This window comes from Antarcticibacterium flavum (genome assembly GCF_006159205.1).
In the GTDB taxonomy this organism is placed as follows: domain Bacteria; phylum Bacteroidota; class Bacteroidia; order Flavobacteriales; family Flavobacteriaceae; genus Gillisia; species Gillisia flava.
The window spans coordinates 2,422,196-2,479,866 of record NZ_CP040812.1 but is presented as its reverse complement, the minus strand read 5'-3'; the positions used below and the strand labels follow the sequence as shown (position 1 = coordinate 2,479,866).

Below are 57,671 nucleotides of genomic sequence, written 5' to 3'. Positions count from 1 at the left end.
ATCCACGAAGAAGAAATTAAAAGCATAACACGCCATGGCAGCGAATATTCTCCCGCCCGCATTCCCGGTACAAATGATGTCGCCGCTGTAAGACTTGACACCACAGGGCTTCAAAGGCTCTACAGGTATGACTGGATGATGCAAGATGACTCCAAATTGCTGCACAAGGATCTTAAAATAGGTTATTTCGCCTTTTACGATGAATTGAGAATTCTTACTACTGTCCTCAATGGTACGGGGATGGACCTCGTTTTACTCGATCTCGAAGAGGATATCGCCACGAAGATTGTTAGCCGGGCAGGTCGTTCCCTGCACAAAGTTCCGGGAACGGGCTCGATGAGTTACACTGTAAGAAATGACCAAAATGAGCTGGACCTCTATCTTATAGATAACGTAGATGGGGAGCCCGAAAGTTATTTCCTCACGGCGCTACCCCAGGATGTGCAGGATTACGTATGGCTGGATAAAAACAGGATCCTGGCGGGCCAGGACAATAAGCTTTTAATGTATGATATGCTTGGAGAAAGCAAGTGGATACAGATAGCAGATCTGGCCGAATACAAATTACATAACATCTCCCGTCTCGCCGTGAATGGAGCCGGGGAAAAGATAGCAGTTGCTGCTGAGAGATTGGCGAATTAAAAATCCCACACATATATATTCGCTTTTTTTATTGTTTATCAATAATATAATTTACATTTGTTATCGATAAACAATAAAAAAATGAAATCTTCTGTTTTGAAACCTCCGGTATTATTAAAAACTTTACTGGACGTAATATTCTGGTTTACCCTCATTGGTCTAATTTTCCGCTTACTTTTTACTGTATTTTATTTTTTTACAGATATCCCCGTTAATCTTACTATTCATCATTATCAAATCACAGAGTTTAATTTTGCATTTGCAGTTGGAATATTTTTAAAGCTCCTCATTTCCACTCTTTTCATTTATGCTGTCTATATTATGAGAAAGGTGGTTCGGAGTTTTTTTAAGAGAAAACTTTTCACTCCTTTACAAATCTCAGGACTTAAGTTAATTGGGCAATTACTAATTTTTACGGTTTTATTTGAAATAATACTGGAATTTACATTGCCCATAGTATTCGAGAGGGAAATTAAGGCGGGAGGAGCATTTGATTCTTCTTTTAATTCTGTTTGGTTTATCCTGGCAATAGGACTTTTCTTCCTTCTTCTTTCAAAAGCGTTCAGTTACGCGAGAAGTTTGCAGCAGGAAAACGACTTAACGGTTTAATAGACCTAAAATCTGGTAAACCTATAAAAGGCATTCATTTAAGTAAACTAGCCATAATTCCTATGAACAGAAATTCACTATTGAACATCGCAAATTTCTTTTGCCAGTTATTTAAAGTAATTATTGGTATTACAATTATTATGATCACTGCAGTTTTTATTCACTCCCAATTTGAACCGGATTTTTATAGTGAGTGGAAGGTAAACAAGCCGGAGGTAGATTCAATCGTATTTATTAAAACAGAAACTTCCACTGGCCAAATACCTGCGCATGAGGAGGACTTAAGATTTACAGATTGGAAATTAGCCTCTTTATATTTTAATTATTTAAAGTTTGCGGGGATTCTATTTTTAATTTATCTCTCAATTAGTCAGTTTCAGAAGGTTTTACAATCTGTTAGAAAACTTGAGACATTCCATCAGGCGAATGTTGATGCATTTAAGAATATTGGATATTACTGTCTACTTATAACTGCTTTTTCAATTTTTAATTATTGGGAATTTGGGAATCATGCAACGACTTCTTTTTCGGTATCCCTTGACATTTTACTTGTGGCCCTCATTGCTTTCATTCTTGCTGAAATATTTAAGGAAGGAAATAATTTGATGGAAGAAAATAAATTCACAGTATAAAATGCCAATTCTTATAAACCTGGACAGGATCCTTGAAGAAAGGAATATGAAGAGCTATGAGCTGGCAGAAGCCATTGGGATCACCAATGCGAATCTCTCCATTCTCAAGACGGGAAAAGCGAAAGCAGTAAGGTTCTCCACCCTGGAGGCCATTTGCAAAGCCCTTGATTGCCAACCAGGGGATATTTTGGAATACAAAGAAGAATAGTATAACTAATCTCCTTGTTAGCTCCGGAGCGGCATATTTATATTAAAATTTAATAAATTAAAAACCCTGTTGATCGCTCAACAGGGTTTTTAAAATATATTATCAATATCTTAATCTGCCAGAATAATGGCTTTATTATCTTTCATTTCAAGAACTCCTCCCTTTACATTATAGTAAAGAACATTATTCCCTTCTTTTCTAAAAGCATCCGAAAGTTTTTTCATATCTGCAGCAGCTCCTGCCGCAAGATTTATCTTAACCTCGCCTTCGATAAGAAGAGAAACAATAGGTGCGTGATTATTAAGCATCTGGAATTCTCCATCGACACCGGGAACTTTTACTGCTTCAACCTCAGCCCCAAATACTACTGCTTCAGGAGTAACTATTTCTAAATACATATTTTTTCTAGTATTGAGTAATGAGAATTGAGTATTGAGTAGTAGTGCGGGAGCTAAGCTCTCAATACTAACTACTCAATACTCAATACTATTTATGATTCTGCCAACATTTTCTCACCGGCCTCGATCGCCTCTTCAATAGTTCCTTTAAGGTTAAAGGCTGCTTCCGGAAGGTGATCCAGTTCCCCATCCATGATCATATTGAAACCTTTTATTGTTTCCTTAATATCAACAAGAACTCCTTTTAAACCTGTAAACTGCTCTGCTACGTGGAAAGGCTGAGAAAGGAAACGTTGTACACGTCTTGCCCGTGATACAGCCAGTTTATCCTCTTCAGAAAGTTCTTCCATACCAAGGATGGCAATGATATCCTGTAATTCTTTATATCGCTGTAAAAGCTCTTTTACACGTTGTGCACAGTTATAATGATCTGCTCCAAGGATCTCTTTTGTAAGGATACGTGAAGTAGAATCAAGAGGATCTACCGCAGGGTAGATACCAAGCTCTGCGATCTTACGTGAAAGTACTGTAGTAGCATCAAGGTGGGCAAAGGTTGTAGCCGGTGCGGGATCTGTCAAGTCATCTGCAGGTACGTAAACCGCCTGTACAGATGTAATAGATCCATTCTTGGTAGAAGTAATTCGCTCCTGCATCGCACCCATCTCTGTTGCAAGAGTTGGCTGGTAACCTACCGCAGAAGGCATACGTCCAAGAAGTGCAGACACCTCAGATCCTGCCTGTGTAAAACGGAATATGTTATCTACGAAGAAAAGTACGTCTTTCCCTTGTCCTTCTCCCGCTCCATCACGGAAGTATTCTGCTATGGTAAGACCTGAAAGCGCAACACGGGCACGTGCTCCCGGTGGCTCATTCATTTGTCCAAATACGAAAGTTGCTTTGGAGTCTTTTAAGGCAGTTTTATCTACTTTAGAAAGATCCCATCCACCTTCTTCCATAGAGTGCATAAAGTCCTCTCCATATTTAATGATCCCAGATTCCAACATCTCCCTTAGAAGGTCATTTCCTTCACGGGTTCTTTCTCCAACACCTGCGAATACTGAAAGTCCACCGTGACCTTTTGCGATATTGTTGATCAATTCCTGGATAAGTACGGTTTTTCCAACCCCGGCACCTCCAAAAAGACCAATCTTTCCACCTTTTGCATAAGGCTCGATAAGGTCAATAACTTTAATTCCTGTATATAAAACTTCTGTAGAAACAGAAAGATCTTCAAATTTTGGAGCCTCGCGGTGAATTGGTAATCCTGCATCACCTGCTTTAGGAAGATTTTCCATCCCATCAATAGCATCTCCAATCACGTTGAACAAACGGCCGTAAACATCCTTGCCTATTGGCATCTGGATAGGAGCACCGGTAGCAACTACCTCAACCCCACGGGCAAGACCATCTGTAGAATCCATAGATACTGTTCTTACAGTATTCTCCCCAATGTGAGACTGTACCTCAAGAACTAAAAGAGAACCATCCTTTCTGGTAATTTCCAGGGAATCGTAAATTTTTGGTAAATCGGCGTTTTCCAAGTTGAAAACCACGTCAACTACAGGGCCAATAATTTGTGCAACTTTACCTGTGATTTTAGACATTATATAATCCTTTAATGTTTATTATTGAGATTTCTAAAACTTAACCACGATAAATCCCTAAATTTTAAGAATATACCATAAGTCATTTTCCGGCTGCAAAGATAGTTTTTTCTTTATAAAATTAAACAGCCTCACTCACAACTTTTTTAAATAAGCTGCCGGTTCCTTCCAACATGCGGTAAAACCTATAATTTCCTGAATTCTCGAGGGAAATATCGGGCAATTCTCAAAAGGTTTTATAAAAAATGCCCCTTCCGGGAATAGAAGGGGCATTTCAAACTCGTTTAAAAACAACTATTCTACTGTCACAGATTTTGCCAGGTTACGTGGCTGGTCCACATTCTTGCCTAACATCACTGCTATGTGATAGGATAATAATTGTAAAGGAATAGTGGTTAACAATGGGGTAAGTGATTCCATTGTTTCCGGAACTTCGATTACATAATCTGCAAGTTCTCTTACGGCCTCATCACCTTCAGTAACAATACCAATGATCTTCCCTTTTCTTGATTTTATTTCCTGCACGTTGCTTACCACTTTCTCATAATGACCTTTGCGGGTAGCGATCACCACCACAGGCATTTGTTCATCGATAAGTGCTATTGGCCCGTGCTTCATTTCAGCAGCAGGGTAACCTTCAGCATGAATATATGAAATTTCTTTCAGTTTTAAAGCACCTTCAAGCGCAACGGGGAAATTATACCCCCTGCCCAGGTAAAGACAGTTTGGAGCATCTTTATACTTTTCAGCAATAATTTTAACATGTTCATTCTCCTCCAGTACTTTGGAGATCTTTGCCGGAATCCTGTCCAGCTCCTGCAAATGGTACCTAAAATCAGAATCTGAGATAGTTCCCCTGTATTTCGCAAGTTTTAGAGCGATAAGAGTAAGCACCGTAATTTGAGTAGTAAAAGCTTTGGTTGATGCAACTCCAATCTCGGGCCCTGCGTGTGTATAGGCGCCTGCATTGGTTTCCCTGGAAATGGATGAACCCACTACATTACAAACTCCAAATACGAAAGCTCCTTTTTCCTTTGCAAGCTTTATGGCCGCCATAGTATCTGCCGTTTCACCACTTTGAGAAATAGCGATTACCACATCATTCTCATAAATCACCGGATTCCTATACCTGAATTCTGAAGCGTATTCCACCTCAACAGGTATTCTTGCAAGATCTTCAAAGATATATTCTGAGACCAGGCCGGCGTGCCAGGAAGTACCACAGGCGACAATAATGATCCTTTTTGCATTGGCAATTCTTTCAATATTGTCATCTACCCCTGCCATTCTTATAATACCTTCATCTACCAGCATTCTACCGCGGTAAGTATCGGTTATGGCATCTGGTTGCTCATAGATCTCCTTAAGCATAAAGTGGTCATAGCCCCCCTTTTCAATTTGTTCCAGGTTAAGCTGCAGCTCCTGTACATAAGGATCTACAAGGGAATCATCGTGAATTTTTCTTACTTTGATAGGCTTTCCTCTTCTTACCACCGCCATTTCTCCATCTTCAAGATAGATCGCATTGCTGGTAAATTCAATAAACGGTGAAGCATCAGATGCGATGAAATATTCATCTTCCCCAATCCCAATGGCCAGTGGGCTACCCAAGCGGGCAACTACCAGTTCATTTGGTTTTCTTTTATCAAAAACTGTGATAGCATATGCTCCAACAGTTTGGTTCAATGCAATTTGTACCGCTTTTCCAAGCTTTACCTCTTCATTGACCATAACATCCTCAATAAGATTTACGAGCACCTCTGTATCTGTATCAGATTCAAATGTATAACCCCTTTTAGAAAGTTCTTTCTTTAGAGAGTCGTAGTTCTCGATGATCCCATTATGTATGATCACCAGGTTACCTGAATTTGAGTAATGAGGGTGAGAGTTTACATCATTCGGCACCCCGTGAGTTGCCCAGCGTGTGTGCCCAATTCCTATATTTCCAGAGGTAGAAGTGGTTTCTTCAAATTTCTTCTCAAGATCTGCCACCTTACCTTTTGTCTTACAAAGATTTAGGGCTGTCCCGTCAAAAAGGGCGATCCCGGCACTATCATATCCCCGGTATTCCAACCGCTTTAATCCTTTAAGAACGATGGGATACGCCTCCCTGTGTCCTATATAACCAACAATTCCGCACATATTTTCTAATTGCTTATATCTGTATAATAAATATTGAATTTTAATCTTTTATCCTCGTTGGAAGATAAATTCCCATGTAATATTGTTCCTCTGGGGGTAAGAACTGAACCAATAGGTACTTGTGAAACAGGTCCAACAGGTGTTCTTAGCGCAGCAGGGTTTATTAACCCGGTGTTTTGAGTAACAACCAACCCTAGCTTTACATTATCTGTATTTCCTTCTAATATTTCCCGAATATGACTGGTAATCCTAATTTTATAAAATATCCCATTGGCATCCTCATCCCGTTCAAGAACCGGTGCATGTATAGGATTCCTAATTAAGTTTCCACTTTGATCCCGGCCACTGTAAAAATCACTGAGTGGCTGGTTGGTTGTCAAATCATATAAGTAAATATTCTCGGACTCTGTACTTCCACCCTGGACTGTAGCCTGGTCAACGTAAAAAGTAAGATTTGCTTCATTTATAAGCCAATCTCTTGATCTCAGTTCTTCCAGCTCTTCCTCATCAAAAAGGTCTATGACCGCCATACTGCCCTGCCCGCCTTTGAGGTAAAGACGTTCACCTCCTGTTTCTTCGTTAGATGCCTGGATGCCTGCTTCAATTTGCGGTGAAAGCTCCTGGGAATAGGTATTGATAAGGTTAGGACCAAAGTTTAATTTAAAGCTATTCTCTTCCAAAACGTCTTCCTCCCCTTCCTCTTCAATGGTATTAGTGTAATAAAGGATAATGCCCGCGTTTGAATCTCTAAAATTGAGCAACATCATAGTACCATCATCATTTATCGGCTCTGCCTTAAAGTAAAGGCCGCGAATGAAGTTCCTGAAGTTATTATTATTGAACAATTCTGTAGAACCCTCTCTATCGATTATATTCTCCTGGAAGAATTCCAGCGGAAGGTGCACCCTTAACCGTGGAGCAACAGTTACTGTATCCAGAACACCGGTTTGATTAGGTTCACGAAAACTAACCTCTGCAGTAGACGGCACAAATGAATCGTTTTCATATAATGGGTCCCCAATGATCGAGTTTTCAAATACTGCACCCTTATCTGAGTAATATCGCTGCCTGTTCTCGAAATTCGCATCGGGATCAAAATCGTTTATGAAATAGTTAGTCCTGGAAACTGTGAGTTTAATAGGGGAATTTCCATAAACAGAATCCAGCCTGTACACATTATTTCCCTGCTCGTCTGCTTCCAGTCTTGTGCTAAAATATGGTAGGGTAAGCACTACACTGTCCAGCCTTGGCCGGTTGCCAAAAGATGGATTTCCAGATGGAAGGGAAAGCTGGGTAAGTACATTAGCTGTATGGCTTCCATATACCGGCCCGTTATAAACTCCCAGGAGGTGTAAGGGCAGGTTATTAGTTTGAACAGGTGGAAGCTTCTTGCTATATGCCACCACTCCTGCATCATATTTAGGAAGGGCATCAATTTGCCCTCCAACAAGTTCCCCGCCTATAGAGTGAAAATCATCATCACAGGAGATAAAAGCCAATACCATGAGTATTACCGCCGGTATGGAGCGAAATCTTTTCAATAAAATCATTCGGTATAAATTACTTATTGGGATAAAACGTGGGAATTATAAAATTCCTGGTAAGCAGTGGAGAATTCTTCAGGAGTTTTATAATCTAATACGGGTTTTTCCACTTTGTTAAGGTATTTTTTTAATTCCTCAGGAATATCATCTCCACCAATGATAACGGCATCTGAATTATCAATTGCAGTTTTCATGAGATTCACATACGTAGGCTTCTTAAGGTGTTTAACATCAGAATTTTCCAGACCGTCAAACAGGATCTTTTTGGCCAGGTTATCATCTAACGTTTCATCAAAGCTTTGATTGTATATCGATGTCACAATTTTTGCATCGGCAAACAGTGGTTCTTTCCCGTAATAATTGCGCAGGTAAAGCGGCAGCAGCGATGAAAGCCAGCCATGAACGTGAATAATATCGGGCGCCCAGTTAAGTTTCTTAACGGTTTCTATAACTCCTTTAGCAAAGAAAATTGCCCTCTCATCATTATCTGGAAAAAGATTCCCGTCCTCATCTGTGAGCGTAGCTTTTCTTTTAAAGTAATCTTCGTTATCAATAAAATACACCTGCATCCTTTCTTTGGGTATAGATGCTACTTTTATTATAAGAGGCATGTCAAGGTCATCTATCACCAGGTTCATCCCCGAGAGTCTTATCACCTCGTGTAACTGGTGACGTCTTTCATTTATATTCCCATAGCGAGGCATGAAGATCCGGATTTGGCCTCCCAGGCCATTTACCATTCTAGCGGCTTCAAAAGACATAGATGATATATCGGTTTCGGGCAGGTAAGGTATAACTTCAGATGATACGTACAATATCCTCTTATCTTTCATATATATATTGGCTTTTGCGAATAAAAAACATGCAAAATTACAAAAATTTATGCAGTTTGCCAGAGATATCTTAAGTTTGCACGCTGTTAATTTTATAATAAAATGCAGATTTTTAGAGAGAAAGCCGCCTTACAAAGCACAGTTTCGGCATTAAAAAAAGAAGGAAAAACCATTGGGTTTGTTCCTACCATGGGTGCTTTACATGAGGGACATCTCTCGCTGGTAAAACAAGCTGCAAAAGCTTGTGACACAGTGGTTATAAGCATTTTTATAAACCCCACCCAGTTCGACAATCCGCAGGACCTTATTAATTATCCCCGCACCCTGGAATCTGATATTTTATTGCTGAAGGATCTCAATCTAAATCTTATAATTTTTGCTCCCAATGCGACCGAATTATATGGTGAAAAAGTGGAAGCAGAGGCTTTTATCTTCGACGGCCTTGAGCACGAAATGGAAGGAAAATTCAGGTCAGGCCACTTTAATGGCGTGGGAACAGTAGTAAAAAAGCTATTTGAGATAGTACAGCCACACAAAGCTTTTTTTGGAGAGAAGGATTTCCAGCAACTACAAATCATTCGCAAGCTTACAGAAAAGGCCAATTTGCCGGTGGAGATTATTGGATGTCCTATAGACCGGGAGGAGAACGGACTTGCAAGGAGTTCCAGAAATGAACGACTAAGTCCCGAAATACGCCGCGAGGCTTCATTTATTTATCTAACCCTTAAAAAGGTAAAAGAAAAATTTGGCACAGAAAGTGCAAAATACATCAATGAGTGGGTGACTTCTCAATTTGCTGAACATCCTACTTTGAAACTGGAATATTTTGAAATAGCCGATACCAATTCCCTGAAAACAACCAGTGAGAAGGAGACCGGCGCAACTTACAGGGCATTTATTGCAGCTTATGCTGGAGATGTGCGCTTAATAGATAATATTGCTTTAGATAACTAATTTATACAAATGCAGATTCACGTAGTAAAATCAAAAATTCACCGCGTTAAATGTACTGGGGCCGATCTTAATTATATTGGCAGTATCACCATCGATGAAGATCTAATGGACGCTGCGAATATTATTGAAGGGGAAAAGGTCCAGATCGTCAACAACAATAACGGCGAGAGGCTGGAAACCTATGCAATCCCGGGACCACGTAACTCGGGGGAGATCACCCTTAATGGCGCTGCCGCAAGAAGAGTGGCAAAAGGGGATGTCCTAATATTGATCACATACGCCATTATGGATATTGAGGAAGCAAAAGCATTTAAACCTGCACTTGTGTTTCCTAACGAAGAAAATAATTTGCTTAATTGATCTTTTGAAAAGAACCACCAAAAAGGTCCTGAAAATAATACTCCCACTACTCCTGGGAGTATTTTTCATTTATTACTCTATCAAGAGTGCCACTCCAGAAGAAAGACTGGAGCTATGGGAAAATATCACCTCTGCTCACCCGGGCTGGATAGCACTATCGCTCCTCTGCGGCCTCCTTTCCCACCTGTCCAGGGCCTATCGTTGGAAGTATCTTTTACAGCCAATGGGATATAATCCCAAATTTGCCAATAGATTTATGGCTGTTATGGCCGGGTATCTTGCAAATTTTGGAATTCCGCGTTCCGGTGAAGTCCTTCGGGGCCTTACAGTTTCAGGTTATGAGGATATCCCCTTTGAAAAAGCCTTTGGAACCATAATTTCTGAAAGGATTGCAGATTTTATTATGCTACTTCTCATCATTGGCTTTACTCTACTACTGCAGGCAGATTACTTGCTTACCTACTTCAGGGAAAATGAAATTAACCCTCTTGTAACCCTTGGTATTTTTCTTATTCTTTTGATCGCAGGTATTTTCACACTTAAGTTCATTAAAAGATCTTCTTTACCGCTTATGATCAAGATCAAGAAGTTCGCTAAAGGGCTGTTGGAAGGAATGCGCAGTATTCTAAGGATGAAGCAAAAGTGGGCTTTCATTTTTCATACGCTTTTCATTTGGTTGATGTATGTTCTTATGACCTATGTGCTTATTTTTACCATTCCCGAAACCGCCGGGCTCTCCTTTGGGATTGTTATGGTCATATTTGTAGTTGGTTCCTTTACGATCTCTGCTACAAATGGCGGGATTGGAGTTTATCCCGTGGCTATTGGTGCCGCCCTTATGCTATTTGGAATTAGCAAACAGGGAGGCGAGGCACTGGGTTGGATCACCTGGGGCTCCCAAACCCTTTTGGTTCTTCTTCTCGGCGGATTTTCCTTTCTTTTTCTTCCTGTTTTTAACCGTAAGAAATAATAAGTATCTTGCGTACAGTAATTTAACCTAACCTTATGATAAAAAAACTACTTTTCTTACTGTTATTGGCAGGTCCATATGTCACCTACGCCCAGATAACACACGAGACCCTTAACTCGACAAAACTAGGAGAAACCAGGCAAATAAAGATCCAGCTACCACGCAATTATGATGCGAACAAGGAGAAATCCTATCCCGTGATGGTGGTCCTAGACGGCGATTATTTATTTGAACCTGTAGCAGGTAACGTAGACTATTATTCATATTGGGAGGACATCCCTGAAATGATCGTAGTGGGAATTAACCAGGCATCTTCCAGGGAAGATGACGGGTATTACGATGAGCAAAGATTTCTACCGGCAGGACCGGGAGCTGCTTTTTTTGAGTTCATTGGAATGGAATTAATCCCCCATCTGGAAAAAAAATACAGAACAGCACCCTTCAGGGTTATAATAGGTCACGATTTCACTGCAAATTTCATGAACTATTACTTGCTGAAGGAAAATCCGTTATTTCAGGGATATATCAACTTAAGTCCAGATCTGGCACCCGAGATGATTACAAGGCTGGCCGATGTCCTGGACAGATCTTCAAACAAGACGTGGTATTACCTGGCAACGGGCAGCGAAGACATACCACAACTCAAAGAAGGAATAATGTCCCTTGATGAGAAATTAAAAAATCTCAATAACAAAAATATCAATTACCAGTTTGACAACTTTGAAGGGGCAACACATTATAGCCTTGTTGGAATGGCAATACCAAAAGCAATAGAACAAATTTTCCAGGTATACCGGCCAATTTCCCTTCAGGATTATAACCGTATCCTGTTACAAACCTCTGTTTCAGGTTATGATTATCTCATTGAAAAGTATGAAACCATTGAAGAACTCTTTGGCTTACAAAAGCAAATAAGGCTCAATGACTTCATGGCGGTATACAACGCCATGGAAAAAACCCGAAATTGGGATGGATTAAGAGACCTTTCCAAACTGGCCTCAAAACATTATCCAAAGACCATGCTGGCTACTTATTTTGAGGCAAGATATGAGGAGGAGATTGGGAATCCAAAAAAAGCCATGCGCAGTTATCAAAATGCCTACGGCCAGGAACCTGTTGCTTTTTTAACTGTAGATTTTATGCTGGATAAAGCCGAAGCCATAAAAAGAGATTTCGGATATTAAATAACACTTTAACACCTGTATGGCAAAAACCAAAACTACCTTTTACTGTCAAAATTGTGGAACCCAACATTCCAAATGGCAGGGACAATGCAGTTCCTGTAAAGAATGGAATACTCTTGTAGAAGAGGTAATTCAAAAACCAGATCAAAAGGACTGGAAACCACAGGCGGCAAGGGAGGTAAAAAGAACTGCAAAACCCTTACGCATTGCAGAGATCGAAATTGGCAGCCAGCCCAGGTTAAACACCAATAATTCAGAATTAAACCGGGTGCTGGGCGGTGGCCTTGTACCCGGTTCTTTAACGCTCCTGGGTGGGGAGCCCGGGATTGGAAAGAGTACGCTCCTGCTCCAAATCTCTCTTCATTTAAACCAAAAAACGCTCTATGTTTCAGGCGAAGAGAGCCAGCAACAAATTAAGATGCGGGCAGAACGTATCAATCCAAATCCGGCAAATTGCTATATTCTTACCGAGACGAAAACGCAGAATATCTTCAGGCAAATTGAAGAGCTTCAGCCGGAAATCGTTATTATTGATTCTATACAAACCCTGCATACAGATTATATCGAGAGCTCCCCGGGAAGCATATCCCAAATACGGGAATGCACTGCAGAATTAATAAAATATGCCAAGGAAACAGGGGTCCCGGTGATCCTTATTGGCCATATAACCAAAGAAGGCAGTATTGCCGGGCCAAAGGTCCTGGAGCATATGGTAGATACGGTGCTGCAATTTGAAGGAGATCGTAATCACGTATATAGAATTTTGCGGGCCCATAAGAATAGATTTGGCTCAACCCATGAATTAGGCATCTATGAGATGCAGGGAAGCGGGTTGAGGGAAGTCTCCAACCCATCAGAGATCCTTATTTCTAAAAATGATGAAGGGCTTAGCGGTACCGCCATAGCAGCTACCCTGGAGGGAATGCGGCCGTTGATGATCGAGATCCAGGCGCTGGTAAGCTCTGCAGTGTACGGCACCCCACAACGATCTGCTACCGGGTATAATGCCAAGAGGCTTAATATGCTCCTTGCAGTGCTTGAAAAACGAGCAGGCTTTAGACTTGGAGCAAAAGATGTATTCCTTAATATTACAGGAGGTATAACCGTAGACGATCCTGCAATAGATCTTGCAGTTATAGCAGCTATACTTTCATCCAATGAAGATATCACTATTGAAAAAGATATTTGTTTTGCTGCTGAAGTTGGACTTGCCGGTGAAATAAGACCAGTGACCCGTGCCGATCAAAGAATATCTGAAGCAGAAAAACTTGGATTTGCCACTATTATGGTCTCAAAACAAACTAAGCTTCCTGCCACAAATTACACGATCCGTGTCCAAAAAGTAGCAAAAATTGAAGATGTGGTGAGTTATCTTTTCGGCTAAAAATGGCATAATTCCTGCTTAAGTATGGGAAAGAAAAAGATCGATGAAGAGATTGATAATCATACCTTTACTACTTATTTTTGTTTTTTTAAGCGGTTGTTCCCAACTTAACCGGGCTAAAGACCTGGTGACAAATCCTACAGCCAGGGAACGTTATCAACGGGATTTTAACATCTCCAGTGATTTGTTCCAAATTTGGGAAGAACAGGCACGGCTGGCCTTGAGTGATAGCATACAAATTGAATTACCCTATTTGCAAACCGGACGTTTTCTGCCTAAATCATTCCAGGTATATTCCTATAATGTTCAATTAAACCCCGGCGAAAGGATAGATATAGCAGTTGAGCCAGATAGCGCCTCCTCCCTTGTTTTTATTGATCTCTTTGTGCGGGAAAATGATTCAGTAGCTGCTTATAGGAAAGTTACCGGAACGGAATACGACAAGCGCTACCTAAGGAATGAGATAAAGGAACCCGGGCTTTACAAAATTGTAATTCAGCCTGAAATAAATGCGAACTCTGCTTTTAGCATCAAAATGAGGAAGTCCTCTGTGTATGATTTTCCGGTGGCAGGAGGTGCCAATAAGAATATTCAGAGCTTGTGGGGAGCCTCCCGGGATGGAGGCAGGAGAAGCCATGAGGGCATCGATATTTTTGCACTCAGAGGTACCCCTGTCATTGCCGCCACAAATGGCCGTATAACATCATCAGGAGAAAGGGGATTGGGTGGGAAACAGGTATGGCTTAGAGATACAGAGCGAGGCCAATCCCTTTATTATGCCCACCTGGACAGTATTGCTCCCCTGGGAAATTCCCGCGTAAAAAAGGGAGACACCCTTGGGTTTGTAGGTAATACAGGTAATGCAAGAACAACTGCCCCGCATTTGCATTTCGGAATTTACAAGGGATATAGTGGCGCAATAGACCCTCTGTCTTTTGTATATCAAATTCCTGAACCTGATTTTGCAGTGGCCACCGTGGACACTCTGGTGCAGGACAGGCTGGTGACAAGGACCACTTCAAATCTTAGAGACCAACCCACCACCAGGAATTCCAGGATCATAGGAAATCTAACAGCACAGGATACCCTGCAAATGCTTGGTAAGGCAAAAGAATGGTTCCATATACGAACTGCTCAAAAACAGGCTGCTTTCATACACGAAAGCCTTGTGAGCCCAATTTAAGGAGCAGGGTTAGGGATTGCGGCATGGACCTCATTAATTTCTGAAATTACTTCAGGGCTTAAATTTACATCGACACTATCTATATTCTCCTTTAATTGCTCCAAACTGGTAGCCCCTATGATCGTACTGGTAACAAAGGGTTGCATTTGCACAAATGCCAGGGCCATTTGAGCAGGGGAAAGGTTAAAACGATCGGCTATTTCAAAATACCGGGCAGTGGCCTCTACCGCCTTTTTATTTGAGTAGCGTTTATAATTTGTAAACAAGGTAAGGCGGGCATTTTTGGGCGCAGCATTTAAATATTTGCCTGTTAGGGTCCCCATGCCTAATGGGGAATACGGGAACAAGCCTATCTCCTCCCGCTGTAAAACCTCTGTCAACCCAATTTCATCTTTTCTGTTCAACAGGCTATATGGATTTTGAACTGTGGATATTTTGGGTGCACCTTTTCTGGTCTCCTCCATGCATCTCATAACTCCGTAGGGAGTTTCATTGGACAAACCTATATGCCTAATCTTCCCGGCTTTGACAAATTCCTGGAGGTTAAATAACACTTCTTTAAAATCGTCCTGCCATTTCTCTTCATTCCATTCATAATCCAGTTTACCAAAGAAATTTGTTTCTCTCACAGGCCAGTGCAGTTGATAAAGATCTATATAATCTGTTTGTAATCTTTTCAGGCTTTTATGCAGTGCGTCCTGCAGTGCCTCTTTTTTAAAATTAAGATTCGGTCTTATATGCGCCATAGCCCTTCCCGGGCCGGCGATCTTGGAAGCCAGGACTACCTTTTCACGCTTGCCGTGGTTTTTGAACCATGTGCCTATGATCTCCTCGGTTCTACCCTGTGTTTCTTCATTGGCTGGAACAGGATACATCTCTGCCGTATCCAGGAAATTTACCCCCTCCTCCAATGCAAAATCGATTTGGCTGTGACCTTCGGCTTCTGTATTTTGCTCGCCCCAGGTCATTGTTCCAAGGCAAATTGTGCTTACTTCTATATCGGTTTGAGGTAATTTTGTATACTTCATTGTATTATCCTGTTTCTTGATTTTTCTAATATAAAGATGGGATTTTACTTTCTCCTCATCTAAAGCATCAAAAATAAAGAGCTTTTTGTTATATTTAGAATTAATAGGGTTCTCATTTCAGAATTCCTGTTATTTAGAGATCATGTGTAATTAGTATCTCTTGAATTCAACACCCTGATTTTATGAAGAAGATAGCAGTTTTAGGCCCTGTCCCCCGCGATACCATTATAACTTATAAAAATGAAACAATCCACAAATATGGGTGTGTAACCCATCCAGCCATAGCCCTTTCACGGCTTATGGAGGATCGTGGCCGGGTGGAAGTCATCTCCCATATTCATCAAAAGGACAAAGAGGCCGTTAAGGATCTTTTCTCAGAATTTCAAAATGTAAATCTACAGGGTATTGATGCAGACCAGGACAGGGGAACGGTTATAGAATTACGGTTTACAGATCAAAATAACAGGCTTGAAAAACAAACAGCTTTTATGAATCCTATCCTGCCGCAGGATGTGGAACCATTCCTGGATTCCAATGTATTTATTTTTGTTCCTATAACAGATTTTGAAATATCCCTTAGCACCTTGCGGCATATTAAGGAAAACAGTAAGGGTTTAATCATCTTTGATGCTCACGGCCCTACTACTTCTCTTAATATCAATGGTACACGAGAAAGAAAATTTTGGGTAGACCGTGATGAATGGCTGCCTTACATAGATGTGCTAAAAATGAATTTGGAGGAGTCGCAGTGCTGCTGGTTTAAAAACGAATACAGCCAGGAAGAAATGGGGAAATATAATGAAGAGGACACCAGCCATCTTGCAGATTTTGCCGAACATGTCCTGGATAATGGGGTGAGCGTTCTTTATGTCACCCTGGATGCCAGAGGATGCGTTTGTTACACCCGTCAAAATGGAAAAACCCAAAAAAAATTTATAAAATCTGTCCCTGTGGAGGAGGTTGTAGACACCACCGGTTGTGGGGATTCTTTTGCCGGAGGTTTGGGATATGGTTTTGCCTTTCATAATGACCCTGTAAAAGCGGCTCAATATGCCAATACCCTGGGAGCTTTAAGGACCCAGGGAAAAACCTATGAAGTTTTTAAAAACCTTGAAGAAACCGAAGCCATAATGGCTGAAAACTATTCCTGATATTTCTTATGGTCGGGTAAGTTTTAATAAACAGCTATTCTTCTGGGATATTACTCTATCTCATTAAGCATCTGGCTTATTTCATCTAACTTTGGAGTAAGGATTACCTCAATTCTACGATTCTTAGCTTTCCCCTCTGCCGTTTCATTTGAAGCTACAGGGGCATATTCGCCTCTTCCTGCCGCTGTTAAATTTTGGGGATCTATCCTGTTGTTCTCACGAAGAATTTGCACGATCGAAGTTGCACGTTTGGTTGAAAGGTCCCAGTTATCTTGTAGCTGGCCACTGCCTCCATAGGGAACATTATCTGTATGCCCTTCAATTAGTACGGCTATATCAGGGTTTTGAGCCAGGACTTCTCCCAACTGTTGAACAGCCCTTCTTCCTTCAGCATTAACGGCCCAGCTACCGGAACTAAAAAGGAGCTTATTTTCCATAGAAACGTAAACCTTACCATCGCGTTGCTCCACAGTAAGACCTTTTCCCTCAAAGTTTGTTAGCGCATTGGAAACAGCAGTTTTAAGAGCATTCATTTTTGCATCCTTGGCCGCAATAAGGTTTTCCAGCTCATCAATCCTGCTGGACCTGGCTGCAAGGTCTTTTTGCAATTTTTCCAGGCGCGCCTGTTCTGCTGCCAGTTTATTTTCCTTTTCATCCAATTGAGCAATAAGCTCCCTGTTTCTCCTTGAGTTTTCAGCAAGGGCGGTAGAACTATTGGCTTCCAGGGCATCATAAGATTCCGTTAGACTTTTATATCTTGCCCTGCTATTTTCCAGTTCCTGTTGAAGTTGATCGCGTTCTGCCTGGAGCCTGTCATATTGTTCTTGCAGCGATGCCAGGTCGCTTTCTCCCTTTGCACGGGTTTCTCTAAGGTCATTGTTTAATCTTTGATTTCGGTTTTCCAGATTCTCATACCTGGACTGTAATTCCTTGTGTGCTTTTGATGAAACACAGGAGGTAAATAATAAGCCTGAGAGCAAAAAGCTCAATATGATTCTTGTTGACATATTAAGTAGAATTAAATTTTAATGTTCAATTTCCAAAAGAACAGGGCAGTGGTCGCTGTGCATGGCATCTGGAAGAATTACCGCCCTTTTTAACCTGTCGGCAAGTGGTTCTGCCACTAGGTTATAATCTATTCTCCATCCTTTATTATTATTCCGTGCATTTGCTCTGTAGCTCCACCAGGAGTAATGATCACCATCTTCGTTAAAATGCCTGAAAGAATCTATAAAACCACTTTTCATAAAGCTGTCTATCCATTCCCTCTCCACTGGAAGAAATCCGGAAGTGTTTTGCAGCCTTACCGGGTCGTGGATATCAATTGCCCGGTGGCATATATTATAATCACCGCAAATTATAAGGTTTGGAACCTCCAGCTTTAGTTGATCTACATAACGCTGGAAATCTGCCATGTATTGTAGTTTATGTTCCAGCCTGTTGATGTTGGTGCCAGATGGAAGATAAAGGCTCATTACAGAAAAGTTCTCAAAATCTACGCGCAGGTTACGGCCCTCAAAATCCATATAATCGATCCCGGTACCGTATTCTATATGTTCCGGTTCATGTTTGCTTAGAATAGCTACTCCACTATAACCTTTTTTAGTTGCCGGATACCAGTAGTGATAGGGGTATCCTGCTTCTTCAAAAATATCCAGGTCGAGTTGTTCCGGCGTGGCTTTTATTTCCTGAAGGCAAACTATATCTGGATTGGCCTGTTGCAACCAGTCCATAAACCCTTTTCGAATAGCTGCCCGTATTCCATTAACGTTGTAAGAAATTATTTTCATGGGGGTATTTTAATTCCCCAAAAATAAGCATTACCTCATGGTTTTAATAATTCCAACGTATTAAAATACCACTATTTTACAAGGAAACGTTTTACCTTTCCTACTTCCCTGGTACCAATTCTAAGTAAGTACACTCCCGTAGCGGCATAGGACATATCAAATTCATAAAGGTATCCCCTGCCTGTACTTTCAACCTGGTTTTCTATTAATTTTTGGCCAAGAAGGTTGTGGACGGTAACCCTAAGCGGACGATCAAAATCTGTTTCCAGAAAAACCCTGAAAACACCATTCCCCTGCTCTGCGATCTCCAGCCTTGCTTCGTTAAGCAAAAAGTCGTCCAGGGAAAGACTACTGTCAATTATCCTTACACTATAATCATGAGTGGAACCATACTCCATAACACTACAGGGATCATTTAGGTCTCCTGAGAAAGTTACATCTCCACCTCTTACTCGCATAAGATGTTCCCCAAGTGCAGCGTTGGCAGGAAGATCCAATTCATATTCATGCCAGGTGTTGGCACTTGGGATGACAGCACTGGATATTAATCTTTCCTCTTCATCAAAGACCCCATTGTCATTAAAATCTATCCAAAGTGAGAATTGCTCATCCTGCGGGGAGTCATAAAGGGTTTTAACCCTTACAATATATGTGCCCTGTGCCCGGTCCAAATCTGTGGAATATTGAATAAAATCGGCATAGCCATCTACACATGGTATTCTCTCATTAAGGATACCTGCAAGTTCAAAAGAATGGATCCCATCCCCGTGTGAAGTACAATCTGATCCAGTTGGAATACAATCCAGGTTCGCAACAGAAGTTGAAAACGCATCATTGGCGGGAATAGCATCCCCTTCCAGCATCGTTTCAGCAGTTATCCTGAATCTTCCAAAAGCTGAAAGATTTGCTGTGCGCGAAAAAGTATATACCGCATTCTGGCCCACAGGAATTGTTCCCGGGAAAACTTCTCTTACCCTTATATTATTTTCCAGCATATATGCAACCGGAATATTAGACTGGGGTTCCCCTCCAAAATTCTCTATCGTGATGGTCACTTCCTCTGCACTTGTTAACTCAAGTCCTGTCTTAGGAGCATCTATTGATGTCACACCCACATCTTTGGGAAAAAGGTTTCTTACTGTTGTCGTATACTCATCATTCTCGTCATTTTCATCTCCCGGGAGAAAAGTTTGAGCTGTAATTTCATAATCTGTTCCTATTTCCCCAAGGTTTGCAGTAGTAGAGAATGTGAATTCTACAGAGCTTGTTCCTGGCACTGTTCCCGTAAACATTTCGGTAACCGGTTCTCCCCCTTCGACAGCATAACTCACCTGGAAATTTGACTGGGCATTTGTTCCGAAATTTCTTATGACCACCGTGATCTCTTCAGCATTTGAAAGCGTGGCGTTTCGAGGTGCTACAAGTCCTATAACTCCTACATCATTCGTGAAATCTGGTGCGAGCTTAAAAACCCCTACCCTGTTGCGGCGGTCTACACCCTCAAAATATTCACCATTATGCCAAAAGGTTACATCATCCAGCGGGTCCAGCACCAGGTGGGCATAATCGCCATACCTGGAGGAGGGATTGGGACTAAGGCCCTCCACAATTGTGGTTTCCTCTACCGTCATTACCCCGGGAGGATCTGTTGCATACCTGCCGGTGTATCTTATAGAAGGATAGATAGGAGTCTCTGGACTGTCATCCAGTACTGTAAAGCCTAATCCTATATTACCTTCGCGGTCCATACCTATACTGCCGCTAAACCTGTCACTTTTATCTGGGGCGTAGGTACCTTCCTGGAAGACGTCCCAGGGTTCTCCATCACCTGCCTGCCTTAGCTCATACCAACGGATCCCGGCATGTTCTGCAGCAGTTGGATCTATGTCTACCACAAAATTAAGAACTACAGAATTATGGGTTGGGAATCTCCTGTACTGTGTCATGTACATCATGGTAGCCTGCAGGGCATCAAGATCTGGTGCGCTGCCAGGCTGTGCGAGATTAGAGAAGGCACCTCCATCAAAAGTCGCAATAAAAGGGCTTACCCCCTGAGCGGCTCCAAGTTCCTGATGTTCCTGTATGGTAGAAAGTCCGGGGGAAGTCCAGTTCATATTGATGTTCCAAAGCTTTAAGTGATCCTCAGAGACTCCTGCCCAGGAATCATCCTGCATATAGATAACAGGAGAATTTCCCCGGGGAGGCAATTCCCCGCCCATTGCGTGAAAACCAGCGGGGCTGTAGAACCCGTTTGTATTTATCCCGGGCAACGGGAAACCTACAACCTGGGCAGTTTCCCCCTGCAGCATCCTGTCCCTTTCAAAAACATATACCACCTGGCTTGTGCTGGCGGTCCTGGAATTCTTATTAGTGGTAACATAATACCCGTCACTCCATACAGAGATCTTAGGGTAGTCTGGCAATGCCCCATTGGTAGTAAAGCGGTAAGTATACCATCCATCATTCACGGGGTCTGGCCCCCGGGAAACGGCAACCAAAAAACTTTCTGGGGTATCACTAAACTGGGTGATCAAAAACCTGTCGGCAAACTCATCATACAGGATGATGGGATCACCCAGGGTCTCATTTGTAAATTCTCCTCCAATACTCGCCAGTGATGCCGGCGGGACTATTTGGTTTCCATTCTTATCAAATATTGAGAATGCAGAGTTCCAACCATTGACATAATGATTGGGCCCTGCAGCGCCCGTAGGATCTGTAGGTGTTGAACGCGAGGATGCAGCATCAAAGGAAAGAATAGTCGCTTTGGATGGCAATTCTCCCGGCTCTGCCTGCCGCGTGGGATCCATTGTTTTAGGCAATCCTTTCCCCGGAACCACTTGATTAATACCTCTGTTACGAGGGTTTACTATTTTAAACTCTGTAGAAGGCGGAATTAATTTCTTTTTTGAAATAGCTGAAACCGGAACAGCCCTTGCCGAATCCAAATATACCGGCCCGGATACTTCCCTTTCCTGTGCAGTAGCCTGTAGTACAATAAAGAAAATGCTTAAGGACAGAATGAGTTTAAATCTTTTCATAATTAAAAATAAGGAGCTGCTTAAGAATTGAGTGTCTAAAAATAGGCATTTAATAAAACTTAAAAGAGGCAATTAAATGAATAATTGCCTCTCCTACCTAGTTAAAAATATTATAAAATTCTATTCAAACCATTTACGAAAGTCCACTTCTTCCTTTATAATGGTATATAATTCCTCAATTTTGACCCGTTTTTGCTCCATACTATCCCTGTACCTTACTGTCACGGTGTTATCTTCAAGAGAATCATGGTCTACTGTTATACAAAGGGGAGTACCTGCTGCATCCTGTCTACGGTATCTCCTTCCAATTGCATCTTTTTCATCATACTGCACCTGGAAATCCCATTTAAGCTCATCTATAATCTTTTGAGCAAGTTCAGGCAGTCTATCTTTCTTTACCAAAGGCAGAATTGCAGCTTTGGTAGGAGCAAGAACAGCCGGTAATTTTAATACGGTTCTTGAAGAACCATCCTCCAGGGTCTCTTCTATCAATGACGAAGAAAGTACTGCGAGGAACATCCTGTCAAGTCCAATAGATGTTTCAATAACGTAAGGAACATAATTCTCATTAAGCTCGGGGTCAAAGAACCTTAATTTCCTGCCCGAATGCTCTTCGTGAGCCTTGAGGTCAAAATCTGTCCTGGAATGTATCCCTTCCAGTTCTTTGAAGCCAAATGGGAAGTCAAATTCAATATCGGCCGCAGCATTTGCATAATGAGCTAATTTTTCGTGGTCGTGAAAACGGTAATTTTCTTTCCCGAGTTTTAGGGAGTAATGCCATTTTATGCGTTGTTCCTTCCAGTGTTCATACCACTTCATTTCATCTCCCGGTCTAACGAAAAATTGCATCTCCATTTGTTCAAACTCCCGCATTCTGAAAATAAACTGCCTGGCAACGATCTCATTTCTGAAAGCTTTTCCTGTTTGAGCAATCCCGAATGGAATTTTCATCCTACCCGTTTTTTGGACATTGGAAAAGTTCACAAAGATCCCCTGTGCTGTTTCGGGTCTCAAATAAAGATCTGAAGAAGATTCAGCTGAAGCTCCCAGTTTTGTTCCGAACATAAGGTTAAACTGCCTTACTTCTGTCCAGTTTTTTGAACCGGTCTCAGGATCTGCGATCTCCAGCTCCTCAATTAAAGCTTTAACATCTTTAAGATCTTCCCTGGTTAGTGAATCGGCAAGCCGGGAAAGGATCTCCTGTCTTTGTCCCAGATATCTTTTCACACGGTCGTTTGTAGCAACAAACTGCTCCTCATCAAACGCATCGCCAAATCGCTTGCGGGCTTTCTCAATTTCTTTTTGTGCCTTTTGAAGAAGCTTCTCTGCATAATCCTCCACCAGCACATCTGCCCGGTAACGCTTTTTGGAATCCTTATTATCGATCAAGGGATCGTTAAACGCATCCACGTGCCCGGAAGCTTTCCAGGTCTTGGGATGCATAAGGATTGCAGCGTCCAGCCCTACAATGTTCTGGTTCATTTGCACCATGCTCTTCCACCAGTAATCCCTTATATTCTTTTTAAGTTCTGCACCGTTTTGTCCATAATCATAAACAGCACTTAAACCATCATAGATTTCGCTTGAACCGAATATATACCCATACTCCTTAGCATGGGATATCACATTTTTAAAAAGATCTTCTTGTTTTGCCATAGCGCAAAAATAAAAAAACCGCCTCGATTAAGGTCAAGGCGGCTGTTATTATTTAATAAATATTAATTATCTCAAATCGAAAGAGGAAGTACCAATCAATTGTGGACCGGCATAAACATACACCTTGTAGGTACCGGCTACAAGCCTGTCACTGTCTGTATTGGAAAGTATACAAACGTCCAGCTCCTCGTTCTCATAATAGATCTTGGAGGCTGCACTGTAAACCATCACCCCGCCGTCGTGCTGTACGGCAATTTGATCTCCAACAAGTTCATTCTCGGGGTTATATACCTGTACGTACATATTTTTCTCACCTGCTTCTGCCAGTGCATTTTCTGTTACTGTGAAACAGGTTCTAATTTGGTCTATTCTTCTTGTGCGGTCATTTTCTACCAACCTTCCGCTATTCCTAACGATCACACCTTCTCCCCTAAGGGATGTAACCTTAAGCTGTGCAGCCCGGTCAACTTTTGTAGATAGGTTTTGATTTGTTTGCTGAAGGGAATCGGACATACGGGTACGTTCTGCCAGGACCATGTTCGTACTGTCTATTGCAGTAGAAAGCATTCTGTTCTGGTTACTAAGGCTATCAACAACCCTGAAAAGCCTGTCCTTTTCATTCCTAAGTGAAGTTATTTCCCTTCTGTACCTGGAGATCAAAACGAGATTGGCCTCAGCATCCTTTACTGAATCAAGCAGGACATTGATCCTTTGCCTGGCATCCACCAAATTTTGGTCCATGACCTCATTGGTGGCAATAGCCTCATCATATTTGATAATAAGATCATTAAGCTCATCCTCTATTACAGCTTTTTCGCGCTGCAGGATCTCTTTATTCTCCTTTTCTTCATTATAAAATTTAACCGTGTATATCCCCAGCGCAATAAGAGCTACGGCTAAGATACCGGTTAAGATCTTCAATGCGGTATTACTTTTGTTTTCGGTCATAATAAATGTTAATTTAGTTTGTAAATTTATAGGAATCTGAATTGAAGTTACAATTCATTAACATATGTTTCACGATTTAATTAATTTATTTTATCCAAGATTGTGCAGCATTTGTGAGCAGGAGCTGGTAAAGAATGAACCTGTTATATGCGCAAAGTGTATCCACGACCTGCCGGTGACCACTTACCACCTTAACAACGAGAATCCCGTGAAAAAAGTATTTTACGGCCGGGTAGAGGTAGAAAACGCAACTGCACTTTTGGAATTTCATAAGAAAAGTGGGGTCCAAAAATTGATCCATCAGCTTAAATATAAAGGACAACAGGAAATAGGAACATTCCTTGGACAGTGGATGGCGGCCCAAATATTGGAAAATAGCACTTTTCCGGGAGTGGAAATGGTGATCCCGGTTCCCCTGCACAGGAAAAAATTAAAGCACCGAGGCTATAACCAGGTAGAGAAATTCGGCAGAGAAATAAGCCTTGCCTTGCAGATGCCATATATAGATACGGCTTTGGTTAAAAAATCCTTCTCCTCCACCCAAACTATTAAAGCACGCCTGGCGCGCTGGGGCAACATGGAAGAAAGTTTTGTCCTGGCAGATCCTGGAGTTGTAGCTAACCGGCATATCCTACTTGTAGATGATATCATCACTACGGGAGCTACCCTGGAAGCCTGCGCAAGCGTATTAAAAGAGGCCGGGGGTGTTAAAATAAGTGTGGCCACAATGGCCATTGCCTGGTAACATTGGAAAAAATTGTTTCTTTGTATCTCAATCCCGGTACTTAATGAAATATTTTAGTAAGCTTTTATTCCTACTTATCCTCATTCTTAGCCTGGCGCAGTGTGCTAAACGGGGAACCCCCACGGGTGGAGAGATCGATATGGAGCCTCCAAAATTCATAAGAGCTACTCCAGAGAATTATTCCACCAATTTTAAAAGGGATGAGATAAGGATCTACTTTGATGAATATATAAAACTGGAAAAACCCCAGGAGCAGTTGATCATATCACCGCCAATGGATCCTAAACCGGAGATCACCCCAATGGGTAGCCCTCAAAAGTATATAAGAATAAGGATCACAGATACGCTACAAGAGAACACAACCTACGTATTTAATTTTGGAAATAGTGTAGTAGACAATAATGAGGGGAATCCCCTTCCTTTCTTTAAATATGTTTTTTCTACAGGAAGTTATATCGATTCCCTAACTGTCAAAGGAACGGTAGCAGATGCGACTTTAAAAGAACCTGAAACTTTTATATCTGTCATGTTATACGAAAGAGATGAAAATTTTACAGATTCCCTCGTATATAAACAACCTCCACGCTATATTACCAATACGCTTGACAGTTTGCAAAGCTTTGAATTAACCAACCTTAAAGAAGGTACGTATCAACTTGTAGCCGTCAAGGACCGTAATAATAATTTCCGGTATGATCCAGGCAGAGAAAAAATAGGATTTATTGAGCAACCTGTAACGGTCCCTACAGACACTTCTTATAACCTTGTACTTTTTAGAGAAATACAGCCTTTCCAGCCCGAAAGGCCAAAACAACTTGCGGGAAATAAGCTCTTGTTGGGTTACAGAGGAAGAGCTTTGCCAGACAGCTTAAGAATTGAACCCATCACCAATGTACCAGACAATTTTGAGTACAGGTTTACCAGGGTCCCAGATAAAGATAGTTTACACGTTTGGATCAAACCACAACTGGAGGTGGATAGCTTAAAATTCAGGCTGGTAAGCCAAAACCGGGTGGATACCTTGCTAACAAGGATTACCAGCATGGCAGCAGACACTTTACAAATCACTCCTGAACCTTCAGGAACCCTTGATTTCGGTAAAAATATCATCCTTCGCTCCAATACCCCGCTGGAATCACAAAACAGCGAAAGAATTTCTGTGATGGACCGGGATTCTGTCAATGTTGAGTTCACCACTGAACTGCGACCGGATAATGCTGTAGCTGTAATCTTCCCAAAGCAGGAAAGCCAAACCTACAGGCTCACCGTTCTGCCGGGTGCTTTACAGGATTTCTACGGCTCTACTAATGATACCATCCAACGTTCTTTTAAAACAAAGGCATTTTCAGAATATGGCAATGTTACGGTAAACCTTTCCAACGTTGCAAGTTTCCCAATCATAGTGCAGCTTACAGATGAGAAAGGTGTAGTTAAGGCTGAAAAATATTCTACCTCTGAGACCAGCATAAGATTTGAGTATCTAAACCCCGGTAATTTCCTGCTGCGTGTGATCTATGACAGAAATGAGAATGGGGTATGGGATACAGGAAATTATCTCGAAAAACGAGCTCCTGAAGAGATCATCTATTTTCCTGAACCTCTGGATGTAAGGCCAAACTGGGATGTGAATCAACCCTTTAATTTAAGGTAAAGGAATCCCGGTCCTGCAGGAATTTCAATTTATTTCGAGTTTCTATTAGGCTGTCCCTGTCTATAGAAACGACTTCGGTGAATTCTTCCTTACGATTATGATCAAATAAACTTTTGCCAAGGCAATCATATATTGCGGTATGGCCATTATAGTTATATTCATTCCCGTCTTTCCCGGTTCGGTTCACACCTATACACCAGGCCATATTCTCTATCGCACGGGCCTGTAGCAGGGTATCCCAGGCATGTATCCTGGTTTCGGGCCAGTTGGCAACATAGATCAAAAGATCATAGTTTACCGTATTCCTCGCCCATACCGGGAAACGTAAGTCATAACAAATAAGGGGGCATATTTTCCAGCCTTTGTATTCTACTATTAATCTTTCCTTACCTGCGGTATATGTTTGATCTTCTTTTGCAAGTGTGAAGGTGTGTTTCTTGTCATAGGTTTTATAATCCCCATTTGGGAAAATGAAGTACAGCCGATTATAGTAGTTCCCCGCTTCTTTTACAATGACACTTCCAGTCACTGCGCTATCCTTCTCCAGGGCAATTTTTTTCATCCAATCAAAAGCCGCCCCTTCGGCCTCCTCAGCAAGAGATTCGGCATTCATTGAAAAACCTGTTGTAAACATTTCAGGCAGGACAATCAAATCCACATCCTCCTTTAAAGCATTTATTCTATTAGAAAATATCTCCAGATTTTTCCTGGCATTTTCCCAGGCCAGGTCCAATTGGAGCACCGCTACATTTAAATTTTCTTTCATACTCAAATTTATAAAAAATATAGCGTTGCCTCCTAAATACTTGTTAAATGGTTGGATTGAAAAGGTAATATAAATAGTTTTAATCAAAATTGGGAGTCATACAGGCCGTTGATTCAGGAACAACAGGATAAGCTGAAACTCGTATGTCGACCCATACAACCATTAATAATTATAAAATTGCTATATATGAGATCACCTAATTTTTTTAGTCAGAAGTCTTTCGCCTCCAGCACAGCAAGAGGAGTAATAGCAGGTTTTATAGGTGGCCTGGCAGGAACTGCGATCAAGAGCCTCGTGGAGGAATTTCTCCCAGTGCGCAAGGTCGAGCAACGAAGTGCCCAGATAAAGATCGTGGATGACCTTTCAACCAAGATCACAGGGAGTCCAATAAGCACTCAAAATGAAGCCCTGGCCGAGCAGCTGGTAAGCTTTCCTTTTGGGGCAAGTATTGGAGCTGCTTATGGCTATGGAAAAAAGGACAAGGATGCCTACAACATAAGTGATGGGGTTATTCTGGGTGCATCTACCTGGGTGTCTACCCACGAAACCTCCCTTCCTATTCTTGGACTGGAGCCAAAACCTACAGATATTCCTATAAGAATGCAGATTAATGAGTTACTGGCCCACGTACTGTTTGGTATCACTACAGAGATCGTGAGAAGTGCCGTAAATGAAAAACTTAAAGGGGGTCGAGATCTTAAATCCTATGAATAATTTCTGAAGCTTTTTCCAAAGTTTCCACTGTCTTTGCAAAGCAAAATCTTAGCTGATTATTATCCCGGTTATCTATATTAAAAACTGAAATTGGTATTGTGGCAAGCTTATGTTCACTAACCAGTCTTTCAGCAAACTTCGTATCTGCCTCAGTGGTAATTTCTGAATAATCCAGTAACTGAAAATAGGTCCCTCCTGAAGGCACGGCTTTAAATCTACTGCCATCGATTAGCTCCAGGAATTTATCCCTCTTTTTCTCGTAAAATTCTGGAAGTCCAAGATAATTTTCAGGATCTTTTAAGTATTCTGCATAGGCTCTTTGCATAGGGTGATTTATACAAAAGACCTGGAATTGGTGAACTTTCCAAATTTCGGCCATAAGTTCAGCCGGGGCAACGCAATAGCCGGTTTTCCAGCCCGTATTATGAAAGGTTTTTCCAAAAGAGGCACAAATAATAGCCCGTGATGCCAGGTCGGGAAAAAGAGCAGCACTTTGATGGGTTTGGCCATCAAATATGAGATGCTCATAGACCTCATCACTTAAGAGAATGATATCTTTTCCTTTTAGGGTTTCCTCCAGGCGATGCATGTCTTCACGGGAAAGTACCGTACCTGTAGGATTATGTGGGGTATTGATGATCATCATCCTGGTCCTGGAGGTAATCTTATCTTTAACTTCCTGCCAGTCTACCTTATAGTCCTTCCCTTTTAGCTGAATGAGAACAGGAACTCCCCCATTTAATTTAATTGTAGGTTCATAACTGTCATAAGCCGGTTTTAGAACAATAACCTCATCACCTTTTCCTACAAAAGCAGTAATTGCCGAATAAATGGCCTGGGTAGCTCCATTCGTTATGGTGATCTCCCTTTCAGGATCATACTCCCTTGAATAGAGCTTACTTATTTTATTTGAGATCTGTTCCCGGAGTTCATAAACTCCGGCCATTGGAGCATATTGATTATAACCGCTATTCATGGCCCTGGTCACCAGCTCCTTTAACCTGTCATCTGTTGGAAAATCTGGAAAACCCTGGGAAAGGTCTACAGCTTTATTTTTTGCAGAAAGCCGGCTCATTTTGGAGAAAATACTTTCCTGCTGGCCTGGTAGTTTTGATGAAGGCAATGAATCTAAAGGCATAATTAAAATTTTAAATAATATGCATAAAAAAACCCGGACTGCAAAGCCCGGGAATTATATATAAGTTTCATTTAACCTTATTTAATACTTGCCTTCAGGTATTCCCTGTTCATCCTGGCGATATTCTCAAGAGAGATCTCTTTAGGACATTCTGTCTCGCAGGCACCAGTATTGGTACAGTTACCAAAACCTTCAGCATCCATTTGCTCCACCATGGCAAGAACCCGCTTTGTGGCTTCCACTTTCCCCTGTGGCAATAAAGCCATCTGGCTAACCTTGGCCGAGGTGAACAACATGGCACTGGCATTCTTACAGGCAGCCACGCAGGCTCCACAGCCAATACAGGTCGCAGCGAAGAATGCAAGATCTGCATCTTCTTTTGGAATAGGAATGGAATTGGCATCCTGGGTATTTCCGGAAGTATTCACAGATATATATCCTCCTGCCTGCTGTATCCTTTCAAAGGAACTACGGTCTACCACCAGGTCCTTAATAACGGGAAATGCCTTTGCACGAAAAGGCTCTATTACAATAGTATCCCCATCGTTGAATTTACGCATATGTAGCTGGCAGGTCGTAATTGCCCTGTCGGGTCCATGAGGTTCTCCATTTATTTGTAAACTACAGGAGCCACAGATGCCTTCCCTGCAGTCGTGATCAAACACTACAGGCTCTTCTCCCTTACCTACCAGGTCCTCATTGAGCACGTCCAGCATTTCCAGGAAAGACATATCTGGATCTACCCCACCTAATTGATAGGTTTGAATAGCTCCCTTTGCAGCGGCGTTTTTTTGACGCCATATTTTTAGTGTAAGCTTCATACTTTATGTATTGAGTAATGAGTACTGGGTATTGAGTATTGAGTAGGTCCAACTACTCATTACTCAAGATCCAGTTCTATTTATAACTCCTTTGTTTAACTTCTATATTTTCATAAATGAGATCTTCCTTGTGCAGGACAGCGTCTCCCGGTTCTCCCGTATATTCCCAGGCCGCTACATACATGAAGTTCTCGTCATCCCTTAAGGCTTCACCTTCTTCAGTTTGATATTCTTCCCTAAAGTGGCCTCCACAAGATTCATTCCTGTGCAGCGCATCTTTTGCAAACAGTTCTCCAAGTTCAAGAAAATCGGCTACACGAGAGGCTTTTTCCAATTCCGTGTTCATTTCATTGGTACCTCCGGGCACTTTTACATCCTGCCAGAATTCCTGTCTAAGAGCTTTTATTTCACTAATAGCTTCCTTTAAATGCACTTCATTCCTGGACATCCCAACTTTATCCCACATGATCTTTCCAAGACGCTTATGGAAGTGGTCAACAGATTTTGTCCCGTTATTATTTACAAATTTCTCAAGCTGGGCTCTTACGGCATTTTCCGCCTCCTCAAACTCGGGAGAGTCAGTTGAGATCTTACCGGTTCTAATATCCTTGGAAAGATAATCTCCAATTGTATAAGGTAAAACAAAGTACCCATCTGCCAGCCCCTGCATCAAAGCTGAAGCTCCAAGCCTGTTGGCGCCGTGATCTGAGAAATTGGCTTCCCCGGTAGCAAAACATCCCGGGATAGTGGTTTCAAGGTTATAATCTACCCAGATACCTCCCATAGTATAGTGTACGGCAGGATATATCATCATTGGGGTCTCATATGGATTTTGATCCACGATCTTCTCGTACATCTGGAAAAGGTTTCCATACTTGGCCTCAACAACTTCCTGTCCTAATTTTTTTATTTGTTCTTCAGATGCATTCTCAATGTGCTGGGTATTGGCAGCCTCACGACCATAACGCATAAATGCCGATCCAAAGTCAAGGTAAACAGCCTCTCCTGTCTTATTCACTCCAAAACCTGCGTCACAACGTTCTTTTGCAGCTCTCGATGCCACGTCCCGGGGCACAAGGTTTCCAAATGCAGGATATCTTCTTTCAAGATAATAATCCCGGTCCTCTTCTTTAAGTTCTGTTGGTTTTAACCTTCCCTCTCTAATTGCTTTCGCATCCTCCAGCTTTTTAGGCACCCAAATCCTACCGTCATTCCTAAGAGACTCAGACATAAGCGTAAGCTTGGACTGGTGCTCTCCCGAAACCGGTATACAGGTAGGGTGAATTTGTGTAAAACAAGGATTAGCAAAAAAAGCTCCTTTTTTGTGTATTTTCCAGGAAGCAGTTACGTTGCTTCCCATGGCATTGGTAGATAAAAAGAAAACATTTCCATATCCACCAGATGCTATCACAACTGCGTGAGCACTATGCCTTTCTATTTCTCCCGTCACCAGGTTCCTGGCTATAATTCCTCTAGCCTTACCATCTACAATCACCAGGTCCAGCATCTCATGACGCGTGTAAGACTGGATCTTTCCACGGTTGATTTGCCTGTTCATTGCAGAATAAGCACCAAGCAATAACTGTTGCCCGGTTTGACCTTTTGCGTAGAATGTACGGGAAACCAAAACCCCTCCAAAGGAGCGGTTATCAAGTAAACCACCATATTCACGGGCAAAGGGAACTCCCTGCGCAACACACTGGTCAATGATATTGGCAGACACCTCGGCAAGCCTGTAAACATTTGCCTCACGGGAGCGGTAATCGCCTCCTTTTATAGTATCGTAGAATAACCTGTAATTTGAGTCGCCGTCCCCCTGGTAATTCTTGGCAGCATTGATCCCACCCTGGGCAGCAATGGAATGCGCCCTACGAGGGGAATCCTGGTAACAAAATGTCTTTACGTTATAACCAAGTTCTGCAAGGGTTGCAGCGGCACTTCCACCGGCAAGACCCGTTCCAACCATAATAACGTCTATGTTTCTTTTGTTGGCGGGATTAACAAGGTTTATTTCATTCTTATGTTTGGTCCACTTATCTGCCAATGGGCCTTTTGGTATTTTTGAATCTAGTTTTCCCATAGCTTAAATTGTATTTATATTATCCAAAACAAAGTGGACGTAGAAAGGAATAATAGCGAAAGCCAAGGGTATAAGTATGGCAAAAGCATATCCAAGTTTTCTAATGAAACCATTATATTTTGGATGGTTTACACCCAATGACTGGAAGCCACTGGAGAATCCATGAATAAGGTGAAAGGCGATGGCGATCATGGCTACCAGGTAAATGATCACGAAGATCAAACCATAATCGGGATCCTGGAAGGTACCTATAGTAAGGCTATAAAGGTCTTTTACCTGCGCCCCGCTTTCTGTTGTATAAATTGTATTGTCAAGCCCCCCAAACTTCATTTTGGCCCAAAATGCGTTCATATGTAAAACAATGAATGCAAAGATCACCGTTCCAAGCAATCCCATATTCCTGGAGGACCAGGTAGAATTTGTAGAAGGCTTATAGCTCACATACCCCTTAGGCCTTGCCTTATTATTATTTATGGTAAGGATAACCCCGTCTATAGCGTGGAAGAGGATACTGAAATAGGTAATATATGACAGGATCATCACCAAAGGATTCGTGGTCATAAAAAGACCGTATTCATTGAATTGATCCCTTGCCGCTTCACTTACAGGAAGGAGTAGCTGTAAATTTCCTAAAAGATGTCCAACTAAAAATATGCAAAGGAAGAGGCCCGTGAAAGCCATCCAGTATTTTTTTGCTAAAGATGACTTTAATAGCGCAGATTTTGCCATAGATAATTTTATATTAAAAAAGAGTTGGACAAAAATACACCTCCTTATAGTTTTTAACAAACTTTAGGCTTATTTAAAATTCAATTTAGAACTAATTTAAAATAATTTATGAATTGTTATATCAGGCCTTCATTTTCAAGGGTATGTCTGGTATAAAAAAGCATCAGTGGCGTCTTGTAAATTTAAATATCACAGAATTTTTGAAAGCTTTTTTGCAGCAAAGCGCCGTAGGTTTCGTAATTTGGTAATAGCTATTTTTTCTGAAAAAAATTATGGATTTTATAGATTATTACAAAGTACTTGAACTGGACAAATCTGCCTCCCAGGCAGATATAAAGAAGGCTTACAGAAAACTGGCCCGAAAATATCACCCGGACCTTAACCCTAATGATAAAACTGCCCAGGCAAGGTTCCAACAAATAAATGAAGCACACGAAGTATTAAATGATCCTGAAAAAAGGAAAAAATACGACCAGTACGGGAAAGACTGGCAGCATGCCGAGCAGTATGAACAGGCAAGACAACAACAGCAACAAGAAGGTGGTTTTGCAGGTAGCTATTCCGGCGGTTTTGGAGAAGGCTTTGGTGGACCGGGAGGAGGATATACTTATTCGGGTAATTTTGATGACGACACTTTTTCCGACTTTTTCGAACAAATGTTTGGCGGGGGAGCCAGGTCACGGGGAACAGGAAGAAGCCCCCAATATAAAGGCCAGGATTTTAATGCAGAACTTCAGCTAAATCTTAAGGATGTTTATACAAGTCAAAAACACACCCTTACCGTCAACGGTAAAAATATTCGCCTTACCATTCCCGCAGGTGTTGAAAATGGTCAAACCATAAAAATTAAAGGACACGGTGGACCTGGAATACAGGGAGGACCTAAGGGAGATCTTTATATAACTTTCAAAATAATAAACAACACCCCTTTTAAAAGGGAAAAAGAAAACCTTTACAAAACGGTTGATGTAGATTTTTACACTGCACTCCTGGGAGGAGAGATTACAATAGACACCTTTACTGGCAAGGTGAAGCTCAACATTAAACCTGAGACACAACCCGGCACACAAGTAAAACTAAAAGGCAAAGGGTTCCCAAAATATAAAAAAGAAGGCCAGTTTGGAGATCTATACATAACCTATAATGTAATAATGCCAAAGAAGCTTACTAATAGAGAAAAAGAACTTTTTAAAGAATTACAAAAACTGCGCTCATGAATTTTGAAGAATTGATATCTACAGAAGAGTTATGCACCCGTTACAGGGTAGAGCACACCTTTATTAGATACCTGGGTGACAGCGGTCTCATTGAGGTGATACAGGTGGAACAAAAGGAATATGTGCATTGCGACAACCTGGGAGATTTTGAAAAATTACACAGACTGCATTATGACCTGGAAATTAATCTGGAAGGTATTGAGGCTATACATCATTTATTAAGACAGGTTGAGAAATTGCAAAAAAAGAACAGAAAATTGCGCAACCGCCTCAGGCTATATGAAGGCGACTAGGTTTTCTACTCTGTCTAATATTGATACCTTTGTATGAAGTGGAAAATCGATACTTAAATGTGCCTTTTAAAGCCCCGGAAACATTCCGGAAGAAATAAATGAAGATTCAAAATTATTCAATAAACCAGCCACTAGGGGTCCTGCAAAACCTTCAGCAGCTTTAAACCTTATAGGAACAGTATTTTTTTACAGCTATTAATGGAGAGTAGAAAATTGGTAAACCCTGAGGTCCTTCAGCATAAAAAATAATAATCGGTATTCCACTCCTACAGTTTTATTAAAAAATAACTTAATCGAAATGAAATACGATCCAATAGACAAAAAACTCTTTATTAAAAACCGCAAAAATTTCATGGAAGCCATGAAACCAAACAGCCTTGCGGTCTTCAATTCCAATGATATATATCCCATAAGTGCAGACAGCACAATGCCATTTCAGCAAGCACGGGATATTTTTTATCTAAGTGGAGTAGATCAGGATAAAAGTATCCTTGTTCTCTTTCCGGATGCCCCCATGGAAAAACACAGGGAAATCCTTTTCCTTACTAAAACCAACGACCATATTGCGGTTTGGGAAGGAGCAAAGCTTGACAAAGAGCAGGCTTATGAAACAAGTGGGATCAAAACAGTATACTGGCTCAAGGATTTTGAAAAAGTCTTCTTTGAGGTCATGACCCAGTGTGAAACGGTATATTTTAATACCAATGAGCACTACCGGGCCAATGTAGAGACGCAAACCAGGGAAGACCGGTTTATAGAGTGGTGTAAACAGAAATATCCGGCACACCAGGTGGCAAAGAGCAATCCAATCCTGCAGCGACTGCGCTCTGTAAAAGATAAGATAGAGCTGGACCTAATGCAACAAGCCTGTGACATTACAGAAAAAGCTTTTAGAAGGACCCTTGGTTTTGTAAAACCGGGTGTTTGGGAATACGAGATTGAGGCAGAGTATATGCACGAAATGCTAAGGAACCGCTCAAAAGGTTTTGCCTACACCCCCATTATCGCAAGTGGTAACAGTGCTAATGTGCTACATTATGTAGAGAATAACCGCCAGTGCAAGGCAGGGGATTTGATCCTGCTGGATACCGGGGCAGAATATGCAAATTATTCCAGCGATCTTTCCCGTACTATCCCCGTCTCGGGTAAATACAGTAAGAGACAGAAGGAAGTTTATAACGCTGTGAACCGGGTGAAGAATGAGGCCACAAAATTATTGGTTCCCGGCACCATATGGGCAGAATATCATGTGGAGGTAGGAAAAATCATGACCTCTGAACTTCTTGGACTTGGTTTACTGGATAAAGCCGATGTTAAGAATGAGAATCCGGACTGGCCTGCATATAAAAAATATTTTATGCACGGGACCTCCCACCACATAGGGCTTGACACCCATGATTACGGAATTCTTACAGAACCAATGCAAGAGAACCAGGTGTTCACTGTGGAACCCGGCATCTATATTCCTGCGGAAGGTTTTGGGATTCGCCTGGAGGATGACGTGGTAATCCAGAAAAAAGGGGAACCATTCAATCTTATGCGCAATATTCCTATTGAAGCTGAAGAGATCGAGGAACTCATGAACGCCTAGAAATTCACTGAAGTTTAAAAAATCAAAAACACTGCCCTGAAAATTATTTTTGGGGCAGTGTTTTATTTTCCCAATAATATTCCAGCAGGTTGACTACAGTAAATGTTATGATCGCCGGGAGAACCCAGCCCAGGTTGTAGGAGGAGAGCGGCACCCACTGCAGCAGGCTTTGTAATTGCTCTTCAGTGAAATAGATCTTTAAGACATCGGGCAGGCTAAGTATAACGGTCACCAGGACCACACTTCTCATAACCCTCCTGCTCCTGTATCTTTCCGGCAGGACGTTTAATAGAATAAGAATGATAGTAAGAGGATAGATAACCATAAGAACCGGCAGGGCGATGTCGATGATCTGGTTGACAGAAAAGGCACCCATTATAACCCCTAATACACATGCTACCACCACAGTGAAGGGATAGGTACCCGGTTTTTTAATCGTTGTCGCCATAAAATCGGCAGTACCTGTCACAATGCCTACAGCAGTTGTGAAACAGGCCAGTGTGACAAGCAAAGCAAGGGCAACGCCTCCAAAATTTCCCAAATTAAGAATGCTGATCCCGGACAATAATTGAACGCGGGAGATATCCTGCGAGAATTCGCCATTGACCCTTGCGCCGGTATAAATAAGGCCGCTGTAAACTATCAAAAGAGCAAGTCCCGCAAGAACAGCAGCAGTTGTGACCGTTACTTGCAGCTCACGTGGCTCTACCGTGCGCTTAAGCTTGACAGAGATTAAGATCACTCCCCCAACTACAAGGGCCGCAATCGCATCAAATGTTTGATACCCTTCAAAAAAGCCGGACAGGACCGGAAATGTTGTTTCCGGCTCTTTCATTTGGGAATAACCCGGGAAGAGACTTTTAACGATCACAACCAGCAAAAGGACCAAAATTGTGGGAGTAAGATATTTACCAATATTATTGATGACCTGGGAGCGTTTTATCACAAAAAAAAGAACCAGCGTGAAATAGATTATACTGGTAAAAAGTCCGCCAACTTCAAAAAATGGTTCAACAGCAATTTCGTGAGTTACCGCTGCCGTCCTTGGAGCGGGAAGGGAAATACTTATAAGGTAAATCAATATACTAAAGATCAAACTGAAGACAGGGGAAACTCTATTTCCAAAATCAAGGATGCTCCCCTGCAAACGGGCATGAGCAACAATTCCCAGAAGGGGAAGTCCAACTGCAGAGAGAATGAATCCAATTGCAACCAGGTACCATTGCGAACCTGCGAAGAAACCAAGGGCTGGTGGCAGTATAAGATTTCCCGCCCCAAAGAACAGGGCAAAAAGCGCAAAACCCAAAATGAGGGTTTCCTTATTAAATTTCATTTTTAGTTGTAAATTATAATGGTAAATTTTGGCTATGATCCTTAACTATAACAATACAAACATTTTTTACGAGTCCAAAGGTACCGGAAAACCATTGGTTTTATTACACGGATTTTTGGAAAGCAGTAAAATATGAAAACCATTTGTTCCCGCTCTGGCTGTAAAAAGGCAGGTGGTTTGTATTGATCTCCCTGGCCATGGTAAATCTGGAAATTTAGGAAGCATTCACACCATGGAAGAAATGGCCCTGGTGGTCAAGGCAGTTTTGGATAAATTAAATTTGAACCGGATTACTTTGGCAGGGCATTCCCTGGGCGGTTATGTATGCCTGTCTTATTTGGATCAATTTGCTACTATGGTAAATACATTACTGTTGCTCAACTCCACACCAGAAGCCGATACCCCTGAAAGGATCGAGAACCGGAACCGGGGAATTGAAATGATCCAAAAAAACAAAAGCGCCTTTGTAAGAATGGCAATCTCCAATTTGGTATCCCCAAAAGAGCAGTATAAACATAAGAAAGAACTGGATAAATTAAAAAAAGAAGCAGTGCGTTTTCCTACTTCAGGTATAGTTGCTACAATTGAAGGTATGAAAATTCGCACAGACAAAACAGATGTGTTAAAGGAATTTAACAGAAGAAAAATTTTGGTTGCAGGGAAAGATGATTCACTAATGCCCTGGAAAAGAGTTAAATCGATTGGTGAAGCGACAAACACTGAGATTATTCTGGTGAATACCGGTCATCTTTCTTACCTGGAACAGCCGTCAGAAATCGAAGAACTACTGCATTTCATCGATTAAATAATACTTTTTGACGAATAATTAACTTTTTTTTATACTTTTATATTTCAGAAACAACAATATCAACCTTTTATGAAGAAATTTACCCCCAAAAAATTTCCGTTCGCAAAGGCTTATTGTAACTTCTTTGGACATAAATTAAAGGTGTCAAAGAATGTTACAAACCACATTCACGAATACCAATGCGCAAACTGTGGAGTAGAAATGACAGATACTGCTAATGGTTTCCTTGCCCGTCTTACCCCAAGATTCAAGGAAACTAATGACTACCTGGCAAAGATCCATCAAAGACGCAAAGAAAGGTTCTACGCAAGCGCTTCTTAATCCTCCTCTCTTTCCATTGCATTCCAACCCTTTGCTATTAAAGGGATTTTGGCATTTGCCCTGGTAACAAGGTGCATTCCTTCCCTTTCCTCTGTCATATGCCCAATAATGGAAAAATGAGGATTCCCTTTGATCTTGTCAAAATCTGTCTGGGAGACAGTGAAAAGTAATTCATAATCTTCACCACCGCTTAGAGCAATAGTGGTGCTGTCAATCTCAAATTCCTCACAGGCCGATATCACGGCAGGATCCAGTGGGATCTTTTCTTCAAAGAGATTCACCCCTGTTTTGGAGTTCTTGCAAAGGTGAATAATTTCAGAAGAAAGGCCATCGCTTATATCTATCATGGAAGTAGGTAAAACGCCCAGCTCCTTTAACATGGGTGGAACATCCTTTCTTGCCTCAGGTTTAAGCTGCCTCTCAATAAGGTAGGTGTAAGCATCAAGGTCTGGCTGGGAATTAGGATTCACTTTGAATACTTCCTTTTCACGTTCCAGGATTTGTAACCCCATATAAGCTGCTCCCAGATCACCTGTCACCACCAGGAGGTCATTGGGTTTTGCCCCATTCCTGTAAACTATCTCCTCTAAAGACGCCTTTCCAATAGCTGTTACACTTATAAGCAAACCTTTCGTGGAGGAGGTGGTGTCACCTCCCACCACATCAACATTATATATTTTTGATGCCAGTTCTATTCCCGAATAGAGCTCCTCCAGCGCTTCCACAGGGAACCTATTGGAGACTGCAAGTGAGACGGTCACCTGGGTGGCAGTCGCATTCATTGCATAGATATCACTCAAATTCACCATTACTGCCTTGTAACCTAAATGCTTCAAAGGCATATATGCAAGGTCAAAATGAACCCCTTCAACAAGAAGATCTGTAGAAATAATAGTTTTTTGATCTTTAAAATCCATAACTGCGGCATCGTCTCCAATCCCTTTTATTGTGGATGGCAATTTCACAGCCAGGTTTTTGGTAAGTAGATCTATTAAACCAAATTCTCCTAATTCTGAAAGGTTTGTCCTGCTATTGTGACTATCTTCTATCATGGGTCTAAATTTTAATTTGCAAAAATAAAGGATTTATAATTTAAGCGGCCATATATAGTAGGCAATCTCAAAAACAGTGTTTTATTCTAAAAAAAAAGAAATGGCAAATAGTATTCAAACCCTTGGAAAATAAGTAAAAAATTTAATCAAAATCATATTGGGGTCACCTATGACAACATTCCCAAAACATATACATAGGTTATGGTAAACCGTTTGTTTTGTAGTATATTTGTCCCCAATTTAGAATTAATCTGTTTAACAATGATAAAGGTTAGCGAAGACGCAAAAAGAAGGATCGCATTATTGATGACCGAAGAGGGTTACGACGCCGGCAATGACTTTGTACGTGTTGGGGTTAAGAGTGGTGGATGCTCTGGATTATCATATGAACTTAAGTTTGACAAATCCCAGGGAGAGACAGATAAATTATTTGAAGACAACGAAGTAAAGATCGTGGTTGACAAAAAGAGTGTTCTTTACCTGGCGGGAACCATCCTGGAATATTCCGGAGGTTTAAATGGCAAAGGGTTTGTGTTTAATAATCCAAATGCACAAAGAACTTGTGGGTGCGGTGAAAGTTTTTCACTGTAATTATTATTGCAGGGAAAAACCTAAGTGTTCTTTTAATTAAAAACTGCTTGATTTTTGAGAGTTAAATTAAAAGCAACCTTACCAGGACCCAAACGCTTTCTTTACTGTTCGATCCAGGCATACCGGGTAAGCAAGACCGGAAATGGTACTATATAAAATGGAATTTGACATGTTGCCGAGAGCAAATTCATAAGAGCTCCACTAGAAGTTCTTCACACAATTATAATCGGCAATTCAATAAGCAAGGTTCTTAAAGAACTAAAGCTTTAAATCTAGAATAAAAGTTATGGCATATACAGAGGACGATTTAAAAAAGGAACTGGAAACCAAGGAGTATGAATATGGTTTCTATACAGATATAGAATCTGACACTTTTCCTGTTGGATTAAATGAAGACATTGTACGGGCTATCTCTCTTAAGAAAGAAGAGCCGGAGTGGATGACGCAATGGCGTCTTGAGGCTTACAGAGCCTGGGAAGAGATGATAGAACCCGAGTGGGCAAATGTGAAATACAAGAAACCAGATTTCCAGAATATTTCCTATTACTCTGCCCCCAATAAAAAACCAAAATATGACAGCCTTGACGAAGTCGATCCTGAGTTACGGGAGACTTTTGAGAAGCTGGGTATTTCTATAGATGAGCAAAAGAAGCTTGCAGGTGTGGCGGTTGATATTGTAATGGATTCGGTTTCGGTTACCACGACATTTAAAAAGACCCTTGCTGAAAAAGGGATCATATTTTGCTCAATTTCAGAAGCGATAAGGGAGCATCCTGAACTGGTGAAGAAATACATAGGATCTGTAGTGCCGCAAAGGGATAATTTCTATGCTGCATTGAATTCTGCAGTTTTCAGTGACGGCTCTTTTTGTTATATCCCAAAAGGGGTAAGATGCCCTATGGAACTTTCAACTTACTTCCGTATCAACCAGGCTGGAACCGGTCAGTTTGAAAGAACCCTTGTGGTTGCAGATGAGGATAGCTATGTAAGCTACCTTGAAGGGTGTACCGCACCTTCCCGCGATGAGAATCAATTGCATGCTGCAGTTGTGGAACTGGTAGCACTGGATGGTGCTGAAATTAAATATTCGACGGTACAAAACTGGTTCCCCGGAAACAAAGAAGGAAAAGGTGGAGTATATAATTTCGTTACAAAAAGAGGAATTTGCGAGAAGAATGCCAAGATCTCCTGGACACAGGTAGAGACAGGAAGTGCCATTACCTGGAAATATCCTTCCTGTATCTTAAAAGGGGATAATTCAATTGGGGAATTCTATTCCATTGCCGTTACCAATAATTTCCAGCAGGCAGATACCGGGACCAAAATGATCCATCTTGGCAAGAACACCAAGAGTACCATCATTTCCAAAGGGATCTCTGCCGGGCAATCCCAAAATTCTTACAGGGGGCTTGTACAAATAAACAGCCGTGCAGAGAATGCCCGTAATTTCTCCCAGTGTGACTCATTGTTGATGGGGAATAAATGTGGCGCACATACTTTCCCTTATATTGAGGTAAAGAACAAGTCGGCACAGGTGGAGCACGAAGCCACCACAAGTAAAATTGGAGAAGACCAGATATTCTATTGTAACCAGAGAGGTATAGATACAGAAAAAGCCATAGCACTTATTGTGAATGGTTTCAGCAAAGAGGTTTTGAATAAACTGCCTATGGAATTTGCGGTGGAAGCTCAAAAATTGCTTGAGATCTCTCTTGAAGGCTCGGTAGGATAAGATTGTAAAACTCAAGACAGGATATGAAGAAGTTACTTTTCATCTTAACATTGGTTTTCCTTATATCTTCCTGTGAAAGTGAGCAGGGAACTGCGTCAGAACCTTCGCCTGTAATGACGGCAGAGGATAGCATCAAGGTTTATGAAGGGAATTTCATTACAGCAGGAAATGCTGCAGTTTTAAAAGGTAACCAATTTGTTTATATGGTTAAAATCGATTCGATTTCAACGAATCTAAAACAGGATCTAAAAAATTACCAGGACAATAACGGCGGGGTTTTTCCCGTCAAAGTCAAAGGTAAGGTGACAGATAATCCTATGCCGGCTGGCTATTCCCAGATCATTGAGATCAAAGAAGTGCTGGAGATAACCGGCAAGAAGGAAACACAAGAAACAGAAGTACAAAAATAAAGACCGGAAACATCCGGATATATATTCAATACTATGCTCAAAATTAAAGATTTACACGCCAATATAGAGGATAAAGAAATCCTTAAAGGAATCGACCTTCAAATCAATGCAGGGGAAGTTCATGCGATCATGGGGCCTAATGGCTCCGGGAAGAGTACATTATCCTCTGTGATTGCCGGAAAAGAAGAATATGAGATGACCCGCGGGGAGATCGTATTTGAAAATGAAGACCTCACAGAACTGGATCCCGAGGAAAGGGCTCACAGGGGGATTTTCCTTTCTTTTCAGTACCCTGTAGAGATCCCTGGTGTATCCGTTACCAATTTCATGAAAGCATCCATAAATGCTCACAGGAAATCACAGGGACTTGAGGATATGCCTGCAAATGAAATGTTGAAGCTCATAAGGGAAAAGTCTGAAATGCTTGAAATTGACAGGAAGTTCTTGTCGCGGTCCCTTAACCAGGGATTTTCAGGAGGGGAAAAGAAGAGAAATGAGATCTTCCAGATGGCGATGCTCAATCCTAAACTGGCTATTCTCGACGAGACAGATTCAGGTCTTGATATCGATGCATTAAAAGTTGTAGCGAAGGGTGTGAATAAATTAAGGAGCAAAGACAACGCAGTATTGGTGATCACACATTACCAGCGCCTGTTGGATTATATAGTTCCAGATTTTGTTCACGTGATGGTAGATGGAAAGATCGTAAAATCTGGCACGAAGGAGCTGGCTTACGAGTTGGAAGAAAAAGGCTATGACTGGTTAAAGCCAGAAACCGTTTAAGAAGTTCCGGGTAAGATTTCCTTTCATTTTCGGAAGGATTTATTCAGAATAAAATTTATACCAAATGGAATTAAAAGAAAAATTAATATCCTCATTCCTTGCTTTTGAAGAAGCCTGTGATGTGGATGCAGATATACATAATTTAAGAACAGAAGCCATAAAGGAGTTTGAAACCATGGGCTTTCCTTCAAAAAAGGAAGAAGCCTGGAAGTACACCTCCCTTAATTCGGTTCTTAAACACGATTACAGTGTATTCCCTAAGAAGGAAGACACTATTGAGTACAAGGATATTAAAAAGTATCTTATTCACGATATAGATACTTATAACCTGGTGTTCATCGATGGAATATTCTCATCCCATCTTTCACAAACGACACATGACAAGCATGATATTTGTCTTATGTCTTCTGCCCTGGCAAAACCAAAATATAAACCTGTAATCGACCAGTATTTCAATAAGCTGGTCACCAGGGAAAATGGTTTTACACCACTAAATACTGCGTTTTCCAAAGAAGGGGCATATATACGTATCCACAAGAACAAGGTTGCCGATAAGCCTATTCAAATTGTGAATTTCTCTACAGGAAATGAGGCTGCACTTATGGTGCAACCCAGAAATCTAATTGTGGTAGAAGAGAATGCACAGGTTCAAATTATTGAAAGACATCAAAGTTTGACAGATAATCCTGTACTTACAAATTCGGTTACTGAAGTGTTCGCGGGTAAGAATGCGATCGTAGATTACTATAAGATCCAGAACGACCGGTCTTCAGCATCTTTAATAGATAACACTTTTATCGAACAAAAGGACAACAGCAATTGCTCTATCCATACCTTCTCCTTTGGAGGGAAGTTAACCCGTAACAACCTTAATTTCTTTCAACGAGGGGAACATTGTGATTCCACTTTAAAAGGGGTTACTATCATAGAAGATAAGCAACACGTAGACCATAATACACTGGTACATCATATTTTCCCGAATTGCGAGAGTCACCAGGATTATAAAGGTATTTATGCCGATAATTCTACCGGGGTCTTTAATGGGAAGGTAGTGGTTGAAAAAGAAGCCCAGAAGATCAATGCCTTCCAGGCAAACAATAATATTTTGTTGAATGACCGGGCTACTATTAATTCAAAACCACAGCTGGAGATCTTTGCAGATGATGTAAAATGCAGCCACGGTTGTACTATAGGACAGCTGGATAAAGAATCTCTTTTTTACCTTAGATCCAGAGGTATTCCATTAAAGGAAGCACAGGCTTTACTTATGTATGCCTTTGCCAATAATGTACTGGAAAGCGTAAGGATCCCAGAGATTAAGAAGAGAATACTTCGCCAAATAGCCCTGAAGCTTGGGGTGAACCTTGGATTTGACCTATAATATTTTTTAAAACCATTTTATGAAGGCAGTTGCAGGCAAGATCCCCTTTGAGATAGAAGAAATAAGAAAAGATTTCCCAATCCTTAAGCGAGAGGTAAACGGCCATCCTTTGGTCTATATGGATAATGCTGCAACTTCTCAAACCCCGCAACAGGTAATAGATGCTATAGTCGATTATTATTCCAACTACAATTCCAACATACACAGGGGAGTACATACGCTTTCCCAGGAAGCGACAGATAAGTATGAGGCTGCACGTAAAAAGGTGCAGGATCATTTTAATGCTGCCCATTCCTATGAGATCATTTTCACCTCGGGTACAACCCACGGGATAAATCTTGTTGCCAGTGGCTTTGCCTCTTTGCTCAAAGAGGGGGATGAGATCCTTGTCTCTGCCCTGGAACATCATTCCAACATTGTACCCTGGCAAATGCTCACCGCGAAGACCGGGAGTATTCTAAAGGTTATCCCAATGAACCAGGACGGGGAACTGGTCATGGAAGATTTTTACAGGCTTTTATCCAATAAAACCAGGATCGTCTTCATAAACCACGTGTCCAACGCACTGGGTACGGTGAATCCAATTGAGGAGATCATAAAGGCTGCACATGAAAAAGGTGCCGCGGTATTAGTTGACGGGGCGCAGGCAGCACCTCATATTAAGGCCGATGTACAGGCACTTGACGTGGATTTCTACGTGGCCTCTGCCCACAAAATGTGTGGACCAACAGGCGTGGGTGTTCTTTATGGAAAAGAAGAATGGCTAAAAAAATTACCTCCTTACCAGGGAGGCGGGGAAATGATAGCAACGGTTACCTTTGAAAAAACCACCTATGCTGACCTTCCTCATAAATTTGAAGCAGGAACTCCAAATATATGTGGGGGAATAGCCTTTGGAGCCGCACTGGACTATATGAATTCCATTGGCTTTGACAACATAGCCGCTTATGAGAAGCAGCTCCTGGATTACGGCACAGAGAAGCTTCTGGAGATCCCGGGAGTAAGGATCTATGGAATATCAAGAAAAAAAACAGCAGTGATCTCCTTCAACATTGAAGGCATCCACCCCTATGATATAGGTACGATCATAGACAAGTTAGGAATAGCAGTAAGGACCGGCCATCATTGTGCACAACCAATTATGGATTACTATGGGATCCCGGGAACTGTAAGGGCTTCCTTTTCTTTTTATAATACTACTGAAGAAATTGATAAATTTATAGAAGCAGTAAAAAGAGCGAAAACCATGCTCAGTTAAAAGAGAAGCCTATGAAAAATATGCTATTAATATTTCTGGTCTTTATGGTTTCGTGTGGTGAACAGAAAGATAAGAAAGATCCTATGCAGCCCCAAAGAGCAGTCACAGGTGAAATGGACCTCTTAGGCAGTTATATACTTTCTCAATTACGAGGAAAGGACATCTCTTTTGAGCAAATAAGCCTTCGTATAGATACCACCAGACAGGAAATCATGGGGAATGCAGGCTGCAACAGGTTTAGCATTCGTTATAATGCGACCGGGAAAGAGATAAGCTTTCAGGACCCGGTAAGTACTAAAATGTTTTGTGAAGGAAAAATGGAGCGGGAAAAGGAAATTATGGATTTATTCTCTACAATATCTTCCGTAGAAATGGATGAAGAAAACGTAATTTTCCTTGATGATAATGGAGACCCTGTATTCAGGGCAAAAAAAACAAATGAACGTGAGTAATATAAAAGAAAAGCAGGAAGAGGTAGTCGACGAGTTTTCCATGTTTGATGACTGGATGCAGCGCTATGAATATATGATAGAGCTGGGAAAATCACTGCCCCTTATTGATGAAAAATATAAAGTTGATGAAAACCTTATTAAGGGCTGTCAAAGCAAGGTTTGGGTTCATGCAGAGCTGCAGGGCGACAAACTCGTTTTCACGGCAGATAGTGATGCCATTATAACCAAGGGTATCGTCGCCATTCTAATACGGGTGTTTTCAAATCAACATCCGGCCGACATACTTGAAGCCGACACACAGTTTATAGATGAAATTGGTCTAAAGGAACATCTCTCACCCACCCGGGCTAATGGCCTGGTGAGTATGATCAAACAATTAAAAATGTATGCCATCGCATACCAAACACAACTTGATTAAAATGGAACAGGAAATAGACACAGAGGCATTGGGAGAAAAGATCGTTAGGGTCTTAAAAACAATATATGATCCCGAGATACCGGTAGACATTTACGAGCTGGGGCTTATATATGATGTTATGGTGAATACAGATTATGATGTAAAAATACTTATGACCCTTACAACTCCAAACTGTCCTGTAGCCGAAAGTTTACCCCAGGAAGTGGAGGAAAGGGTGAAGTCCCTTGATGAAGTGAACGGTTGTGAAGTGGAGATCACTTTTGATCCTCCCTGGACACAGGAACTTATGAGTGAAGAAGCCAAGTTGGAATTGGGAATGCTATAAGCCTTACTCTGTATTAAAACCAAATTAAGAGACATGTCAACAGAAATAGTAAACAGGGTTGCCAACAGTAAACTGGTCACCTTTGATCTGGAAGATTTTTACCCCCGGGGGGAGCGTGTACTTTTTGATATAAAGGACTGGCTTCTGGAGGGCCTGGTACTGCGTGAAGGTGTCTTTAGAGAGAAAGCTGCAGCCCATGACTGGAGCAGGTATAAAGATGCTTATGTTGCCCTTAACTGTTCTACAGATGCTATTATACCTGCCTGGGCCTATATGCTGCTCTCAACCTATTTACAACCTTATGCAAAAAAAGTGATTGTGGGAGATCTCGATGTTCTTGAAACCATTCTTTATACAGAGATAATAAGCAATCTTGATGTTGAAGACCTGCAGGATAAACCGGTCATCATAAAGGGTTGTTCTCACAAACCGGTACCACAAAACGCCTATCTTCTCTTGATCGCAAAGCTACAACCGGTTGCAAAGAGCCTTATGTATGGGGAGGCCTGTTCCTCTGTTCCACTTTACAAAAAATCCAAGAAATAGCATATGAAAAAAGCATTACTCTCTGGCCTTCTGAGTCTTTTAATTACCACCGTTTTCGCACAGGAAAATAATATCCCACCAAACGGTTGGACAAACCAGGGTAATATTCAATTACTCTTCAACCAATCGGCCTTTAACAAGGAGTGGACAGGAGGTGGGACATCAAGTATCTCTGGAAACCTCATAATGAACTATGAGGAGAACTATCGTAAGGATAATTTCTCCTGGACCAATCGTATTTTTGCAAATTACGGTCTTACTAAAGTGCGAACCGATGAGTTCATGCGAAAGACCAGTGACCGTTTTGAATTAAATTCTATTGCCGGTCTCCAAATGGAAAATTCGAACTGGTATTATTCTTACTTTCTTAATTTCAGGACACAGTTTGATAAAGGCTATAATTTTGGTCAGGATGCTGAAGGAAGGGTTACCAGAACAGAATATACTCAATTCTTTTCTCCTGCATACCTGCAAACAGGGCCCGGATTTATGTGGAAGAAGACCGAAGATTTTGTTATTAACATAGCACCCGCTACCGCAAGATTTATCTTCGTTGATAAAAAGTTCACTACTACCCCGGGATATGTTGACGGTCGGTATTTTGGCGTAGATGAGGGAGAGACCAGCAGGTTTGAATTTGGTGCATCCCTTAGCGGATATTTTAAATTTAATATCCTTGAGGATGTCACTATGGAAAACAATATCAACTTATATTCCAATTACCTGGATTCGCCAGGGAATATAGACATTGATTATCTTCTTAACCTGGATATGGGAATAAACAAATACCTCTCTGCCAACTTCCTTTTCCAGGCTATTTATGATGATAATGCGGTTGGTGCCTTTCAAATTAGAGAGGTTTTTGGAGCAGGCATCAATTACAATTTTTAAGAAGAATTTTCTCTATACTTGATCTCCCGGAGGACTTATGGTCTCCGGGATTTTTTTTCACTAAATTCAAGTTAATTTTTTACTGAAACCCTACGGCTTAAACAGCGATTAGATTCTATTATGTAACTTTGTTAATATGATAGAAAAGACCGATTTAAATTATGAAAAGGCAGTCCTTATAGGGATCGTTACCAGGGATCAGGACGCCGATAAGCTTGAAGAGTATCTTGATGAACTTGAATTCCTTACCTATACTGCCGGAGGGGAGGTCATCAAACGTTTCACACAAAAAATGGAACGTCCAGATCCTAAAACCTTTATAGGTTCTGGAAAGATCAATGACGTTAAAAAATTTATAGATGAGAATGAGGTAGGCACGGCGATTTTTGATGATGAACTCTCGCCTGCTCAACAAAAGAACATAGAACGTGTACTCCAGTGTAAAGTACTGGACAGGACCAATCTTATCCTGGATATTTTTGCACAAAGAGCCCAGACAAGCTATGCCCGCACCCAGGTGGAACTGGCACAATACCAGTATCTACTGCCGCGGCTTGCAGGAATGTGGACCCACCTTGAAAGACAACGGGGTGGTATTGGAATGAGAGGTCCCGGGGAAACCGAGATCGAGACAGACAGGCGTATAGTACGGGATAAGATCTCACTACTTAAAAAGAAAATAGAGACCATAGACAAGCAAATGGAGGTGCAAAGGGGCAACCGTGGCCAATTGGTACGGGTAGCTCTTGTAGGGTATACCAATGTTGGTAAATCCACCCTTATGAATGTGATAAGCAAAAGCGACGTATTTGCTGAAAATAAGCTCTTCGCAACCCTTGACACCACTGTGAGAAAAGTGGTAATTCGAAACCTCCCTTTCCTTTTAACCGACACTGTGGGCTTTATAAGGAAGTTGCCAACCCAGTTAATTGAATCTTTTAAATCAACCCTGGATGAAGTTAGGGAGGCCGACCTGCTATTACACGTGGTCGATATTTCACACCCAAATTTTGAAGAGCACATTGAATCTGTAAACCAAACTTTGGCAGATATCAAGAGTGCAGATAAGCCTACCCTTATGGTTTTCAATAAAATCGATGCCTATAAACAGGAAAAAATTGCCGAGGATGATCTCGAGACAAAAAGGACAGTTGCTCATAATTCCCTCGAAGACTGGCGTCAAACCTGGATGAACAGGATGGGAGACAACGTTCTTTTTATTTCTGCTCTTAATAAGGAGAATATGGAAGATTTCAGAAGAAAAGTTTATGAGGCAGTAAGGGAGATACACATCACCCGTTTTCCTTATAATAATTTCCTGTATCCGGAATATGATACATACGGGGAAGAGGAATGATCCTGAAAATTTGATTATTATTAATTAACTTAGTGTAAATCAAAGCCTTTAATTATGAAAAAAATATTGTTTATCCCTTTAATGCTCTTTTGCGGAATCCTCTTTTCCCAGGACCTTGATGGCTCCTGGAAATTAATTGAAAGAAATGGAGACCAGGTGGAAGATATGGAAGTTGTCAAGATCATCCAGGATGGATATTTTGCAGTAGGTGAAAAAATGAAAGATGGAAATAAATTCCATAGTGCGAGAGGAGGAGAATTTCAAACCGACGGTGACAGCTATATGGAGATCCAGAATTTTAATACAGAGAACCCCGAATTTATTGGAAAGGAGATCAATTATACCATTGATCACAGTGGCAACCGCCTTACGATCTCAGATCCCGTTAATACTATGGTTTGGGACAGGATCTCCAATACCGGCAATGAGCTCACCCGTAATTGGGTGTTCACAGGCAGGGAGCGCGACGGGGAGTTAAGCAGGTCTACCCCCGGGGACAGGAGGACCGTTAAAATACTAAGCGGGGACCGCTTCCAGTGGATCGCTTTTAACTCTGCCACAGGAGAGTTCAGCGGGACAGGGGGAGGAACATACACTGCTAAAGATGGAAAATACACAGAGAATATAGAATTCTTTTCCCGTGATGACAGCCGCGTGGGTGCCAGCCTGGAGTTTGATTATGAAGTAAAGGACGGGGAATGGCATCATAAAGGCCTAAGCTCGAAAGGTGATCCTATTTATGAAATTTGGTCTCCTTATGAGGAAGCATATACAAAGTAATAGATAACCTGTTGTACCTATATTAAACAAAAGATCAGCCCACTCAGGCTGATCTTTTGTTTTAAAAGCTATTGCGGAAAAGATTTTAATTCCGTTGCAATCTTCCCTCCAGCGGCATATAATATTCACCCTTGGGATTAGTTTTAAGACTAAAAATAATATTATCCTCATTGGGTAAATATTGCAACTGCACATTGCCAATGGAGTTACTCAACCCGCTGCGGATGCTACCCTGGAAAATATTTTCAGATTTTCGAACCAGAACAATGGTGAAATCCTCTCCGTTCTCCCTGCAATCAATCCTGTCTCCTCCCAGGTAAACGCTGCAATGGTTCCCCCTGTAGTTGTTTTCTGAAATACGCATAAGGTCAATACTGAACATATTTGAGCCATCCTGGGAATTCCAGCTCCAGGAGCCCTCAATATCCTGGCCGCTGGAGGATAAGGTAATGAAGAAAAACAAAAGAAATGCAAGTTGTAATTTTTTAACCATTCGCGTAATTAGATGAAATTTTTAAAAAGGAATAGCCAGTATATTCCAGATAATATAATGTAGGCAAAAGTACAACAGAAAATTCTTAATTTCCTGTTACTCTTACGTTATCGATATCATAAGTTGTAGTTTTTTCTGAAGCTGCACCCAGATACCTGAACGCTACATGAACTGTTCCCTCAAGACAGGAAATATCTATATGGGATCTTGTGAATGTAACAGCATTTTGATTTGTTGGCCCAACAGGAATATTAGCATCGAGCAAATACCAGTTTGTGGTCAAAGGATTTCCTGTATAATCTGCTGTAATATATACCCTTAAAATCGTTGCATTATCATACGAGGCTCGAAGATCAAATGATAAAATCTCATTCTCAATGGTATTAATATTTATTGGGGGAGTGACCAGCCAGGCTTCCAGCGGATTCTCCTGCGTGTTATAGGCCGATATTCTTACGTGCCGGTTTCCTCCCTGCGCTCCCGGCTCAAACCTTTTGCTCCCCCCGCTGGAATTAAAATTGGTCCAGCCTCTTGTTTCCAGCATTCTTTGAGTAGTTATGGTCTCAAAACTTTCCTGGAAAACGGTTTCTACACCCGGGGAAAATTGGTCCCCGCATTTAAAGAATTCAGGATCACATCTTGGGCCATTATTAAAATCCAGGTCTTCAGGAGAATTCATCGTAATGATATAATAATCATCATAAAAGTTGCGGGTTAATACCCCTTCAATATTTCCTGAAGCTGCCGGAAGTAGCAATGATCTAAAGTTTGAAAATGTACTGGTGCTTAAGGTAGTAGTGGTACCATCACTGCAGCTCTCCAGTTGTCGCTCCCCGTCAAACCTATCGAAATTCTCTGCGGCGAAAGTGTAACGATCATTTTCCCGCACCAGGTTCCTGTTAAACTGTACCCCCTCCAGCCTTATAAACAGATTTTTATATCTTTCACTAAAATCTCTTATTTTTAAGGGCAAAGGCACAATGTTCGCCGTAATGCCGGTCCTTACAATATGGTCATCCAGGATCGCCCTGGAAATAGCTACAACATCTCCCCGGTTTTGCCTACCCAATTGCATGACACCATTGTTGTAACCCAAACTTAGTCCATCCAGTTTCACAATTACTTTTCTGCCAAAATTAAAGGAATCTGAAAGTGAGGTGTCATCAATAAGCACCTGGATTCCTGCAGTAGGATTTTCAGGTTTGTCCTGCAGGACCAGCTTTTTATAAAAGTTACCACCTTCATCGCTGGAGACCACATAACCTTCAAAATACATATTGGTATCCCTGAACGTGTAAATAGTATTTGTATTAAAATTGTAATGACCTTTTACGGCGTCAATAGTCGTGATATTTCCCTGAGCAGGCAGTTCAGGTGTTACCATTTCAGGCAGTTCAAAATCATCTGATTTTACGCAGGAGGAAAGTAAAAGTGCAAAGAGAATTACCGGGATGATGTTGAATTCTTTCATAGCTTAAAATCTTATATAGGCATTAGCATAATAACTCGCGCCAGTCCCGTACCAGTACTTATTACCAAAAACGGGCTGTTCTCTTTCCCTGTCTTCCTTGAGAGTCCTGTAATTAGCATTTCTTGATTGTTCAAAACCTCCTGTTTTATACAGCACATCAAATATGTTATTGAGACTTATGAAGAATCCTATATATGAACTTTTCACCCGCCAGGACTTTCCGCCCACGGCATTGACCAGGATGTAGTTATCAAACTGTTCCTGTCTTAAAAGATCCCTTGCTGTATTACTGTCATAGTTAAGAAGGGGAAGGCCATCTGCATCGGTAAGAAAATTTGAGGTACGGGTAAGGGGTGCAATATCTGCAAAGGCGTGAGAGAAAAAATTAACGGTGGAGCCAAACCACCAGAATCCGGGGTCCCGGTATTCAAAACCTATCTGTGCAGCGCGTTGAGGACCGCCTGCTATCCTGTAATTGCGAAGCATTGACTCTCCATAATCCACAGTTTCTGCAAAACTATCTGAAGTCAAATATAAGCGCGGGTTGTTGCTGTAAGTATACTGCCCTACGGCTACAGCGGCCTTAAGTTTTATTGTGGACGTAACTTGATAATCTAGGCCAAGCTCCACACCCAGGTGCCTTTTCCCTATTCCCTGGAGGACCTCCTGTACAAAGGCCGTAGTACTTGTCCTGCCAAGCCCGCTGAGTCCATCGGCATAAAAAAATGAGATCTCTGTGGCATCTTTGAATTCAGTAAAATAACCGGTAAGTCGGGAGCGAAACTGTGGAGACCTGTAAATATATCCCAAATCCAACGATAGAATTTCTTTACTCTTTATATCCCTAACAACATTATTGTTTTGTCGCGAATTGGAAAAGGTATTCCGAAGGGTGGGTGCCCTGGTGAGATATCCTGAATTGAAATTGATCAAATGCCTCCCGGTTATCCTGTAATTGCCTCCAAATTTAATTCCGAAATTATTAAAGACCTGTAGCGCACTCCTTCCAAGAGAATTTTCAGGATAGCTGCCGGCCCTGTATAAACCATTTCTTTGATACCGCGTTTGGGTACCCTCTGCCGCGAGGTATATGTCTGCCTGCTTATGTTTAAACTGTACTTGTGAATATGCCTCAAAAACTTCTGCATGAAGTTCAAAATTATACTTATATCTATCTCCTTGCCGGGCAATGCGGTTACGGTTGTCAAGATCACTTTGTGCACGGTCACCCAGGGACGAGGTTTGATCACCTTCAGCAAAGAAATCAATATCCAGGTAGCCGGTGCCTCCCAGAAGATCTTTTAACTGTGCATAATTCTCACTAAACAGCCGGGTATATCTCAGCTTCGAGCTTAAGCTCCAGGAGGAATTAAATTTGTGATCAAGAATAGTATTTGCAGTAAATTGTTGATCATCTGTCCTGTCCTCTGCGATCACATATACGGCATTTCCTCCAGAGCCAAGGAACAGCTCATTGGCAGTATATAAGCTCTCCCAGTCCAACTGACCATTTTGCGTGAACTCCTGCCTGGATCGATAAGCTGCTTCATAATTAGGATTATTTATATTTCTAAAAAAATAGCTTGGAAGTTTTTGATAATAGGCAGGATCTGGATTTCGTCCTCCGCCAATATAACTTTCCTGCCCCTCGGGGCCTACCACAAGACGGGTTCCTCCAAAATCGATACGGCTGTTTCCAGTTTTCCCGAATTGAAAGGAGAGATTGCTATTTAATTGGGTCTTGCCGGAAATTTGCCAGTAATGATTAAGCATTAATACAGGCTCTTTTATTTCCCTTACCCTGGAATTGCGCAATTCTCCATTTTGATATCCCCAGAAGGAGTTGTATCGTCTCCCCCGCAAATCAATTACCTCCTGTGTATTTGCTGAAGATCTCCCCCTAATATTGGGTGTATAAAACGTTGTAAAATTAAGACTGTGCCGCAGACCGATCTTTTTTTCAACTGCAAAGAAAAACGCATTGGCATCATACAATGTTCCTTCTACATATGCTTCCTGTGCAAAACGCCTTGACATGGAGAAAGAATATGACCAACCCGCGGGTGTTTCACCGGAGTTGTAGGTAGCCATTAGCCTCCCGGTATAGCTTCTGTTGGCCGCTGCATAGGAAATCCTGCCACCACCCTGATATTTAGAAGCCCTCATCACAATATTTGTACTCCCTGCGAGTCCACCAAAACCAACTTCAGCCGGCACGAGTCCCATAGAGAATACCTGGTTGCGCTGCACATCATTGAGTCCTCCCCAGTTACTCCATTGAGGCCTGCCATTAAAGAGTTTGTTCATTTCGACTCCATTAATGAAGATTTTCCCGTGTTCACTATCCAGTCCTCTTGGCCTGAAAAAGGTTTGGCTAAAATCAAAAGCGGCCGCATTAAGGAATACATCCCGTGATGCCTGCAGGAGTCCCGCCACATTATCAACACTGCCCTCTCCATCATTAAGTTCACTTTCCCCCAGACTCACTACACCCAGAAGCATTTGATCTCTGAACATATCAATCTCAAGTGCGATTATATCTAAATTCTTCATTTTATCTTTTTCAATATTCACAGGCATTCTTAAAACGTGGTATCTTGTTTTATTGAAAATGAAAGTTTGATTTCCTACAGGGATATCCTCTCCAGCAATTTGAAATTCACCCGATTCCCCGGTGGTAATTGTCAAGGTACTTCCCAAAATACTGATTTCTACATCTGCCAACGGTTCGTAAGTCACAGCATCTATAACTTTCCCTGTGATAATTGTTTCCTGAGCAGCCATATGGAACAGCCCCAAAAACCAGGTTAGGAGCAGAAAACCTTTTCTCTTCATTTGTATAATTGTCTGGATTTCAACAATTAAGTTAAAAATTATATTTTTATATTTTTATTTTTTCCTTACCTTAAGATGCTATTTTCATATAATTTTAATAAAAAAAAGATGATATGTTAATAATTTTACATTTAAAAAGAAGGTTTATTACGATTTTGTTAATGTCAATTTTGTTTCCGGGTACTTTCTATGCACAGGATGACAAATTATTTCTCATAAGAACAATTGCATTTTACAACGTAGAAAATTTATTTGATACAATTGATGATCCATGGATCTTCGATGAGGACAGAACCCCCAAGGGAAAAGACATTTGGACTGTGGAAAAATATCAGGATAAACTCACTAAGATTTCGAGGGTAATAGCAGATATTGGGCAGGCGACTACTAACACTACTCCTGCGATAATTGGTGTTTGTGAGATAGAAAACCTCACGGTGCTTGAGGATCTGGTAAATAGGCCTTTGCTGCTTGATTCGAAATATGGGATCATACATTTTGATTCTCCAGACAGTAGGGGTATAGACGTAGGATTACTTTACAAAAAAGATGTATTCATTCCAGGATCCTCCAGTTCCCACAGGCTTTTGTTGTATGACAGGGATGAGCCTGCTAAACGGGTATATACCCGGGACCAACTGGTGGTAAGTGGTTACCTGGATGGAGAACCTGTACATTTTATAGTTAACCACTGGCCTTCAAGAAGCGGGGGTGAAGCCAGGAGTAGTTATAAACGGGAACAGGCGGCAAAACTCAATCGCAGAATTATCGATTCTCTTTCAAGGCTGGAGGTAAATCCCAAGATCATTGTAATGGGAGATTTTAACGATGATCCCCATAATAAGAGTATTAAGAAGGTACTGGGTACTACAGGAGATAAATCTAAAGCCACTGATGCTCTATTGTATAATCCCATGGAACAAATGCTAAAAAGAGGACAGGGTACACTGGCTTACAGGGATGGGTGGAATTTGTTTGATCAAATTATAATTTCCCGGGCGTTTCTATCCGGAGATTATTCCTCCTACCAGTTCTACAAGGCCGGGATCTTTAATCCTGATTATCTCATCACCCCGCACGGGCAATTCAAAGGGTATCCCTACCGCAGTTATGACTACGGTGGATACACCGGAGGTTATAGCGACCACTTCCCTGTCTATCTTTTTCTTATTAGGGAATTGCCTTAATAAAAATTATTCCCGGGTTACCGTAATGGCATTTGGTAGATTATCTACCATTCTGGTATAGAGGCTACGGTTCTCATCTATGTTGGATGGTTCAATTTCAATAGTGCCATCCCCATTACCGTCCATTGCAGTGGTAAGATCTATCCCGGTAAAGAGGGTATTTATATTGATATTTAAAAAAATTCGTTCATTTGTGGCCAGGTTAAGTGCCCCTCCCTGTAGGGTCCTGGTAATAATTTCCTCCACATCTGTATGTATCATAAGCAGCATATTATTCACTGTCCCCGAGATGGAAAGTGAGCGGTTATTCATAGGATCGGCTGCGGGGAGTTGTTGACCCCTGTCAAGTCTTAGAGTGACCCTATCATAATTACCTTGTTCAAGCTGGGCAGATCCTACCTGCGTAGGCTGGGCCGGTAACCCACTATTGAGAAGCGGGATTTGACGTACACTCCCATCACCAAAAAGGGTCCTGCTACCGGTACTCTCGCCGGCTTTGATTACTCCAATATCTCTTAATCTTATTTGTGCCTCCAGCAGGTTTGCACCGCCCACTACACTGGGTGAAGAAGTTTCGCTGGTAATTACAGGCCTCGCTTCCATGGTAAGAGTAGCCACAGGAGTAGCATCATCATCACTGCTGCAGGACATGAATCCCATACTTGTCATCACCAATACCCACACAAAAAATCTATTCATTCTCATATTTACTTTTTTTTAAAGATAAAAAATATTAGTATAAATGACACGGCATTAACGAAACTATAGCAAAGCCTCACTGGCCAAATCCACCGGTATTCCTAGAACAATTTCATTTGCCCATCCTTATACTCCCTGTGAAGTTCACAATTCAAAGGCATTATACCCTTATCCTTAAAATACTTCTTTCTTGCAATTCGAAACTGTTGTTCCACTTGTTCTGCTATGTTACCTTCTCCTTTCATCCTCCTGCCAAAGCGGCTGTCATTCAAATTCCCACCGTGGCATTCCGCTATTTGGTGCAGTACCTTTTCTGCCCGGTGAGGCATGGCTTTTTTTATCCAGTCTGTAAAAATTCCTCCTATGGCTCCATTTAACCGAACCATTGTATAACCCACTCCTTGAGCGCCATTTTCTGAGATCGCTTTTACCAAAGGTAGGATCTCATGACTGTTGATCCCGGGAATGATGGGTGCCATCATCACACTTACCGGTATATTGGCCTCAGAAAGTTTTCTTACGGTTTCCAGGCGTTTTTTCAC

At 41.4% G+C, this 57,671-nt stretch carries 56 protein-coding genes (2 of these 56 running past the window's edge); 33 read left to right on the top strand and 23 right to left on the bottom strand.

Annotation, left to right across the window (positions count from 1 at the left end; genetic code table 11):
• The 4 genes from FHG64_RS10530 to FHG64_RS10515 all read left to right on the top strand — a co-directional run.
• Window positions 1-642 carry the 3' portion of a TolB-like translocation protein gene (locus tag FHG64_RS10530; protein WP_139066367.1) on the top strand. Its footprint begins 198 nt before the window's first position, so 642 of the gene's 840 nt are visible here — the last part of the coding sequence; the start codon falls outside the window, past its left edge; it ends in the stop codon at window positions 640-642.
• An 81-nt stretch (window positions 643-723) separates the two neighbouring features.
• Complete coding sequence (locus FHG64_RS10525; protein ID WP_139066366.1) at window positions 724-1,251, top strand: DUF2975 domain-containing protein; 528 nt, start codon at window positions 724-726, stop codon at window positions 1,249-1,251.
• Between the two features lie 62 nt (window positions 1,252-1,313).
• Window positions 1,314-1,883, top strand: coding sequence for a DUF2975 domain-containing protein (locus FHG64_RS10520; protein WP_139066365.1), 570 nt, complete (start codon window positions 1,314-1,316; stop codon window positions 1,881-1,883).
• A 1-nt stretch (window position 1,884) separates the two neighbouring features.
• Entirely contained in the window at window positions 1,885-2,091 is a 207-nt protein-coding gene (locus FHG64_RS10515) for a helix-turn-helix domain-containing protein (protein ID WP_139066364.1), read from the top strand.
• A 110-nt stretch (window positions 2,092-2,201) separates the two neighbouring features.
• Here the strand turns inward: FHG64_RS10515 and FHG64_RS10510 are convergent, their stop codons facing one another.
• The 5 genes from FHG64_RS10510 to FHG64_RS10490 form a co-directional block, all read right to left on the bottom strand.
• Window positions 2,202-2,489 (bottom strand): FoF1 ATP synthase subunit delta/epsilon, encoded by a 288-nt coding sequence (locus FHG64_RS10510; protein ID WP_139066363.1) that lies wholly within the window; start codon window positions 2,487-2,489, stop codon window positions 2,202-2,204.
• 92 nt (window positions 2,490-2,581) lie between these two features.
• On the bottom strand, window positions 2,582-4,093 hold the full coding sequence (atpD, locus tag FHG64_RS10505; RefSeq protein WP_139066362.1) for a F0F1 ATP synthase subunit beta: 1,512 nt from the start codon (window positions 4,091-4,093) through the stop codon (window positions 2,582-2,584).
• Window positions 4,094-4,387: 294 nt separating this feature from the next.
• Complete coding sequence (gene glmS / locus FHG64_RS10500; protein WP_139066361.1) at window positions 4,388-6,235, bottom strand: glutamine--fructose-6-phosphate transaminase (isomerizing); 1,848 nt, start codon at window positions 6,233-6,235, stop codon at window positions 4,388-4,390.
• A 5-nt stretch (window positions 6,236-6,240) separates the two neighbouring features.
• Window positions 6,241-7,785 (bottom strand): DUF4270 domain-containing protein, encoded by a 1,545-nt coding sequence (locus FHG64_RS10495; RefSeq protein ID WP_139066360.1) that lies wholly within the window; start codon window positions 7,783-7,785, stop codon window positions 6,241-6,243.
• Between the two features lie 14 nt (window positions 7,786-7,799).
• The gene (locus FHG64_RS10490; protein ID WP_139066359.1) at window positions 7,800-8,612 is read right to left on the bottom strand and encodes a glycogen/starch synthase; all 813 of its coding nucleotides are present in this window, start codon (window positions 8,610-8,612) and stop codon (window positions 7,800-7,802) included.
• 102 nt (window positions 8,613-8,714) lie between these two features.
• Between FHG64_RS10490 and panC the strand changes: the two genes are divergently transcribed.
• From panC to FHG64_RS10460, 6 genes are read left to right on the top strand one after another with little or no spacing between them, the layout of a single operon-like run.
• Window positions 8,715-9,566, top strand: a complete 852-nt coding sequence (gene panC / locus FHG64_RS10485; RefSeq protein WP_139066358.1) for a pantoate--beta-alanine ligase — start codon at window positions 8,715-8,717, stop codon at window positions 9,564-9,566.
• Window positions 9,567-9,575: 9 nt separating this feature from the next.
• On the top strand, window positions 9,576-9,926 hold the full coding sequence (gene panD, locus FHG64_RS10480; protein ID WP_139066357.1) for an aspartate 1-decarboxylase: 351 nt from the start codon (window positions 9,576-9,578) through the stop codon (window positions 9,924-9,926).
• Window positions 9,927-9,930: 4 nt separating this feature from the next.
• Window positions 9,931-10,896, top strand: coding sequence for a lysylphosphatidylglycerol synthase transmembrane domain-containing protein (locus FHG64_RS10475; RefSeq protein WP_139066356.1), 966 nt, complete (start codon window positions 9,931-9,933; stop codon window positions 10,894-10,896).
• Between the two features lie 35 nt (window positions 10,897-10,931).
• Entirely contained in the window at window positions 10,932-12,080 is a 1,149-nt protein-coding gene (locus FHG64_RS10470; RefSeq protein WP_139066355.1) for an alpha/beta hydrolase, read from the top strand.
• A gap of 19 nt (window positions 12,081-12,099) precedes the next feature.
• Window positions 12,100-13,464 (top strand): DNA repair protein RadA, encoded by a 1,365-nt coding sequence (gene radA / locus FHG64_RS10465; RefSeq protein ID WP_139066354.1) that lies wholly within the window; start codon window positions 12,100-12,102, stop codon window positions 13,462-13,464.
• A 43-nt stretch (window positions 13,465-13,507) separates the two neighbouring features.
• Window positions 13,508-14,647 carry a M23 family metallopeptidase gene (locus FHG64_RS10460; RefSeq protein ID WP_139066353.1) on the top strand — a complete coding sequence of 380 codons (1,140 nt, stop codon included), beginning with the start codon at window positions 13,508-13,510 and terminating at the stop codon, window positions 14,645-14,647.
• Here FHG64_RS10460 and FHG64_RS10455 read toward each other — a convergent pair.
• Complete coding sequence (locus tag FHG64_RS10455; RefSeq protein WP_139066352.1) at window positions 14,644-15,675, bottom strand: NADP(H)-dependent aldo-keto reductase; 1,032 nt, start codon at window positions 15,673-15,675, stop codon at window positions 14,644-14,646. The two genes, FHG64_RS10460 and FHG64_RS10455, sit on opposite strands and share 4 nt — an antisense overlap.
• Before the next feature lie 182 nt (window positions 15,676-15,857).
• On the opposite strand from FHG64_RS10455, the gene FHG64_RS10450 reads away from it, so the two are divergent.
• Window positions 15,858-16,826, top strand: coding sequence for a carbohydrate kinase family protein (locus tag FHG64_RS10450; RefSeq protein WP_139066351.1), 969 nt, complete (start codon window positions 15,858-15,860; stop codon window positions 16,824-16,826).
• Between the two features lie 50 nt (window positions 16,827-16,876).
• On the opposite strand, the gene FHG64_RS10445 is transcribed toward FHG64_RS10450, so the two are convergent.
• The 5 genes from FHG64_RS10445 to FHG64_RS10425 form a co-directional block, all read right to left on the bottom strand.
• Window positions 16,877-17,833 carry an OmpA family protein gene (locus FHG64_RS10445; RefSeq protein ID WP_139066350.1) on the bottom strand — a complete coding sequence of 319 codons (957 nt, stop codon included), beginning with the start codon at window positions 17,831-17,833 and terminating at the stop codon, window positions 16,877-16,879.
• Window positions 17,834-17,851: 18 nt separating this feature from the next.
• Window positions 17,852-18,616 carry an exodeoxyribonuclease III gene (locus FHG64_RS10440; RefSeq protein WP_139066349.1) on the bottom strand — a complete coding sequence of 255 codons (765 nt, stop codon included), beginning with the start codon at window positions 18,614-18,616 and terminating at the stop codon, window positions 17,852-17,854.
• A gap of 71 nt (window positions 18,617-18,687) precedes the next feature.
• Window positions 18,688-21,657, bottom strand: a complete 2,970-nt coding sequence (locus tag FHG64_RS10435; protein ID WP_139066348.1) for a T9SS type A sorting domain-containing protein — start codon at window positions 21,655-21,657, stop codon at window positions 18,688-18,690.
• Between the two features lie 120 nt (window positions 21,658-21,777).
• Window positions 21,778-23,313, bottom strand: coding sequence for a glycine--tRNA ligase (locus FHG64_RS10430; RefSeq protein ID WP_139066347.1), 1,536 nt, complete (start codon window positions 23,311-23,313; stop codon window positions 21,778-21,780).
• 66 nt (window positions 23,314-23,379) lie between these two features.
• Window positions 23,380-24,261, bottom strand: a complete 882-nt coding sequence (locus tag FHG64_RS10425) for a hypothetical protein (RefSeq protein WP_139066346.1) — start codon at window positions 24,259-24,261, stop codon at window positions 23,380-23,382.
• Window positions 24,262-24,325: 64 nt separating this feature from the next.
• Here FHG64_RS10425 and FHG64_RS10420 point away from each other — a divergent pair, with 64 nt between their 5' ends.
• Window positions 24,326-25,006, top strand: coding sequence for a ComF family protein (locus FHG64_RS10420; RefSeq protein WP_139066345.1), 681 nt, complete (start codon window positions 24,326-24,328; stop codon window positions 25,004-25,006).
• Window positions 25,007-25,049: 43 nt separating this feature from the next.
• Window positions 25,050-26,657 carry an Ig-like domain-containing protein gene (locus FHG64_RS10415; RefSeq protein WP_139066344.1) on the top strand — a complete coding sequence of 536 codons (1,608 nt, stop codon included), beginning with the start codon at window positions 25,050-25,052 and terminating at the stop codon, window positions 26,655-26,657.
• Here the strand turns inward: FHG64_RS10415 and FHG64_RS10410 are convergent.
• A complete protein-coding gene (locus FHG64_RS10410) occupies window positions 26,644-27,423 on the bottom strand; it encodes a nitrilase family protein (RefSeq protein WP_139066343.1) in 780 nt (259 codons plus the stop codon). The genes FHG64_RS10415 and FHG64_RS10410 overlap by 14 nt on opposite strands.
• Before the next feature lie 186 nt (window positions 27,424-27,609).
• Here FHG64_RS10410 and FHG64_RS10405 point away from each other — a divergent pair, with 186 nt between their 5' ends.
• Window positions 27,610-28,137, top strand: a complete 528-nt coding sequence (locus tag FHG64_RS10405) for a DUF1440 domain-containing protein (RefSeq protein WP_139066342.1) — start codon at window positions 27,610-27,612, stop codon at window positions 28,135-28,137.
• Here the strand turns inward: FHG64_RS10405 and FHG64_RS10400 are convergent.
• The 4 genes from FHG64_RS10400 to FHG64_RS10385 all read right to left on the bottom strand — a co-directional run bounded on the left by FHG64_RS10400 (window position 28,121) and on the right by FHG64_RS10385 (window position 32,905).
• Window positions 28,121-29,275: a methionine aminotransferase gene (locus FHG64_RS10400; protein ID WP_139066341.1), complete on the bottom strand. Its 1,155-nt coding sequence runs from the start codon at window positions 29,273-29,275 to the stop codon at window positions 28,121-28,123. The two genes, FHG64_RS10405 and FHG64_RS10400, sit on opposite strands and share 17 nt — an antisense overlap.
• A 77-nt stretch (window positions 29,276-29,352) precedes the next feature.
• Complete coding sequence (locus FHG64_RS10395) at window positions 29,353-30,096, bottom strand: succinate dehydrogenase/fumarate reductase iron-sulfur subunit (protein ID WP_139066340.1); 744 nt, start codon at window positions 30,094-30,096, stop codon at window positions 29,353-29,355.
• 76 nt (window positions 30,097-30,172) lie between these two features.
• Window positions 30,173-32,176 (bottom strand): fumarate reductase/succinate dehydrogenase flavoprotein subunit, encoded by a 2,004-nt coding sequence (locus FHG64_RS10390; RefSeq protein WP_139066339.1) that lies wholly within the window; start codon window positions 32,174-32,176, stop codon window positions 30,173-30,175.
• A gap of 3 nt (window positions 32,177-32,179) precedes the next feature.
• The gene (locus FHG64_RS10385) at window positions 32,180-32,905 is read right to left on the bottom strand and encodes a succinate dehydrogenase cytochrome b subunit (RefSeq protein ID WP_139066338.1); all 726 of its coding nucleotides are present in this window, start codon (window positions 32,903-32,905) and stop codon (window positions 32,180-32,182) included.
• A gap of 272 nt (window positions 32,906-33,177) precedes the next feature.
• On the opposite strand from FHG64_RS10385, the gene FHG64_RS10380 reads away from it, so the two are divergent.
• The 3 genes from FHG64_RS10380 to FHG64_RS10370 all read left to right on the top strand — a co-directional run bounded on the left by FHG64_RS10380 (window position 33,178) and on the right by FHG64_RS10370 (window position 36,006).
• Window positions 33,178-34,122: a DnaJ C-terminal domain-containing protein gene (locus tag FHG64_RS10380; protein ID WP_139066337.1), complete on the top strand. Its 945-nt coding sequence runs from the start codon at window positions 33,178-33,180 to the stop codon at window positions 34,120-34,122.
• Entirely contained in the window at window positions 34,119-34,415 is a 297-nt protein-coding gene (locus tag FHG64_RS10375) for a chaperone modulator CbpM (protein ID WP_139066336.1), read from the top strand. Before FHG64_RS10380 ends, FHG64_RS10375 begins: the two co-directional genes overlap by 4 nt.
• Before the next feature lie 298 nt (window positions 34,416-34,713).
• Entirely contained in the window at window positions 34,714-36,006 is a 1,293-nt protein-coding gene (locus tag FHG64_RS10370; RefSeq protein WP_139066335.1) for an aminopeptidase P family protein, read from the top strand.
• A 43-nt stretch (window positions 36,007-36,049) separates the two neighbouring features.
• Here FHG64_RS10370 and brnQ read toward each other — a convergent pair whose 3' ends face one another.
• Window positions 36,050-37,339, bottom strand: coding sequence for a branched-chain amino acid transport system II carrier protein (brnQ, locus tag FHG64_RS10365; RefSeq protein WP_139066334.1), 1,290 nt, complete (start codon window positions 37,337-37,339; stop codon window positions 36,050-36,052).
• A gap of 154 nt (window positions 37,340-37,493) precedes the next feature.
• Between brnQ and FHG64_RS10360 the strand changes: the two genes are divergently transcribed.
• On the top strand, window positions 37,494-38,144 hold the full coding sequence (locus FHG64_RS10360) for an alpha/beta fold hydrolase (protein WP_285897186.1): 651 nt from the start codon (window positions 37,494-37,496) through the stop codon (window positions 38,142-38,144).
• Window positions 38,145-38,216: 72 nt separating this feature from the next.
• Window positions 38,217-38,468: a hypothetical protein gene (locus tag FHG64_RS10355; protein WP_139066333.1), complete on the top strand. Its 252-nt coding sequence runs from the start codon at window positions 38,217-38,219 to the stop codon at window positions 38,466-38,468.
• On the opposite strand, the gene thiL is transcribed toward FHG64_RS10355, so the two are convergent.
• Complete coding sequence (gene thiL, locus FHG64_RS10350) at window positions 38,465-39,520, bottom strand: thiamine-phosphate kinase (RefSeq protein ID WP_139066332.1); 1,056 nt, start codon at window positions 39,518-39,520, stop codon at window positions 38,465-38,467. The genes FHG64_RS10355 and thiL overlap by 4 nt on opposite strands.
• A gap of 261 nt (window positions 39,521-39,781) precedes the next feature.
• On the opposite strand from thiL, the gene FHG64_RS10345 reads away from it, so the two are divergent.
• The 13 genes from FHG64_RS10345 (at window position 39,782) to FHG64_RS10285 (ending at window position 50,444) form a co-directional block, all read left to right on the top strand.
• Window positions 39,782-40,111, top strand: a complete 330-nt coding sequence (locus tag FHG64_RS10345) for a HesB/IscA family protein (protein ID WP_139066331.1) — start codon at window positions 39,782-39,784, stop codon at window positions 40,109-40,111.
• Window positions 40,112-40,397: 286 nt separating this feature from the next.
• A complete protein-coding gene (gene sufB, locus FHG64_RS10340; RefSeq protein ID WP_139066330.1) occupies window positions 40,398-41,843 on the top strand; it encodes a Fe-S cluster assembly protein SufB in 1,446 nt (481 codons plus the stop codon).
• Between the two features lie 23 nt (window positions 41,844-41,866).
• Complete coding sequence (locus FHG64_RS10335) at window positions 41,867-42,253, top strand: hypothetical protein (RefSeq protein WP_139066329.1); 387 nt, start codon at window positions 41,867-41,869, stop codon at window positions 42,251-42,253.
• 33 nt (window positions 42,254-42,286) lie between these two features.
• Entirely contained in the window at window positions 42,287-43,036 is a 750-nt protein-coding gene (sufC, locus tag FHG64_RS10330; protein ID WP_139066328.1) for a Fe-S cluster assembly ATPase SufC, read from the top strand.
• 64 nt (window positions 43,037-43,100) lie between these two features.
• Window positions 43,101-44,417, top strand: a complete 1,317-nt coding sequence (gene sufD / locus FHG64_RS10325; protein ID WP_139066327.1) for a Fe-S cluster assembly protein SufD — start codon at window positions 43,101-43,103, stop codon at window positions 44,415-44,417.
• A gap of 19 nt (window positions 44,418-44,436) precedes the next feature.
• Window positions 44,437-45,675, top strand: a complete 1,239-nt coding sequence (locus FHG64_RS10320) for an aminotransferase class V-fold PLP-dependent enzyme (protein ID WP_139066326.1) — start codon at window positions 44,437-44,439, stop codon at window positions 45,673-45,675.
• Window positions 45,676-45,686: 11 nt separating this feature from the next.
• Window positions 45,687-46,127, top strand: a complete 441-nt coding sequence (locus FHG64_RS10315; RefSeq protein WP_139066325.1) for an META domain-containing protein — start codon at window positions 45,687-45,689, stop codon at window positions 46,125-46,127.
• A gap of 40 nt (window positions 46,128-46,167) precedes the next feature.
• Window positions 46,168-46,545: a SufE family protein gene (locus FHG64_RS10310; protein WP_246054374.1), complete on the top strand. Its 378-nt coding sequence runs from the start codon at window positions 46,168-46,170 to the stop codon at window positions 46,543-46,545.
• A gap of 1 nt (window position 46,546) precedes the next feature.
• Window positions 46,547-46,870 carry an SUF system Fe-S cluster assembly protein gene (locus FHG64_RS10305; RefSeq protein WP_139066323.1) on the top strand — a complete coding sequence of 108 codons (324 nt, stop codon included), beginning with the start codon at window positions 46,547-46,549 and terminating at the stop codon, window positions 46,868-46,870.
• Window positions 46,871-46,903: 33 nt separating this feature from the next.
• Entirely contained in the window at window positions 46,904-47,416 is a 513-nt protein-coding gene (locus tag FHG64_RS10300; protein WP_139066322.1) for a DUF2480 family protein, read from the top strand.
• 3 nt (window positions 47,417-47,419) lie between these two features.
• Complete coding sequence (locus FHG64_RS10295) at window positions 47,420-48,307, top strand: DUF3078 domain-containing protein (protein WP_139066321.1); 888 nt, start codon at window positions 47,420-47,422, stop codon at window positions 48,305-48,307.
• A gap of 136 nt (window positions 48,308-48,443) precedes the next feature.
• Window positions 48,444-49,664 carry a GTPase HflX gene (gene hflX / locus FHG64_RS10290; RefSeq protein ID WP_139066320.1) on the top strand — a complete coding sequence of 407 codons (1,221 nt, stop codon included), beginning with the start codon at window positions 48,444-48,446 and terminating at the stop codon, window positions 49,662-49,664.
• A gap of 54 nt (window positions 49,665-49,718) precedes the next feature.
• Complete coding sequence (locus FHG64_RS10285) at window positions 49,719-50,444, top strand: hypothetical protein (protein WP_139066319.1); 726 nt, start codon at window positions 49,719-49,721, stop codon at window positions 50,442-50,444.
• A gap of 85 nt (window positions 50,445-50,529) precedes the next feature.
• Here the strand turns inward: FHG64_RS10285 and FHG64_RS10280 are convergent, their stop codons facing one another.
• The 3 genes from FHG64_RS10280 to FHG64_RS10270 form a co-directional block, all read right to left on the bottom strand.
• Entirely contained in the window at window positions 50,530-50,937 is a 408-nt protein-coding gene (locus FHG64_RS10280) for a hypothetical protein (RefSeq protein ID WP_139066318.1), read from the bottom strand.
• Window positions 50,938-51,022: 85 nt separating this feature from the next.
• Window positions 51,023-52,408, bottom strand: coding sequence for a DUF5689 domain-containing protein (locus FHG64_RS10275; RefSeq protein WP_139066317.1), 1,386 nt, complete (start codon window positions 52,406-52,408; stop codon window positions 51,023-51,025).
• A 3-nt stretch (window positions 52,409-52,411) separates the two neighbouring features.
• The gene (locus FHG64_RS10270; RefSeq protein WP_139066316.1) at window positions 52,412-55,243 is read right to left on the bottom strand and encodes a carboxypeptidase-like regulatory domain-containing protein; all 2,832 of its coding nucleotides are present in this window, start codon (window positions 55,241-55,243) and stop codon (window positions 52,412-52,414) included.
• 113 nt (window positions 55,244-55,356) lie between these two features.
• On the opposite strand from FHG64_RS10270, the gene FHG64_RS10265 reads away from it, so the two are divergent.
• Window positions 55,357-56,430: an endonuclease/exonuclease/phosphatase family protein gene (locus FHG64_RS10265; protein ID WP_246054068.1), complete on the top strand. Its 1,074-nt coding sequence runs from the start codon at window positions 55,357-55,359 to the stop codon at window positions 56,428-56,430.
• Window positions 56,431-56,436: 6 nt separating this feature from the next.
• On the opposite strand, the gene FHG64_RS10260 is transcribed toward FHG64_RS10265, so the two are convergent.
• Together FHG64_RS10260 and FHG64_RS10255 are read right to left on the bottom strand one after the other, a co-directional pair.
• A complete protein-coding gene (locus FHG64_RS10260) occupies window positions 56,437-57,129 on the bottom strand; it encodes a hypothetical protein (protein ID WP_139066315.1) in 693 nt (230 codons plus the stop codon).
• Between the two features lie 101 nt (window positions 57,130-57,230).
• Window positions 57,231-57,671, bottom strand: partial view of a PA0069 family radical SAM protein gene (locus FHG64_RS10255; RefSeq protein WP_139066314.1) — the 3' portion only. It continues 636 nt past the right edge of the window; only the last 441 of its 1,077 coding nucleotides appear in the window; its start codon lies beyond the right edge, outside the window; the stop codon is at window positions 57,231-57,233.

Bases quoted from the DNA above. Each gene is read 5' to 3' on its own strand.
- FHG64_RS10275 (WP_139066317.1), bottom strand. From the start codon at position 52,408: ATGAAAGAATTCAACATCATCCCGGTAATTCTCTTTGCACTTTTACTT.
- FHG64_RS10345 (WP_139066331.1), top strand. From the start codon at position 39,782: ATGATAAAGGTTAGCGAAGACGCAAAAAGAAGGATCGCATTATTGATG.
- FHG64_RS10470 (WP_139066355.1), top strand. From the start codon at position 10,932: ATGATAAAAAAACTACTTTTCTTACTGTTATTGGCAGGTCCATATGTC.
- FHG64_RS10280 (WP_139066318.1), bottom strand. From the start codon at position 50,937: ATGGTTAAAAAATTACAACTTGCATTTCTTTTGTTTTTCTTCATTACC.
- atpD (WP_139066362.1), bottom strand. From the start codon at position 4,093: ATGTCTAAAATCACAGGTAAAGTTGCACAAATTATTGGCCCTGTAGTT.
- FHG64_RS10305 (WP_139066323.1), top strand. From the start codon at position 46,547: ATGGAACAGGAAATAGACACAGAGGCATTGGGAGAAAAGATCGTTAGG.
- radA (WP_139066354.1), top strand. From the start codon at position 12,100: ATGGCAAAAACCAAAACTACCTTTTACTGTCAAAATTGTGGAACCCAA.
- sufB (WP_139066330.1), top strand. From the start codon at position 40,398: ATGGCATATACAGAGGACGATTTAAAAAAGGAACTGGAAACCAAGGAG.
- FHG64_RS10270 (WP_139066316.1), bottom strand. From the start codon at position 55,243: ATGAAGAGAAAAGGTTTTCTGCTCCTAACCTGGTTTTTGGGGCTGTTC.
- FHG64_RS10440 (WP_139066349.1), bottom strand. From the start codon at position 18,616: ATGAAAATAATTTCTTACAACGTTAATGGAATACGGGCAGCTATTCGA.
- FHG64_RS10380 (WP_139066337.1), top strand. From the start codon at position 33,178: ATGGATTTTATAGATTATTACAAAGTACTTGAACTGGACAAATCTGCC.
- FHG64_RS10295 (WP_139066321.1), top strand. From the start codon at position 47,420: ATGAAAAAAGCATTACTCTCTGGCCTTCTGAGTCTTTTAATTACCACC.
- FHG64_RS10300 (WP_139066322.1), top strand. From the start codon at position 46,904: ATGTCAACAGAAATAGTAAACAGGGTTGCCAACAGTAAACTGGTCACC.
- FHG64_RS10510 (WP_139066363.1), bottom strand. From the start codon at position 2,489: ATGTATTTAGAAATAGTTACTCCTGAAGCAGTAGTATTTGGGGCTGAG.
- FHG64_RS10390 (WP_139066339.1), bottom strand. From the start codon at position 32,176: ATGGGAAAACTAGATTCAAAAATACCAAAAGGCCCATTGGCAGATAAG.
- glmS (WP_139066361.1), bottom strand. From the start codon at position 6,235: ATGTGCGGAATTGTTGGTTATATAGGACACAGGGAGGCGTATCCCATC.
- FHG64_RS10285 (WP_139066319.1), top strand. From the start codon at position 49,719: ATGAAAAAAATATTGTTTATCCCTTTAATGCTCTTTTGCGGAATCCTC.
- FHG64_RS10395 (WP_139066340.1), bottom strand. From the start codon at position 30,096: ATGAAGCTTACACTAAAAATATGGCGTCAAAAAAACGCCGCTGCAAAG.
- FHG64_RS10435 (WP_139066348.1), bottom strand. From the start codon at position 21,657: ATGAAAAGATTTAAACTCATTCTGTCCTTAAGCATTTTCTTTATTGTA.
- hflX (WP_139066320.1), top strand. From the start codon at position 48,444: ATGATAGAAAAGACCGATTTAAATTATGAAAAGGCAGTCCTTATAGGG.
- FHG64_RS10335 (WP_139066329.1), top strand. From the start codon at position 41,867: ATGAAGAAGTTACTTTTCATCTTAACATTGGTTTTCCTTATATCTTCC.
- FHG64_RS10415 (WP_139066344.1), top strand. From the start codon at position 25,050: ATGAAATATTTTAGTAAGCTTTTATTCCTACTTATCCTCATTCTTAGC.
- FHG64_RS10420 (WP_139066345.1), top strand. From the start codon at position 24,326: ATGTTTCACGATTTAATTAATTTATTTTATCCAAGATTGTGCAGCATT.
- FHG64_RS10525 (WP_139066366.1), top strand. From the start codon at position 724: ATGAAATCTTCTGTTTTGAAACCTCCGGTATTATTAAAAACTTTACTG.
- FHG64_RS10405 (WP_139066342.1), top strand. From the start codon at position 27,610: ATGAGATCACCTAATTTTTTTAGTCAGAAGTCTTTCGCCTCCAGCACA.
- FHG64_RS10310 (WP_246054374.1), top strand. From the start codon at position 46,168: ATGTTTGATGACTGGATGCAGCGCTATGAATATATGATAGAGCTGGGA.
- FHG64_RS10455 (WP_139066352.1), bottom strand. From the start codon at position 15,675: ATGAAGTATACAAAATTACCTCAAACCGATATAGAAGTAAGCACAATT.
- FHG64_RS10445 (WP_139066350.1), bottom strand. From the start codon at position 17,833: ATGTCAACAAGAATCATATTGAGCTTTTTGCTCTCAGGCTTATTATTT.
- thiL (WP_139066332.1), bottom strand. From the start codon at position 39,520: ATGATAGAAGATAGTCACAATAGCAGGACAAACCTTTCAGAATTAGGA.
- FHG64_RS10520 (WP_139066365.1), top strand. From the start codon at position 1,314: ATGAACAGAAATTCACTATTGAACATCGCAAATTTCTTTTGCCAGTTA.
- sufD (WP_139066327.1), top strand. From the start codon at position 43,101: ATGGAATTAAAAGAAAAATTAATATCCTCATTCCTTGCTTTTGAAGAA.
- FHG64_RS10375 (WP_139066336.1), top strand. From the start codon at position 34,119: ATGAATTTTGAAGAATTGATATCTACAGAAGAGTTATGCACCCGTTAC.
- FHG64_RS10490 (WP_139066359.1), bottom strand. From the start codon at position 8,612: ATGAAAGATAAGAGGATATTGTACGTATCATCTGAAGTTATACCTTAC.
- FHG64_RS10260 (WP_139066315.1), bottom strand. From the start codon at position 57,129: ATGAATAGATTTTTTGTGTGGGTATTGGTGATGACAAGTATGGGATTC.
- brnQ (WP_139066334.1), bottom strand. From the start codon at position 37,339: ATGAAATTTAATAAGGAAACCCTCATTTTGGGTTTTGCGCTTTTTGCC.
- panC (WP_139066358.1), top strand. From the start codon at position 8,715: ATGCAGATTTTTAGAGAGAAAGCCGCCTTACAAAGCACAGTTTCGGCA.
- FHG64_RS10315 (WP_139066325.1), top strand. From the start codon at position 45,687: ATGAAAAATATGCTATTAATATTTCTGGTCTTTATGGTTTCGTGTGGT.
- panD (WP_139066357.1), top strand. From the start codon at position 9,576: ATGCAGATTCACGTAGTAAAATCAAAAATTCACCGCGTTAAATGTACT.
- sufC (WP_139066328.1), top strand. From the start codon at position 42,287: ATGCTCAAAATTAAAGATTTACACGCCAATATAGAGGATAAAGAAATC.
- FHG64_RS10370 (WP_139066335.1), top strand. From the start codon at position 34,714: ATGAAATACGATCCAATAGACAAAAAACTCTTTATTAAAAACCGCAAA.
- FHG64_RS10320 (WP_139066326.1), top strand. From the start codon at position 44,437: ATGAAGGCAGTTGCAGGCAAGATCCCCTTTGAGATAGAAGAAATAAGA.
- FHG64_RS10430 (WP_139066347.1), bottom strand. From the start codon at position 23,313: ATGGCAAAACAAGAAGATCTTTTTAAAAATGTGATATCCCATGCTAAG.
- FHG64_RS10460 (WP_139066353.1), top strand. From the start codon at position 13,508: ATGAAGAGATTGATAATCATACCTTTACTACTTATTTTTGTTTTTTTA.
- FHG64_RS10265 (WP_246054068.1), top strand. From the start codon at position 55,357: ATGTTAATAATTTTACATTTAAAAAGAAGGTTTATTACGATTTTGTTA.
- FHG64_RS10515 (WP_139066364.1), top strand. From the start codon at position 1,885: ATGCCAATTCTTATAAACCTGGACAGGATCCTTGAAGAAAGGAATATG.
- FHG64_RS10450 (WP_139066351.1), top strand. From the start codon at position 15,858: ATGAAGAAGATAGCAGTTTTAGGCCCTGTCCCCCGCGATACCATTATA.
- FHG64_RS10410 (WP_139066343.1), bottom strand. From the start codon at position 27,423: ATGAAAGAAAATTTAAATGTAGCGGTGCTCCAATTGGACCTGGCCTGG.
- FHG64_RS10425 (WP_139066346.1), bottom strand. From the start codon at position 24,261: ATGACCGAAAACAAAAGTAATACCGCATTGAAGATCTTAACCGGTATC.
- FHG64_RS10355 (WP_139066333.1), top strand. From the start codon at position 38,217: ATGAAGAAATTTACCCCCAAAAAATTTCCGTTCGCAAAGGCTTATTGT.
- FHG64_RS10495 (WP_139066360.1), bottom strand. From the start codon at position 7,785: ATGATTTTATTGAAAAGATTTCGCTCCATACCGGCGGTAATACTCATG.
- FHG64_RS10400 (WP_139066341.1), bottom strand. From the start codon at position 29,275: ATGCCTTTAGATTCATTGCCTTCATCAAAACTACCAGGCCAGCAGGAA.
- FHG64_RS10385 (WP_139066338.1), bottom strand. From the start codon at position 32,905: ATGGCAAAATCTGCGCTATTAAAGTCATCTTTAGCAAAAAAATACTGG.